Below are 57,671 nucleotides of genomic sequence, written 5' to 3' on the forward strand. Positions count from 1 at the left end.
TCACCTTAATTAGGGAGATTGGATTGTACTTACAATTCTTTACGTTCAAATTTGATGCAATTCACCGATTTTATTTTTTCAGTTAGCTTAAACAGCTATGCTTTGCCCTTTGATATTCAGCGTATAAAACCAACTAAAAAGCTAGGAATACTAAATTTCATGGCATAATCCATAAATACTGAACTTAACCTAAGTTCGTTTTGTGGTTAAACTATAGCATTCAGCTGAATACTCGAATTTGGAGTACATATATGTCGTGGCTTTCTTCTCTTAAATCAGTTTTTTCTCCTGCGCAGGAGGTAAAGGAAGAAGAAATCCAAACAGTACTGCAAAACTATATCTTGCCCAATTCAAACCATGCGTTGAAAGACCGCATTACTCAAGTGAATGTGCAGGGCAATATTCTGCAAATTACGATCAATACTTTTCCTGCCGAAGCAGATGATTTACAACAGATTCATGATGATTTGGCGGTTGCGCTTGAAGCATGCGGTATCAAAGAATTAAACATGCATGTGATTCAGCAAAAAACGGGACATAAAGAAAAGTCAGGTGGCTGTGGACATCAGCATGCTGAAGGTGAGAGCTGTTCAAGCCAAGCAAAAGAGGCTACACCGAAAAGCAATTTACCCCCAGTGATTGATGCTTCAGGCTCAGCAGCCCATGCTGCTGCACAAGCCGTTGAAACTGATCCAAATAATCCACCCATTCAAAAAGCAGCGCCACAACAACGTGATGTGCCGAAGCATCCGCGTATTCAAAATGTGATTTTGGTGTCCTCGGGCAAGGGGGGCGTTGGCAAATCCACCACCACGGTAAACCTTGCACTTGCTTTGCAAAAGCTCGGCTTAAAAGTTGGGGTCTTAGATGCGGACATTTATGGTCCAAGTATTCCGACCATGTTGGGCAATGCGGGCAAAACGCCGATGATTGAAGCGGAAAATTTTGTACCCTTAGATGCCTATGGTTTGGCAGTGTTATCGATTGGGCATTTAACAGGTGATCACAATACTCCTGTGGCTTGGCGTGGGCCGAAAGCGACAGGTGCGTTGATGCAACTGTTCAATCAAACCTTATGGCCTGACTTAGATGTATTGATGATTGATATGCCACCGGGCACAGGTGATATTCAGTTGACGCTTGCGCAGCGTATTCCTGTGACAGGTGCGGTGATTGTCACCACACCGCAAAATGTGGCACTTATGGATGCGACTAAAGGCATTGAGTTATTTAACCGCGTACATATTCCAGTTATGGGTGTTGTGGAAAATATGTCGACCTATATTTGCTCAAATTGTGGATTTGAAGAGCAAATTTTTGGTACGGGCGGCGGTGATAAACTGTCTGAGCAATATGCTATTCCGCTGTTGGGACGTTTACCTTTAAATGTACAAATCCGTGAAAATGCGGATGCGGGCAAGCCTTCTGTTTTAGTGGAAGACAGTGCAGCAGACAGCTATATGCAGATTGCTGAAAAAATTGCAGCCGCACTGCCTCAGGCTGAAAAAGATCAGACTCGTATTTTCTAAATGAGCCATAAAAAAGCCCAACACATTAAGTTGGGCTTTTTTTGTTTCTTTTTTAGGAGAGTGAATAGGACTGATTTTGTTTTTTTGCTTGCATAATATTAATGCTGATGGCGATCACCACCATCACAATCCCGATAATATCAGTCACAGTTTCAGGGATAATCATACATAAAGCACCTGCACCTAAGAAAATTCGCCAGAACCAGTTCAAACCAACTTTAAAGTAACCTTCAACTGCTGCCCCCAGTGCCAAAATCCCAACCACTGAGGTAAAGACAATACTCACAATAGTTGTCCATGCAGGAAAAGCAAACTCACGTGCATTGACTGCGACATTGGCTGTATCAATCATCAGCATGGCTGGGTTGTAGACAAACAAGAATGGGACAATGAAACCAGCCAAAGAAAGTTTCAAGGCTTGGAAACCTGTGCGCATTGGATCACCCCCTGCGATTCCCGCACCTGCAAAGGCGGCTAAGGCGACAGGGGGAGTAATATTGGCAAAAAGACCAAAGTAGAACACAAACATATGCGCCACCAGCGTGGGAATATCAAAGTTTGCCAAAGCAGGTGCAGCCATAGTCGCGGTAATGATATAGGCTGGAATCGAAGGAAGTCCCATGCCTAAAATCATTGATGCAATCATGGTAAAGAACAGCGTTAAAAATAGGCTGCCTGCACCGATGCTCATAATTGAGGAGGTCATGACAGAGCCAAAGCTGGTCAGGCTCACCACACCAATAATAATCCCCACCACAGCACAGGCTGCCATGACCGAAAGGGATTGTTTTGCACCATCGGCGAGCGCTTCTAATATTTCTTTGAAGCCCATACGGGTCGATTTGCGGAAACTCGCCACAATCACAGTTAAGACAATGGTGTAGACCGCGGCATAACTGACAGGGATGGATTGAAAGAGGAAAAACACCAAAGCCACGATCGGAATAAGCAAGTGTCCTCGTTCCTTTAGGACATCTTTAACCCGTGGCAAATCCGCTTTCGGGACACCTTTTAAATTGTCTTTACCAGCACGGAAATGAACCTGCGCCATCACACCTAAATAGTAGAGTAAAGCTGGAAGGGTGGCTGCAAGGGCAATGGTGCCATAACTGACACCCGTGGTTTCAGCCATAATGAAGGCACTGGCTCCCATCACCGGGGGTAAAATTTGTCCACCTACAGAGGCACTGGCTTCAACAGCACCTGCAAAATTTTTGTGGTAGCCAATTTTTTTCATCAAGGGAATGGTGAATGAACCGGTCCCTACGACATTGGCCACCGCTGTGCCATTAATACTGCCCATAAATCCACTGGAAATGACGGCAACTTTTGCAGGACCACCTTGTTTATGTCCCGCAAGTGCCATCGCAAGATCATTAAACAATTTGCCCATGCCTGATTTCGCCAGAAAAGCACCAAACAAAATAAACAGGAAAATAAAAGTGACTGAAGCGCCAATAGCGGAAGAATAAAGCCCTTCGGTTTTTAAATACATTTGCCCGAAAATATCACTAATACTATATGAACGCGTCAATAAACGATCTGGGACCCAGTCATAGTGGCTAAAAAACGGGTAAGACAGAAAGACTAAACCTAAAATAGGCAGCATCCATCCCATGACCCGCCGAGCACCTTCAACCACCAGCACCACGGCTAAAATGGCAAAAACAATATCTAAAGTGTTTGGAATACCCCCACGCGTGGTCATAATGGCTTGATATTCTTTCCAAAGGTATAAAAAGGTTGCTAAAGCGGCTAAGGCAAGTAACCAATCCAACCAAGGGATGCTTTGTCGTGAACTGGACTGACGCGCAGGATAAAGTAGAAAGATCAAAACTAAACCAATAGCGACATGGGCGGAACGTTGAATCAGTTCGGGTAGTGGATTAAAGGTAATAAATAAATGAAATAAGGAATAGAAAATAGCAATCGCCGCTATGAACCATGCCACAGACTTGTTGCTTGGGGAACGAGTCACTGACTCACGATCAAATTTTTCTAAAATGGCTTGTTGTTGTTGCTCATCTAATTGTTCAGGGGCAACTTTTTCTTCATTTTGAGTCATCGGCATTCTCCGATCTGCCATGCTTTCCACAAGGGCTGTTGTTGTGCTGTAATTTGCACCAAGGTGTAATCTGGATATTGTTGAAAAATAGGCCAGACGCGCTGGTGAATGATGATACTGCCTTGCATATTCTTGGAAATGATCCAGTTGATTTGATCAATTCGCCGATTAACTTTCATTCTGACTATACCGTCTTTTTGAAAGATGATGGAATAGTCATTCGGTGTGCCTGCACCGAAAGAAATCAGGTCGGTATAGCGCAATATAAAGTGCTGTTGCTCTCGTTGATAGTTTTCAATCCAACGAGTTTTTTCAACTGAATGTTTCCACTGCAAACTAAATTGTGCTGTTGAAATTCGGCACTGCATTTGAGCAACAGTTACTTCGCTATAGCGAACAGGTAAGAATAACAGCCCGCATAAACCGAGTAGAAAAAGTGCAGTAAACACTGCACTTTTTTTCAGCTTCATTTTTTCGCTGCGAGTTCGTCGTAATAACGTTTAGCCCCAGGGTGTAGCGGAGCAACCACGCCTTTTTGAGCCGTTTCTAGATTAATTTCTGTCGCTGCCTGATGTGAGTTGGCCAATTGTCCTAAACTATCAAAGAAGGTTTTGGTCAGTTTATAGACATCATCTTCAGAAAGATCGGAACGGACCACTAAAGCATTCATAATGGCCGCAGTTGGAATATCTTCTGCATTGCCATAAGTCCCTTTCGGAATATTCAGAGATAGGAAATAGGTTTGGTTTTTGGCGATTTGTTTTACTTTCTCAGGATCGATCCCGACCAGTTGTAAATCGAAACCTTGTTGCAGCTCCATCAAGGATGAGTTGGGGATACCACTGGTTAAGAATGCAGCATCAATTTTTCCACCCTTTAAAGCATCCGCGGCTTCTGCATAGCCTAGATAATCGACCTTCACGTCATTGTAAGTAATACCAAAACCATTTAAGAGGGTGCGCGCATTAACTTCAACCCCTGAGTTTTGGGCACCGACAGCAATACGCTTACCTTTTAAGTCTTCAAGCTTTTTAATGCCTGATTTTTTTGAGGCCACAATTTGCACATAGTTGGGATAAAGTGCCGCCACTTGTTGGACATTATCAATTTTCCCACTGGCAAAACTGCCAGTGCCATTTAGTGCTTCGGTTAAGCTGTCACTCATGACAAAAGCCATTTCAACTTTTTTCTGTTTGAGTAAGTTAAGATTTTCTACCGATGCGCCTGTGGTTTGGGTTTTTGAATTTACACCGTAGGTTTTATTATAAATTTCAGCCAAACTGGTGCCAATCACGTTGTATGGGCCAGATGCACCACCTGTCGCTATGTTGACAAATTTACTTTGGAGTTTGTCGGATGCTTGTGCACTGGTTTCAGTTTGAGCATCGCCTGAAGTTGCGGTTTTATTGTCACTTGAGCATGCTCCTAGACCCGCAAGTGCAATTGAAAGTAGCGTGAGTTGAGTCCATTTTTTCATATACTTTTCCTCGTTTTATTATCTTCAAAGCCATTCACTTGGCTCTTTTATCCTTGACTTTGCGTGATCAGATTGATGAATAAAAATACGCATGTTTTAAAAAGTAACTGATTAAAAATCATTTGAATAGTTTTTTTTCATTAGGCATGTCTATTTGATTTATAAAATCATTGATTTGAAAAAAGAATAAAGCATGTGGCGTCATTTTTATGAATGCTAGATTGGGTAAGGGTCTTATACGGTATTTATGTTAAGTATTGAATGAAAATTAAAAAAACTGTTATCACGGTTCACTAAATTTGATTGCTTTCAGCAAGGCAAGTCATTACGCTTATAGCTATATATATGTGGGTCTGTGAATATGGTCACTTGGTTTTTTATTGGTTTAGTGATAACCATTCTTTTAACTCCAGGACCAACCAATACCCTACTTGCCTCTTCGGGCATTCAAGTCGGTATTCGTAAATCTTTGCGTCTCATTCCAGCAGAAGCTTTTGGCTATCTCATTTCAATCACGGCATGGGGCTTCCTTATTGGAAAAGTGTCCGTACACTTGCCTTTATTGCCGACTATTTTAAAACTGTTCAGTGCAAGCTATATCATTTATTTGGCCATCAAATTATGGCGTACAGCCGATGCTGAAGTGAGCTTTAATCAACCGACTATTCGGGCACGTGAACTGTTTTTGGCAACACTATTGAACCCTAAAGCATTATTGTTTGCTTCAGCCATTTTCCCGACTATTGCGTGGACAAAACTGGATTATTACTTGTCACATATGTCGCTGTTTTTGGTTTTGATTGTTCCAATTGCTTTCTTTTGGACTTTTATCGGGTCAATTTTAGCGAGCAATAAAATTCGTTGGCTGAACCAATCTAACCTGCAAAAAACAGCATCGCTGGTTTTGATGAGTTTTTCGATTCCGCTGAGCTATTCTGCGATTTTAAGCTTTTAATTTAGTAATTAAAGCCAGAAATTTTGAGAACTTAAACGCGCTTATTTTCATTGAAAGCGATTTCAGTTAAAGTACAACGCAATTATTGAAATTAAGCTTTTTTGGAAAGAATAAATGGCTATTAAGTCCGATCGTTGGATTCGCGAAATGAGCGAAAAACACGGCATGATCGAACCGTATGCAGAAAACCAAGTTCGTTTAGATGAAAATGGTCAAAAACTCATTTCTTATGGTGTGTCGAGCTATGGTTATGATGTTCGTTGCGCGCGTGAGTTTAAAGTTTTTACCAATGTTCACTCGGCAATTGTAGATCCAAAAAACTTTGATGATAAAAGTTTTATCGACATTGAAGCTGATGTTTGTATTATTCCGCCGAACTCATTTGCTTTAGCACGTACCGTTGAGTATTTCCGTATTCCACGTAATGTGTTGACTGTGTGTTTGGGTAAATCGACCTATGCACGTTGCGGTATTATCGTAAACGTCACACCACTTGAGCCTGAGTGGGAAGGTCATGTTACTTTAGAGTTCTCGAACACAACCAATCTTCCTGCACGTATTTATGCAGGTGAGGGTGTTGCACAAATGTTGTTCTTCGAATCTGACGAAGTGTGTGAAACATCGTATAAAGACCGTGGTGGTAAGTACCAAGGTCAAACAGGTGTAACTTTACCGAAGACCTAAGTTTTTGATATTTAAGAAAGCGGATCATTGATCCGCTTTTTTTATGTCAATTCATTCATCGGAAAATAAATATTATCGGACAGTTGGTTTTGCATTTGTGCTGAGTTTCAGCATAATCAATTATGAAATAGAGTGCTTTGGTTGACGCAAATAAAAATTATAGTGCGCACAGTAGAATGCCAAGTAAAGGATACAGTACATAAAGATGCGGAGCATCGAATAATAAGGATGGTCGAGATGACGAATCGTATATATCCCGCAGGATTGAAAAAATCCTGTTTAGCTAGTCTTGTCGGACTCATGCTTGCGCAGTCTACATTTGCCCTTGAGTCACTTTCCGATGAATATCTAGCGGATACTACGGGTGAAGGCATTGCGTTACTTCCTGAAAACTTCAAGATGGTGTTTCAAGGGGCTAATGATCTCTCCACGGCTTCTAGTTATAACCGTGGCGTGGCCAATCCACAACAATACGACACGGGCTTTATTCGTATTATTCCTGTGGGTGAGAACTACTCCAAATATACCAATGCCGATGATCTGACCACGAAACGAACCAAAGCGGACATCTTTATTTATGGTTTAGCACTTTCACGGTCTGATAATAATGCCAATAGTCGTTTTAGTAATCAGGGCTTCACATGGGGAAGCGATGTTAACCCTTGGTTATTTCGCGCTGGCACAGCCACGGGGATTAAACAGTTTCATCAATCGAATGCAAGTTCAGATGTGAGCTTTCTAGGGCTAGAAGCGCCTTTAGCAACGGTTGTAGCGAGTGACGCAGATAATAATATTAAATTAGGTCTATGGTGGGATGCTTTTTCACGAAGTTGGAACTCCCAAAATAAAGTGGACCCTATCACTGGTGCACCGACAACAACCAATGCGGCTGCGGATCCTGATTTAAGTTTAAACCAAAGAATACGTTTACAGGCAGTTGCCAACGGATTGAGTTTAAATGGCTCACAGGTTCGTATGTTTCAAACGCAAGCATCTACCCTAGACCAGCAAAATAAAACGTTTGGGATGGCCGCTTTACTTCGGATCAATACCAATGATGATCCATCTGGATTGGTCTATGCCAACGATGACGCAAATAAAGCGCTATTGAATGCTAAAGTCCTTCGACTGAGCACAGCTGCGACCAACGACGGTACGGCAGTCACACCTGCACTAGATCGTTCATTGGCTCCAATTTTTGATGCCAGCGAGGGACTTTATTTATACAGCCCAAATATTAACTTGGTCTTGGGTAATATGTATCAGCCTTTTGTTGTAGGTTCAGAAGGACGCAATATTATTCTTGAAGTCACGCGTATTCCGAATGTGCCTGAGATTTATAAGCAGATTTATACCTACTACCCAGATGTACAGGGTGGAAACAATGCTGACTATAAAGGATCAACTTGTAATGTGGCCTATTGCGGTTCGAATATTGTTCAAACTGGGACAGGAAGTACTGCGATTCAGTACCAAGGGAATAACGCAACACATAGCAGTATTTCGATTGGTAGCGTGACACGAGATCCAACCACCAATACGCTCAAAGCCAATACAGCCAATAATTCTACGGGAGTGGTATTTCGTGGGACTGGAACAGCAGTTCCTGTGAATCTGGGTTCGGTTGCTATAGATGGTGTGTTGATTCAACACTTAAAAATTAAGACCACAGGCCTATAGGACAGTGACATGATGAAAAAGTTATGTGTAACCCTGTTGATGTCGGGATCTATGTTGTCTCAAGCGGGTTTGGTGGATTTGGATAATACGGAACTGGTTGGTGTGACTGGACAGGGCGGCGCAGATTTGAGCTTAACGCTATCGATCAACCACCAATATGCCAATGATATGAGTTTAAATACGATCTCTAGGACCAATGGTGTAGATGCAAATGGGCGGGCTATTGTCACTGAAGCCTATTATCAAATGCGCGCAAATCAAGATTGCGCTTTATTAGAACTGTGTCGTATCGCCATTTCCCCAAATAATCATAAGGAAAATGGGCAACGAAAATGGCTGGTGTTTAAGCAGTTCCAAGGCACCATACAAATTGATAAATTTTCGCTGGAAGGTACCACAATTCTGAATAAAGAAGGTAAGCCAAAAACTGCGATGTTGTTAAAGTTTTTCGATGATAAACCCCTTAAAATTCGTAACTTAGGTTTTGCCAGCCTTTCAGTAGAAAGTGGTGAAAATGGATATTTCAATACCTCAACGTATAACAGTTATGGTACGAGTAAAACTGTACCCACTTTTGATAAAGGTCAGGAACAAGGCTTTATGGGCTTAAATGTCCATGGCAACTTACATCTAGATGGAAATCTAAAAATCTTTAGCTATAACTGCTCGGGCACTGCGGGTAGCCGCTGTTAGACACATAGTTTCAAAAGGATATTGAGATGCATAAAATAATAAAACTAAACCTTCTGACACTGTGTATCTGTGCAGCGAATCAAAGTTATGCATTACAAGCTTTGAATGATCAGATTTTAAGTGATGTAACGGGTCAAGATGGTATTTCAATTACCCATGAAGCTTCAAAAGTTGACATTAAACAGTTGAATTGGGGCGATCCTGCGGAAGTCGGTAAAACACCGGTTAAACTGGGTTTACATAATATTGAAGTGAAAACGGCGACAGGTTATAACAACATTAAAACCAAACTCGATTTTGATGTGGGCACAACACAATTAGCCAATGGTACGCAAGGGGTTGGTATTCAGCTCTCTGCCAGTGTGTCACCTTTTACCGCAACGGCTGCCCAAATCATGCTGATGTGTTCACCAAATTGTGCAACGGGTGAAACGGATCAAAATTTAGGAAGTTTTAAGCTTTCAACTATTTCACCTTTTGAAGTGTATTTGGCAACGACGAATGGGCTGTTCAACCGCGACTCAAAGGTGCATTTAGATTTTAAATTGCAGAATGCGAGCATTAGCTATGGACAAAATAATCAAGATTTAACATTAAAAGATTTCAATTTCAATTTATCTGCTGATGGATACCTCTATATCGATGAAACGGAAGGTGTAGTTCTCACCTCAAAGGGTAGTGTTGGCGATAATATTGTTGTTTTAGGTCGAGTGGAAGATAAGACAGATGTACATGACAGCCGTGTAGGCAATGCCACAAATCCGGGGTTAAACGTCGATTTACGTTATGGCTCAGCAAACTCGACTCACCGGAACTTAATTCGGATAGGGGCATCGGGTGCATTAACCAATGGCAAGATCGCGTTAAATGCTGACCAGACTGGTGTTGCTAAGTTTAATACGGTCAACCGTGTTAACGGTAATGTTCAAGAAAATGAGGTGGTTGCATCTGCAGGTTATGGTTTTAAGAATGCTGGCGGCTTACATTTAAATGTATCGGCTGACTTTACCCGTGCAGGGAATAGTTTGCTTGGTGCTAGCACACCAACAACGTTTGAATTAGGACACACTGGTACAGGCAGTTACGCCATCGAGTTTTCAAATTTATCACCGCTCAATGTACGTACTTCCACTGACCCCAATTCAGCAATAAACAGTCAAAATGCCTATATTGATTTTGGCCAGATTTATATCAATAACATTCGCACTAACTCAATGGGTTTTGTGGTCAATGACCAAATTAAGACGATATTGGGTGCACAAAACTATGAGCTGATTTATAACCCATCACCAACGGGCAATGCTTCAAATATGGCTTTTATTGCTGTACGTGGGCTCGATTTTCAAGCCATTGCACGCAAAGCCCGCTTTATTTCAGATAATTCGATTGCAGTAAACAATACTAACGAAGGGACATGGGGCTTAGGTATTCCGATTTATAACCTGAATGCCAATGCTGCATTTTTTGCCAAGAAATACACCAATACCGCTGGAACGGTGAAGGATGGCTTGGGCTATGATATCGCGGTATCAACCGATGGTTATGGTGAAGATAGTCAAGGCAACCCGAAAACAACGTCTATTATCGTCATTGATGGTGCGATGAGTAAGCATGGCGAAGAAGTTAACTACTATACAGGCTTACGTAATATTGACTCATACTTTAAAGCCAATGGTGTGATTGGTTTTAATGAAAATGAAATCTATATCAAAGCCGATAGTTTATTGTTTGCTGCCAATGCGGAAATCGCAATCGGGCAGCTTCCGGGTGCACTATATAACTGTCCAGCAGGGGTGAATAGTTGTGCCAAAGAAGTCGTGCCGATTAATAACTTTGCCAAAAAAGATGATGTTCTCGCATCAATTGCTTTTATGTTAGATGGTAAAGGCGAACTCTTTATTATTCCAGGGCTTGAGGCCGTAGGCGGGACACCACAAAGCAATTATTTGTCATTTAAATCCAATTTTGAGTTTAATACACTGAGTAGCACAGACCTGAGTAATGAAAGTAAAAAAGGCAGTTTTATTAGTTTAAGTAATACCGATAGTAATGGAACAGCAACAAAAACCTCAAGTTTTAACTTAAACAAAATGCAAGGTCACTTGGGTTTGAATGGAAAAATTCATATGCAAAAGGACTCAGTGGTCATAGATAATCAAGTGCAATTTAACCATAAGGCATTAGCAGGGGGACAAGGGACTGCCTTTAGAACGGAGGTTGCATTGTCTCCAACAGGTACCATGCAGAAGGTTGCAGATATTGCCATTACGGGTGGGGCTATGCGTAGCACATTAGGGATTACGCCGCGCTAAAAAGGATGACAAGGAATAAATAAAATGAATAAGTCTTTAATTTCAATTCTAATCACAGCGACATTAGGCTTGAGTCAAAGTTATGCGATGACCGCTTTAAATGATGAGGAGTTGTCAGAAGTTGAAGGTCAGTCTTTGATGAACCTAGAGTTCCAGCAGGGGACAAATACAACCGATGCACAAGGGAAAACATATAACCAATCAAACATTGGTTTTTATAAGTTAGCTCTTAGTGCCGAATTGGAGTTGAATGCCAATATTAAAAAGCTTCAGTTGGGATGTGGTGGCGACAACAATTCCATTCGAGCCAACAGTTGTGATATTGATATCGATCATATTTCTTTAAGTGGACTACCTGATGATGCGAACTACACATCGGATCAGCGTGCAGCAACTTCGGCATTAATCACAAATCCATTTATTCAGTTTGCGATTAAAAATCCGACTTCAGCTGCAACACGTGAGGTGTTAGGCTTTCGTGTGAGTGCTGAAAAGATTAAAGGTTTAATGACCCTTGGTACAGAGAATACTTCTACGCCAAACGGCATTAATACCTTTAGTGGTTATATGAAAACTAAAACAGCTTCAGGTACTGCTGTAACAGAAGCTCGTACTATGACGTATGCGGATACGGGTTTACAAATTAAAGGGAAGGTTACAGGAACAATTTTATTTATTCCGACAACATTGGATTACACATCCGATAATTATAATTTAACCCTGAGTTCAACCACAGCACCTTTTACTATCAATTCGACAATTGTGTCAGGAACTCGAATGAAAGATGTAACTTTAAAAGGAAGCGGTACTGTTGGACAAATCAATTTCTCAGGTCCTCTTACTGCAACAGTACTCGGCGGCGTGCCTCTGAATAAGCAGGTAACAGGGAATATCACGGGATTAAAAACCGATATCACTGTGAATCAGAGTTTAGGTTTAATACATGCGCTGTATTTAAACAACCCTGCATCACTATCCTTGCAATCACAAGATATCTTATGGACAGGGGCTGCAGTTGGTGCGAATAAAGGATGGTGGCTAGCGATGGAGGATGAAGTTGAGCTAGGCAGCTTAAGCCCAACCACTAAAGTAGCAATTACCAATGAAGTCTTAAAACAAACCATTGCGGGCATTAATAAAGATTTAACTGAGCATCCACGGCCATGTGGAGATTTACTTTTTCAGTGTGCTTTGGGGAGTGACTTAGCAGTTGGTAATGTTCCAATGAATTCTACAACTTTAGATTTCCCACTGACTAATTTAAGCTTACAAGGGCAAAACTTTCGATCGAACTGCTACGGTGGATTAAAGTTCTGTTAAATATATAACGTCATAAAAAAATCCCGCGATATACGCGGGATTTTTTATTCTAAAATGAATTATTTTGCAATTTTCGCTAACAACTCGTCTTTAGAAATGTTTACAGATTCAGCATCGCGACGGCCTTTATATTCAAAAGTACCTGCATCCAAGCCTTTCTCACCAATCACAATACGGTGAGGAATACCTGTAAGCTCTAGGTCAGAGAATTTCACGCCTGGACGTTCGTTACGATCATCCAGCAATACATCATAACCTGCTGTCGTAAGTTCAGCGTACAGTGCTTCAGCTGCTTCTAAAGAACGTGGAGACTTATGTGCATTCATCGGCACAATGGCAACTTCAAATGGTGCAATTGCCGCAGGCCAAATAATGCCTTTTTCGTCAAAGTTTTGCTCAATTGCAGATGCAACTACACGTGTTACACCAATACCGTAACAACCCATGGTTACCGTAAATGGTTTGCCATCTTCACCTAGAACTTTACAGCCCAAAGCTTCTGAGTACTTTTGACCGAGTTGGAAAATATGACCCACTTCGATACCGCGTTTAATTTGCAGCGTACCTTTACCGTCTGGAGACGGATCACCCTCAACCACATTACGTAAGTCATAAACTTCGGTGAACTGTGCATCACGTTCCCAGTTTAGACCAGTCACGTGTTTATCAACCTCATTTGCACCAGCAACAAAGTCAGACAGTACTGATGCAGCACGGTCGACAATGACCGTTAAGCCTTTTTCTACCAAGCCCTGTGGTCCACAGAAACCAGCGGTTAAACCCAGTGCAGCAAGTTGTTCTTCAGTTGCAAAAGTTAATGGTGATGCAATGCGCGGATGCTTCTCGGCTTTAATTTCATTTAGCTCATGATCGCCACGTAAGAACAATGCCACTACCGGAGTTGCTTCGCCTTCTTCGGCTGCAATACCTTGTACTAACAAGGCTTTTACAGAGTGTGCAGGATCAGATTTTAAGAAGTTTGATACATCTGCAATGGTTTTTTGATTTGGTGTATCGACAACTTCTAAAGCTTTGGTTGGCGCCGCACGTTCACCGACTAAAACGGCCTCAGCCATTTCAATATTTGCCGCATAGTCAGATTCAGTCGAGAAGGCGATATCATCTTCACCACTTGATGCTAACACGTGGAATTCATGTGAGCCTGAACCACCAATTGAACCTGTATCGGCTTGTACTGGACGGAAATCTAAACCTAAACGGCTAAAGATTTTACAGTACGCGCCATACATGATGTCATAGGTTTCTTGCAGTGATTCTTGGTTTGCGTGGAAAGAATAAGCATCTTTCATAATAAATTCACGTGAACGCATTACACCAAAACGTGGACGAATTTCATCACGGAATTTGGTTTGTACTTGATAGAAGTTTGCAGGCAATTGTTTATAGCTTTTGAGTTCATTGCGCGCAAGATCGGTAATAACTTCTTCGTGTGTAGGACCAAGTACGAAAGGGTTGCCATGGCGGTCTTTGAAACGAAGCAGTTCAGGGCCATATTGGACGTATCGACCAGATTCTTCCCATAAAGACGCTGGCTGAGTTACGGGCATCAGGACTTCGAGTGAACCCGCATTGTTCATTTCTTCATGAACGATCGCTGCAACTTTATTTAATACGCGAACGCCCATCGGCAGCCAAGTATATAAACCTGAAGCCAATTTACGAATCATCCCAGCACGTAGCATTAGTTGATGTGAAATCACTTCTGCGTCATTTGGGGTTTCTCTTAACGTTGCAAATAAAAAGCGACTCGCGCGCATGGAAACTGTCCTAAAATTTTAAACTTTGAAAGTCAAAGATTATACGATAAAAAATGAGGAGGCATGTCGACACCGCCTCAGAAAAATGTTGATTATTATGACATGGTTTTACGTACTTGACGCAGCATAAAGTTCTTAAAGTCATCTAAATAGGTGAAGATCACAGGAACCACCACCAAGGTCAGCAGTGTCGATGTAATGACACCGCCGATCACTGCATGTGCCATAGGTGCGCTTTGTTCCCCCCCTTCACCTAGCCCTAAAGCCAGAGGCACCATGCCCATCACCATGGCACTTGTGGTCATCAGAATAGGGCGTAGACGTGTTTTACCCGCATCAATAATCGCTTGATAACGATCAACGCCGTGATCCATGGCTTTTTTAATGAAATCGATCAATAGAATCGCATTCTTCGTCACCAACCCCATCAGCATAATAATGCCGATAATGGAAAATAAATTCATGGTGGAATTAAATAAGAAGAGCGCTAAAAACACCCCAATCAATGATAGTGGTAGGGAAGCCATAATCGCCGCAGGGTGAATAAAACTATTAAACTGAGAACCTAGCACAATATAAATAAACACAATGGATAAGGTGATTGCGGTCATGGCATAACCTGCGGATTCAGCCATGTCTTTGTTTGAACCTTGCGTGTCAAAACTATAACCTGCTGGAAGGTCAAAGTTGTCTTCAATTTTTTTAATATCTACACCAATATCGCCTGCAGGACGACCTGCTGTGTTGGCTTCGACTAAGACTTCCCTTGCTAGATCGCGACGATTAATCTGCGATGCCCCCAGACTTTCTTCTAAATGTGCAACACTAGAAAGGGGAATCAATAAAGCTTGACCATTGGCATCCATTTTTTGCGATGTGAGGTAAAGGTTTTGTACATCACTAGGTAAGCTACGCGCATTTTCAGTTAGGCGCAGGTTAACGTCATAAGTTTCGCCTTTGTTGTCTTGCCATGTGGTGACATCATCCCCTGCAATCAGTGGGCGAATGACATTGGCAATTTGGTTGACCGATAGCCCCAAATCGCTGGCTAAGACCCGATTAATATGCACGCCTAAAGTCGGTTTAGGGGCTTTAAGTGAGCTTTCTAAGTCGACAATGCCTTTGACTTGCGCAATTTCAGCCATAAAGCGGTCTGATATCTTCTGGAGTTCGGCTAAGTCAGGACCTTTGATGGAAATCATTACGGGCTTTTGTCCGCCCGATACCGTTTCATCTGCCGAGGCAATTGAGGTCACAGTAATGCCACCTACTTGTTGTAGGCGTTGGCGGAACTCATTGTTTAAGTCGGTTAAGCTTTTCTTACGCTCTGTGCGTGGCGTAACGGTTACGCGAATACTGACATGGTTTTTACCACGATCCGTAACGCCATTAATCACCGCATAAGTTGCTCGAACGTCAGGGTGCTGCTGAATAATTTTATCGACTTGCAGCAGTTTAGCTTGTGAATATTCCAAAGAGGCGTCGACAGGTGTTTCGAACTTAATCCGAATCTCACCTTTATCTGGAACAGGGACAAACTCTGTTCCAATCAGTTTAGATAAGCCTAATGCACCGAACAGTGAAGCCACAGCAATCATGAGGGTGATGAGTCGGAAGCGCAGAGCAAGCTTGAGTAATTTCTCATAGCCATGGCTGAGATTATCTAGTTTGCCAGAAATCCAATTGAAAAAACGTTTGATTCGATTTGGTGGCTTATGTGGATTATGCTGTTCAGCCCAATGCGCAGATAGCATTGGATCTAAAGTAAAGCTGACAAACATGGAGATCAGCACAGCAGTACTGACGGTTACGCCAAACTGATAGAAAAATCGACCAATAATACCGCCCATAAATGCCACAGGTAAGAACACCGCAACAATGGTTAAGGTAGTGGCTAAAACAGCGAGTCCAATTTCTTTAGTCCCATCAAGGGCTGCTGTGACAGGGTCTTTGCCCATGTCTGCATGTCGCACAATATTTTCACGTACCACAATCGCATCATCAATCAGTAGACCAATGCTGAGTGATAGTGCCAGTAAGGTCATCATATTGATGCTAAAGCCAAAGATCCAAATAAACGTCAGAGTGCCAAGGAGGGCAATCGGCAGGGTCATTCCTGTAATGGCTGTGGAACGGAATGAGCCTAAAAACAGCAGGACAATCAAAACGGCAAGAGCTGCACCTTCAATAATGGTACGTGCAACATCGGTGATGCTGTTACGAATGCCTTTGGATGAATCTACCACGACTTTTGCTGTGGTGCCTTCAGGTAACTGTTTTTGAATATCTGCTAAGGTCTCATAAGCACCATCGACCACGTCAATCACATTTGAATCGGAACTGCGTAAAATATCAATCGCAACCGCGGTTTTACCATCTAAATAGGCACTTGACTCAAGTTCGGCTTGGCTGTCTGAAATGCTTGCAACTTGGCGCAAATAAATCGGTACACCATTTTTATTGGCAATCACCAAATCGCCGAAGGCTAAAGGATGAATCACTTTAGACTTAATTTCGACCACAAGTTCACTGTTACCATGTTTCAGCGTTCCACCCGGAACCTCGACATTTTCAGCTTTTAGCGTGTTGATGATCTGGTCAATACCAATCCCAAAACTTTGTAATTTTTCAGGTTCAATCTGTATGCGAATTTGTCGCTTGGCATCACCCAACAAGTTGACTGTCCCGACACCAGAAACGGTTCTAAACTGTGGAACGATGCGCTGATCCAAATAAGAACTGAGCTCTTTTAGTGACATGTTTTGTGATTCAAATACAATTGACATCACGGCATTGGCAGAAGGATCGTAACGTTCAACGATCGGGTCTTGAATTTCGTCTCGAAATTTTGCGGTGACCGGTGCAATTTTATCGCGGACATCTTGCGCGGCTATAGCAGAAGAAACATCGAGATCAAATTCACCAATAATGGTCGATAAGCCTTCGCTAGACTGAGAAATGACCTGTTTTAAACCTGAAATGGTATTGATTTGGTCTTCCATTTTCTTGGTGATTTCAGACTCAACCGTTTCAGGCGATGCCCCTGGATAGGTGGTATAAACCACCACGAAGGGGAAATCGACATCAGGGAACTCGTCAACCCCCATTCTTTGCCAAGAGGCTAAGCCTAAAACCATCAGACAGAACATCATCATGATGGTAAAAACAGGATATTTCACACTAATACGGGTTAACCACATAGCAACAACCTTTTCTTATTTTATGGATTGATTGTCACCATTTGATGCAAATCTTTTTCATTAAACTTTATACGACTGATGCGGTCGCCAGTTTGTAGTCCCTGAACCACAGCACTGTTGTTGCTATAGCGTTGTTCCAATACTTTTATGTGAATACGTTCAATTTTATTGTGGCGAATCACCCAAACATAAGGCGAATTTTGTATATCATGAATGGTATCAAGCGGGATAATTTGGCCTGTTATGGACTGTGAACCAAGTATATTCCCCTCCACAAAGGTACCGATACTCAATGAATTAATACTTTCAATTGGCTGAGCAAAAAACTCAATTTGACGGTTTGCGGGGTCTGCAATCGGAGAAATACGAGTAAGCTTGGCTGTCAGTTTTTGAGGATTGCCTTGCAACCGATATTCAATTTTTTCTCCCAAACTTAAAGCAGCTTGTAGATCACTTGGAATTTTGGCCTGTATTTCTAAATGACTCGGATCAATGATTTCAAATAGGGTTTGTCCCGCGGATACCGTTTGTCCAGGTTCCACCTGACGTTGAGTAATAACCCCTGAAATCGGGCTTACAATAGTGCCATCGCGATCCGCTTTTTCTGCAATATCAACATTGGCTTGTTGCGCACGAACATTTTCTAATTGAGCTTGATAGTCCACAAGGCTTTGTTCATATTCTACTTTAGAAATAAAGCCCTGGTCGAGTAAACGTTTTTTTCTTTGAACCATGCTTTTTGCAAGATTGGCTTGGGCTTGGGTTGATGCAAGATTGGCTTGAGCTTGGGCAAGACGCGCAGCATTATCTTGATTGTTCAATCGAACCAGCACTTGCCCTTTTTGAACGGCTTGTCCAACTTGAGCGGAGACTGCGGTGGCTGTCGCTGTCACTTGAGCCTGAATGGAACTTTGATTGACGGCTCGAATGGTGCCAGTAAAGGCGGTACGTTGGATAGAAGGCCCTTCTTGGAACTGGACTAAGTCTTCTGCGATAAGTTCTATTTTAGCTCCAGATGAAGTAGGGGAGGTGACTTCGTCTTGTTTTTGGCAGGCCGAGAGGAGTAAGCACAAACACAGCGGGCTGAGTTTAAAAATAGGGAGCACTTGTTGGCTTAATTTGGGTTTTATACGTAGTGCAGCCTGCATTGAGTCAAATCCTTTGGTCTAGCGGCGAAAGTCAGCACACTGTAAATAAGACGCAGATTATTCAAGTGTTTTTAAACGAGCAATAATTCTGTCGTATTCAGCCTTGGTATTACGATAGTGACTTTGTAACGATTGTATTTGCTCTTTTTTCATCACAATATTTTTGGAATTATAATCAATCATATCTTGGAGCGGTTTCGGATTGCTTTTGCCTTTACGCATGTTCTCTTTTTCTTGGCGTAAGAATCCAATACGGTCATTCTGTAATTGTTTTAATTCATCTTGCTGAAACTTAATCTGTTTTAAGATATAGGAAAGGGCAGTATTGCGTTTTTGAGTGGCGACTTGGCTGTTGGTATAAGCACGTTTTAATTTAAGATCTGACTCGCGCTGCTTGGCTACTGCTGCACGTTGTGGCGCATATTGCGCATCTTTTTCTGCGTTGTATGGACGTGCCCGTTGAATCACTTGCATGTTGCTATCGAGTGCTTCATAACCATAACGAATATGGTTGGGGGTGACACTGCTACTGACGTTTGCGATGCCTTTACTGTCGTAATATCGATACCAGACCGCTTTAGGTGGATCGGCCATAATCGAGATGGTCTGCAAACTTAGCAAAGCCAGCAAAATGACTTTCGCAGTCATCCTTTTTTTTACGATCAAAGCAAGTTTGTGATTAAACTCCCTAAGCATCGATACCCCCAGTTTAAAGTTGACTAAATTACTTATTTACAAGCAATAAATAGTGCTATATTAGTCCTAAATTTAGGAATAAAAAATATAATCAGTCAAAAAAAAATCGACGGGTATAGGAAAGTGTGAAGTCGTTCTTGAAAAGAAGATGAAGTGTGGTTTTATGCGGAAACTGTTCGTTGAAAATATAAGTAAATATATGTTAAAAGTGTACGTAACTTGTAAAGCGTCTACGAATCTGTTTCTACAAACATTCTAAAAATGGGAAGGGTCATATTAAATGGACGATAAATTCCAGAATCTAAAAGTAATGGTCATTGATGATTCAAAAACCATTCGTCGCACAGCTGAAACATTATTGCAACGCGAAGGTTGTGAAGTGGTGACTGCAGTCGATGGTTTTGACGCATTGTCAAAAATTGCTCAAGCCAATCCTGATATCGTATTTGTCGACATTATGATGCCGCGTCTCGATGGCTATCAAACGTGTGCATTAATCAAAAATTCACAAAATTATCAAAATATTCCTGTCGTAATGCTCTCTAGCAAAGATGGTCTATTTGACCAAGCCAAAGGGCGTGTTGTCGGTTCAGATGAATATTTAACAAAGCCGTTTAGTAAAGATGAATTATTAAATGCGATTCGTAATCACGTTTCAGCATAAATAATATAAGTGTAATTGGGGGAAATTATGGCGCGTATTTTAATTGTGGATGACTCACCTACAGAGACATTCCGCTTTAAAGAAATTTTGGGGAAACACGGTTTTGAAGTGATTGAAGCGTCGAATGGTGCCGATGGTGTAACCATGGCTCAAGCTGAACTTCCTGATCTTGTGTTGATGGATGTGGTGATGCCAGGCGTTAATGGCTTCCAAGCAACCCGTCAAATTGCGCGTGGCGCAACAACAAAACACATTCCCGTAGTGATCGTCAGTACTAAAGATCAGGCTACAGACCGTGTATGGGGTAAGCGTCAAGGTGCATGTGATTATTTAACCAAGCCTGTTGATGAAAACCAACTGATTGATGTGATTAAGCAACACCTGAACGCAGGATAAGCTCTATGGCAGCAAATGGATTTATCGAATTACTTCGACTTGCTAAACGTGGTAATAAAAACTACGTTTCAAACGAAAATGAGGTAAACCGCTGGTCGGGCATTGCTTTTGAGATGATGGGGCAATATTTCGTTGCGCCATTAGGTGAAGTTGCAGAGGTGATTTATCCTCCGAAATATACCTTAGTGCCAAATACTCAGCCTTGGGTTGTGGGTTTGGCCAATATTCGAGGACGTTTACTTTCTGTTGCTGATTTAGCGCACTATGTATCAGGGCATCGCAGTGCGTATTCACCAACTCAAAAAGTACTCTGTATTAGTCATAATGACCACTATGTCGGTTTAGTTGTAGATCAGGTTCTGGGGATTCAGCACTTTAATAAGAAAAGTTTCTTTTCTAAACATGAAGATTTAGATCGGAATTTAAAAGAATATTGCCAAGGGTATTTTCACCAACATAACCAACAATGGCATGTTTTCTTATTCAGTCGCTTATTAGACAATCCAAAGTATATGAACGCATCTATAAAATTTATAAATTAATATCATTGTCGCGCGCGAAATTATAAGGGCGTAAATCGGGGAGAAGCTGCATGGGCTTTAAACTTAAAAAGAAAAATACGGATGGAAGCAGTAACCGCTCAGGTGGAAATGCTTTAGTAGCAAAACTTCAATCACAGACGGAACAGTTTTCACGTGTATTTGGTGATAGTGAAAAGTCCAAGCCATTAATTTTGGGTGCGGCATTTTGTATCGTACTGGCAATTTTCTTACTGTTGTACCTATTCTATAGCGTACCTCGAAATAACGAATTCACCCGTAGCTTGGGTGATTTACGTCTTTTATCACAAACGATTTCGCGTCAGGCAACTGAAGCAACAGCGTCAGGTACCCCTGAAGCCATTAAAAAACTGACAGAATCACAAAAGTCTTTTGCTGAAAATTTAGAAACAGTAAAAGATATTCACCCGAGTACAGACGCATTGCGTGAAGTAGATACGCAGTGGAAAAAAGTTTCTGAAAATATTGATTTAATTGCATCACAACAAAAAATCATTAACCAACTCTACGATACCAACATTGCGATTAGTGAAAGTATTCCGGGGATTCAGGCCGAATATAACTTAATGGTTGACCAAATGGCACGTCAAAATGTGCCAGCCAACCAAGTCGTGATTGCAAAAAACCAAGTATTCATTGCGGAACGTATTTTACGTTCAATTGGTTCGGTATTAACCGGTTCAGACAACTCGCGTGAATCTGCGGATGACTTTAGCTCAGATACAGAAACTTTTGCGTCATACTTAAACGCACAGTTAAATGGCAGTGCGGACTTAGGTGTAGAGCGTATTAATGACCCTGAAATGCGTGACTCTTTAACCAGTATTCAATCTGAATATGATGATGTACTGAAGTCAGCAGCAGCAACGGTCTTAAAGAACTCATCACAAATCGTTAAAGTACGCCAAGCGTCATCATCGATTTTTGAACAATCGGATGCTTTGTTAAGTAATTTGAACAAATTGTCAGGTGGTACAGGTTTAGCAATTGCAATTCCTGCCTTGGGTCTAATTCTAGCCCTGATTGCCTTCTTGTTCTGTGTATTTAAATTACTCGTACTTCGTGGCGAATCAGATAAAAAACGTGTATCTCGTCTACAAGATGAATATGATCGTAACCAAAACGCGATTTTACGTTTACTGGATGAGATTGCCGATCTTGCAGATGGTGACTTACGTTCATATGCAACGGTATCTGAAGACTTCACTGGTGCAATTGCCGACTCGATTAACTTCGCAATTGACCAATTACGAGACCTTGTTTCGCGTATTACCGAAACTTCTCAAGAGGTTGCACAATATACGGCAAGTACGCAGGGGATTACCAACCAGTTAGCCGAAGCATCTGAACATCAGGCGCAAGAAATTGCAGGTGCATCTGCCGCGATTAACGAAATGGCAATGTCAATTGACCAAGTATCTTCAAACGCTGAAGAATCAGCGGTGGTAGCAGAACGTTCAGTAAAAATTGCTGCAAATGGCGCGAACGTTGTAAACCGTTCAATTGAAGGTATGGATATTATTCGTGAGCAGATTCAAGAAACCTCTAAACGTATTAAACGTTTGGGTGAATCTTCGCAAGAGATTGGTAACATCGTTGCCTTGATTAACGATATTGCCGACCAAACGAACATCTTGGCTTTAAACGCAGCGATCCAAGCATCGATGGCAGGTGAAGCAGGTCGTGGTTTCGCCGTGGTTGCGGATGAAGTACAGCGCCTTGCAGAGCGTTCAGCTTCAGCAACCAAGCAGATTGAAACACTGGTAAAAACCATTCAGACCGACACCAACGAAGCTGTAATTTCGATGGAACAAACCACGTCTGAGGTTGTACGTGGTGCGAACTTATCTAAGGATGCGGGTGTTGCACTGGATGAGATTCAAAACGTATCGAGTAATTTGGCGAAATTGATTGCAAACATTTCGGATGCAGCAAAGCTACAATCCGCATCTGCAGGTCATATTGCAACTACGATGAATGTCGTACAAGAAATTACCTCACAAACCACCACTGCGACTTTCGATACAGCCCGTTCAGTCTCTGAACTTGCGAACATGGCGGAAGCGTTACGTGAGTCTGTAACAGACTTTAAACTGCCTGATTAAGCGCTTGCTTTGGGGGAGGTATGCTGCTCATTGTCTGAGTGGCATACCAAAATCAGGATACACATCAACTCAATTAGTTTGCGCAAAAAGACTGGTTTGGGATGATGGTTATAATGAAGTTTATGCACCTTTTTTGGGTAGCTGACAACGCAAGAAGCCTTAGCTATGAAAGAAATATTAAAACATTTAGTTGAAACGACAACGCTTCCGGAAGATAGTTATCTAGATCAAGATGCAGAAATTCTTGAAATTTTTGTTGAAGAAATTGAAGAAATCTTCGTTGACTTAGATCCATTATTTGAAAAGTGGTACGCTGAACCGACCCATCAAGAAACCTTGTTGAGCATACGTCGTCACTTCCATACCTTAAAAGGCTCCGGTCGTATGGTGGGGGCAAAGTCAGCAGGTGAAACAGCATGGGCAGTTGAAGACACCTTAAATCGTGTGATTTCAGGTGCTGTACCGCTTACGGCAACGGTTCAAAAATTTGCTAAGACGGTATTTAAACTGTATCAATTTAAACTGTATCCGACTTTTAAAGCGGTACAGGAAATTGATCTTGACCTTCGTCCATTGGTTTTAATTGGACAACAATTACAACAAAATCAAAGTTTAGAACCTGCTCTAGAAGAGTTGCTACAACTGTCTAATCATCTAAATAGTAATGATGTCGTGACGGGATTAGAGCTGAGCGATATTGAAGTGGCTGAATCTGAGCCACAAGTTGCAGACGTTTCTGAGCAGGATGATCAAGTGCATGATGTCCTTGAAGAAACTTTAGCGATCTTCATTGAAGAAGCGGAAGACCATTTAGCGACTATCGATCAGTTCTTAAATGCAGATGAAACCAAGGTACAAGATTACAATGGTTTAATCCGTGCTTTACATACATTGCGCGGTAGTTCGTCTATGGCGCAAATTGAGCATGTCTTTAATGCCAGCTCAAAAGTCGAAAATCTATTTAAAACCTTGGTACAAGAAGAGATCGTTTCTACCTCGAAGGAAATCTCTTTACTCACCCAATATGCTGAATTTGTACGTGACTATTTACATGTGCTTGGGCGTGGTACGAACGAACAGCTTGATGTAATTTATGCCACGTTTACTACGGCTTGGGATAACTATGGTTTCAGTATAGAAGACGTAGACGATGAACTGAACCCACAAGGTATGGTCTCGAAGCTGATCGAGTTAAATATTGATCTGCTGCTTGATGCCGAGTTTGAGTTTGATCAGCGTGCTAAGGTTGAATATCCTGAATATATTCAGCACTTAGGTGAACAAGCAAAACAATTGCTAGAATTCACCAATAACCGTGCTGCTCAAGGAATTCATGACTTTACTTCTGAGCTATATGCGGGTTATCAAGCCTTACTGGAAAAGCCAGAATTACTCAATGTAGATTATGCATACGAGTTATTTGGTCAGGCACATCAAGAATTTATCCATTTATTTGATACTTTAGCTGCGGGTCAGCGCGTCATTCTGACTGAAGAAGTGCATAAAGTTCTGAATGAATTAATGGCTTTCGTACAGCAAGATGTTGAATCGACTTCGAAGACGGTAACTGAACCTGTTGCTGAGGCTATTGTTTCTGGAAATACTTTACAACCAAGCCTTGATCTTGCACAGATTTCGCAGCAAATTGCATCGGATCATCAGTACAAGCAATCGAATACGGCCAATACCGATTTTGATGATGATTTGCTTGATATCTTCTTGGAAGAAGCTGAAGAATTATTGATGGGGATGGATCAGGATCTCAATACTTGGTCTAAAAATGGCAATGATACCGCGGCACTCAATAATTTAATGCGTTATTTGCACACCTTAAAAGGTGGTGCCAATATGATTTCTGCACCTTTTATTGGTTCGATTGCACACGAATTAGAGTCTATTTATGAACGTGTGATTCGTCAGCAAATTGCCACAACGCCACAGTTGATCAGCATCATACGTTTAGTACAGGATGACGTCGCAGACCGAATTCAGGTCATTCGCACCGAGAAGGTTGATTATCCAGCAACAGCAACCATCAAGGTACTGCATAACATTCAGAGCTTAGTTGAGGGTACGACTGTTACAACTACAGTATCCGAGCCTTTAGTTGAAGCGTTTGTTGCAGCAATTGAAGAGGCTCAGCCTCCAGTTCAAGAACCTTTATCTAATGTAGATAGAATAATTGAAGTTGAAACAGAAACAGCTGCTGTTGAGTCGGCAACTACGATTGAAGCGTCGAGTGTAGTTGAAAACACTGATGTTACGGTAGTTGAACAGCTGGATACTCCGTCACTTGTCCAAGAAGAAGCAGCCAGTCTTTTATCAATTGTTGAAGAAACCTTCTTGGAAGAAGCTGAAGAAATTTTAGCGACTACGGATGGCTTACTGAAACAGTGGACTGAACAACGTAGTGACCGTAGTGTGTTACTACAATTGCAACGTGCTGCGCACAGCTTAAAAGGCGGCGCGCGTATGGCGGAGAATGAACCCGTTGGTGCGATTGCTTATGAACTAGAAACCACATTTGAGCAATTTGCTGTACATAATTTCAGTTCAAACGTGTATGACCCATTATTGCAAACTGCATTTGAATGGTTAAAACAAGCCATCTTCAAACGTGATTTCAGTAATTATGATGGTTTGAAAAATAGCTTAGCATCTATTGATTATGTGGATGTGATTGCGCAATTACCGACGCGTGTAACTCAAATTGATTTACTCAATGCGGTACCAAGTTTTGAGTTTGTGCAGGGTGATGGTACGGAGCCGCCAGCAATGCTGGGTGAGTGGAAAGAAACGACTCACTTGGATGGCGGTAATGAGATGATCCGTATCTCAGCTGATTTGGTTGAAAAAATGATCGACCTATCAGGTGAAAATGCAATTAACCGTTCACGTATTGAAATGGATTTAGGTCAACTCGGCAATACGTTGAACGAGATGGAGCTTGCAATTAAGCGTTTGGCAGATCAGTTACGTCGAATGGAAGGCGAGCTTGAGAGTCAAATTATTGCGAAGCATGGTTCTGAAAACTCGCGCTACGCAGACTTTGACCCCTTGGAAATGGACCAATATTCATCGCTGAATCAATTGTCTAAATCCTTAGCCGAATCAGCTTCGGATTTGGTCGACTTTAAGAGCACTTTGGCTGAGAAAATTCGTGATGCGGAAGGCTTGTTATTACAACAATCCCGTATTCAAGCAGAGATTCAAGAAAGCTTAATGCGGACACGTTTGGTACCGTTCTCCCGTATGTTGCCGCGTTTGCAGCGTATTGTGCGTCAGACTGCATCAACCTTGAACCGTCCAACGGAACTGGTCGTCCATAACACAGAAGGTGAATTAGACCGTACGATTCTTGAACGTTTGGTTACGCCGTTTGAGCATATGCTACGTAACGCAATCGACCACGGTATTGAAGATGCGGAACAACGTAGTGCTGCGAAAAAATCAGCGACAGGCCAAATTGAACTGAACATTAGTCGTCAAGGTACGGATGTTATCGTCAGCTTTAAAGATGATGGTAAGGGTATTGATGAAAGCACGATTAAAGCGAAAGCGCTAAATTTAGGTTTAATTAAAACCGATCAAGTGCTAGATAAACAGGAAATCTTGCAGTTTATTTTCCATCCGGGTTTTAGTACGGCCAAAGAAGTGACGCAAATTTCTGGACGTGGTGTCGGTCTTGATGTGGTGCAAAGTGAAATTAAAGCACTGGGCGGACATGTCACGGTTGAATCGGAAATTGGATTCGGTACGACCTTCATTATTCGCGTACCGACTACGGTAGCGGTGAGTGATGCCTTGATGGTGAAAGCCGGTGATCAACAATATGCGATTCCATTGGCGCAGATTGATCGTATTGTGCGTATTGCTCCAACAGCACTGGATCACTATTTCCACAGCAAAGATGACCAATTCAAAATTGATGGTGTGAGTTATAAACTGCGCTATTTATCTGAGTTTTTATCCAATCAGCCGATTCCGCGTTTGAGTAATATTGGACATTCATTGCCAGTGTTGTTAATTAAAGGCAACAGTGGACAAACCATTGCATTGTTGGTTGATCAGCTGATTGGTTCACGTGCGCAAATTGTAGTGAAGCCGGTTGGACAACAGTTTGCCAGCATTGGTGCAATTGCGGGTGCAACGATTTTGGGTGATGGCCATGTGTGTTTGATTTTAGATGGGCAGAACATTGCACGTCAGATTTTAAGTACCAAGCGTGTGACGCATGCCGCCGATCACCGTGATTTTGGTCGCCATCAGGATACGCGTCGTTTAGTGATGATTGTGGATGACTCGGTCACGGTTCGTAAGGTCACATCGCGCTTATTAGAGCGCCAAGGCTTTGATATTGTGACTGCAAAAGATGGTGTCGATGCGATGGAGCAGCTGGAGAGTGTTAAACCAGACTTGATGTTGCTGGATATTGAAATGCCACGTATGGATGGTTTTGAAGTAACGAACTTGGTTCGTCACCACGAAATTCACCAGAACTTGCCGATTATTATGATTACATCGCGTACGGGTGAAAAACACCGTGAACGTGCTTTCAGCTTGGGCGTGACACACTACATGGGCAAACCATTCCAAGAGGCAGAATTACTTGCCAACATTCAGCAGTTATTGGCTGAAAAGCAGGGGTAAATAAATGAATGCAAATGTTTCAAAGAGCATGAATGAGCAAATCAGTCAGCAAGAATTGCAATACCTGATTACGGTATCAACAGGTTTTATTGATGCTTATATTATTGAGTGTCATGGTAAAAACCCCATGCTCTTGCCGCAAAATATTGTACTTTCAGCGCTCGATAGTGATACGCAAGTGAAAACGGTGGAATGGCATGATCTTCATCTGCCTGTTTATGCCATCAACCGTCCTGACCAAATGGAAGGGGTGGCTCTGGTGATTGAAGGGGATGATGCTTCTCAGCGCTTTGCTTTGATGTGTAATGAAATGCCGAAGTCGATTCGTTTACGTATTTCTGAAATTGTTGATGATGAAAGCCCTGTGAATGATCCCACCATTTTCCAGCTAGTGCGTATGGGGGATGAGACTTACCACGTACCGAATTTAAATAAAATTCAGGCGAGTTTAGGTCTTTAAGCTTAAGTTTGAATGCAATAAAAAAGGAACTCAATTGAGTTCCTTTTTTATATGGGCTTGTACGCTTATGCCAAAAGGCCTTCTAAAATTTGTTCGTAAATTTCAGCAAGCGGTTCAAGATCAGCAACATTCACATGTTCATCAATTTGATGGATGCTGGCATTGAGAACACCAAGTTCAAGTACTTGAGCACCTGTAGGTGCAATAAAGCGACCATCTGATGTCCCGCCTGAGGTTGAAAGCTCAGTTTCTACACCAGTCACATTACGAATAGCATTTTTAGCCGCATTCACCAACTCACCCACTGGCGTCAGGAATGGTAAGCCTGAGTGTGTCCATTTAATGTCGTAGACTAAACCATGTCGATCCAAAATTTCTAAAACACGTGCTTTTAATTCTTCAGCGGTTAATTCAGTTGAATAACGGAAATTGAAAGTCACGATCATGGTACCTGGGACGACATTGGTTGCCCCTGTACCAGCTTGAATATTGGACACTTGGAACGATGTCGCAGGGAAGTATTCGTTGCCCTGATCCCAAACCGTATCACAGAGTTCAGCAACGGCTTTAGAGGCCATGTGAATCGGGTTAATGGCCAAATGTGGATAAGCCACGTGACCTTGTTTTCCTTTCACTGTCAGTACTGCATTGAGTGAACCACGACGACCATTTTTAACAATATCACCCAGTTGATGTGTACTTGAAGGTTCACCCACCAAACACCACTTCATTTTTTCATTACGGGCTTCGAGTGTCTCGATCACTTTGACTGTGCCATTGATCGATGGACCTTCTTCATCTGAGGTGATGAGGAACGCGATTGAGCCTTTATGATTTGGGTGTTTCGCAACAAAGCGCTCAGAAGCAACCACCATTGCAGCCAAGGCAGTTTTCATGTCTGCGCTGCCACGACCATAAAGCTTGCCATCACGAATTTCAGGGGCAAATGGGTCTGAGTTCCAAGCATCTAAATTACCTGTAGGAACGACATCGGTATGACCCGCAAAGCAGAATACAGGTGCTTCAGTACCTTTTCGTGCCCATAGATTATCAACATCATCAAAGCGCATAGACTCAATGTTGAAACCAATTTTTTTTAAGCGTTCAGCCATAATATTTTGACAGTTGTGGTCCACAGGTGTAACCGATGGCTGACGTAAAAGTTGGAGGCTTAAATCGAGAGTAGCAGAAGAGGTCATGCGCATTTCAAAGTCAATAAAACAGTCGGCACTATAATAGGCGATTAATCTCTGGAATGCGAAACTTAGCAATAAAAAAACCTTATCTATTGATAAGGTTTTTATGCAAATATTAACTACTTGCGGATTTCATCTTGGGTTTTTTCAGCGGTATGTGATACAGCATTACCTGCTGAAGAGACATCTTTACCCATACCTTTGACGGTATTACAGCCTGTTAAAACAAAAAGCATCACTAGTGAACTTAAAACAATTTTTTTCATCGCTGTCTCCAAAATTTTTAGTGTATTCATCAAATGATTTTGTTCTGATGTTGTTTAAGATTAAAAAATAAACACTTTAAACAATAGCATCGTTTTACAGGAGATGAGTAAGCGTATGTTGCGTTATGTATTTTTGTATAAACTAACTTCTGCAAAATCAAGTTAAAATCAAATTTGGATTTCGGTACATATAAAACTGATTGTTTTGATTTTGTAAGTACAGGCCATTGGTCCACCAATGTGCATTTTCGCTGCTGACTTCCGCATTTGGGCAAATCCACTCTTGACGCTGTAGGCGATAGTAATTTAAGTCGGTCGTTGGAATGATGTTACCCCAAGTACCTAGTCGACGGTCAGGATTGAGCCAATTGGGAAGGGAGTATTGATTTAAAGCATCAACTGCCGTGAAACCATTTGTTAGAGGGAGAAAGAGTTGCCCCTTTAAAACGGAAAAGCGCGTCTGAATGTCTGTGTCTAAAGCTTGCTGGAATTGAAACTGTTTATGGGTAAAGTGTTTTAGTTTTCGGTTTAAAGTATCGGTACGATTCAACCCATACCATGTGGTTAAGCTCAGATCTGTTTCACCCAAATAATATTTCAACGCGACTTCCCAATGCTCGATTTGATTGGTTTCGGTATTTTTAATTAAGAAGTCCAGCTCACCTGTAGTCCGTGCCCCATCAATGATTTGAATACTATGCCCCAATAATTCATATGCATGATAGCGATGATCCCGTAACCAAAACCACATGAACATTTCAAAGCGTAGACCTAGACGGGTACTTTTCAACTGAGCCATAAAGTCTTCAAGTTCTTTAGGGCCTTGATCGAGCTGTTTAAGGCGAGGTAAATAGGTTTGAAAGTGCTGTTGCCAGATCTGTGAGGGATGAAAATGAAAAGTATGTTGTATATCGAGCTCTGATGGCAACGCAGACAAAATGTTTGGACTTGCTACAGCAAAAGCTAACTGGCGAACCAATGGATGTTTGAATTGGAGCCAAGGTTCGAACAACTGATGCTGTGAAATGAGATGCATGTGAGTGCCTTAAAAAAGAAGCTAAATATGCAGAAGGACAACGGATAAAATTAAAAAACACTTTATACTACCGCAATTCAGTGCTCAGGAAAGTGGTATGAAAACGTTGTTTTGGCGTTGTTTAGTGGTGATCTTTGTCATCCTAGGCTTTATCGGTGCACTGTTGCCGGGTATGCCAACCACTGTTTTTCTGATCTTGGCCGCTTGGGCTGCATCTAAAGGTTGGCCACAAATGGATGCTTGGTTACTCAACCATCCTAAATATGGTGCAACGTTAAGAGCATGGCGTGCCAATGGAACTGTACCACGTAAAGCGAAATGGTTTGCCAGTATCATGATGTTGATCAGTGGACTGATCATGCTACTAACCAATGCACCATTTTTAGTGAAATTATTTACCAATACCACCATGCTGCTTGTCGCAATATGGTTATGGTTACGTCCAGAACCAAATATATCAATAGATAAAAAACAAATAGAGGACAATTGATGTCTTATGTAATTGCAGATGCAGACGTCTTGATTGATCTGGCTGAACAGACTCTAACGCTGCCTAAAAAGAATAAATTTTATCTGATCTCGTCAGGGAAAAATGGTATTGGCGAAACTGAAAATAGTGGTAAAACGCCGCGAGGTTGGCATCTGGTTGCTGAGAAGCATGGTGCTGAGCAACCGCAAAATGCCGTTTTTATTGCTCGAAAGCCTACAGGTGAAGTATACAACACCGATTTAGCCAAGCAGTTTCCTGAACGTGACTGGATTTTGTCTCGGATTTTATGGCTGAGTGGTTTAGAAGAGGGCTTCAATCGCGGGGAAGGCTGCGATACCTATCAACGTTATATCTATATTCATGGAACACCAGATAGTGAACCAATGGGGATGCCGATGTCGCATGGCTGTATTCGTATGCGTAATACGGATGTCATAGAGTTATTTGAACTAATTGATTGCAATGCGCTGGTTTATATTTCCGAACATAAACTTGAACTCTAAAAATAGCTGTTAAAAAATGTGCAAGCTTATTTTATTGAGTATTCAACGCTGTAATTTAAAATATGAATATTGAGTAGAAGAAGGGGATTAGTCATAGAAAATGTGTATTTTGAGGAAAAGAAATTTAGCGAATAATCATTTTAATTTTCGCAAATATGTTAAATAACATACAGAAAATACTTGTTTTTATACCATTTGACCTATTTTTTAATCACTCGATTGCAAAAAAGCGAAAACAAGCCGAAAAGCGTTTGACAGCCTGTAAAGATTCTCTATAATGCACCTCACAAACGATAAAGACGTTAAGGGCGCTTAGCTCAGTTGGTAGAGCGTCTGCCTTACAAGCAGAATGTCGGCGGTTCGATCCCGTCAGCGCCCACCAAGCCTTTACGTTAAAGATCTTACGTGCAGCGGTAGTTCAGTTGGTTAGAATACCGGCCTGTCACGCCGGGGGTCGCGGGTTCGAGCCCCGTCCGCTGCGCCACTTAAGATTTTTAATATTGTTTGTACCACATTAGTGACTTTGTGTAAGTGCAGCGGTAGTTCAGTTGGTTAGAATACCGGCCTGTCACGCCGGGGGTCGCGGGTTCGAGCCCCGTCCGCTGCGCCATTTATACAAAATCCTTAATGAGGGCGCTTAGCTCAGTTGGTAGAGCGTCTGCCTTACAAGCAGAATGTCGGCGGTTCGATCCCGTCAGCGCCCACCAGATTTTTTGCGATGCAGCGGTAGTTCAGTTGGTTAGAATACCGGCCTGTCACGCCGGGGGTCGCGGGTTCGAGCCCCGTCCGCTGCGCCATTCAAAGAATCGATTAAATTTAAGTTCCTGAGCTTAGGTTTAAAAACTAAGACTGACAATCTTAATCAGGGCGCTTAGCTCAGTTGGTAGAGCGTCTGCCTTACAAGCAGAATGTCGGCGGTTCGATCCCGTCAGCGCCCACCATATTTTACGACGCAGCGGTAGTTCAGTTGGTTAGAATACCGGCCTGTCACGCCGGGGGTCGCGGGTTCGAGCCCCGTCCGCTGCGCCATTTAAAATATAAATTTAAGTCCCTGAGCTTAAATTTGAACACTAAGACTGACAATCTTAAATCAGGGCGCTTAGCTCAGTTGGTAGAGCGTCTGCCTTACAAGCAGAATGTCGGCGGTTCGATCCCGTCAGCGCCCACCATATTCAAGCTGTAAAGCTTAATGACCCTAATTGCATTCGCAATTACCGTTGCAGCGGTAGTTCAGTTGGTTAGAATACCGGCCTGTCACGCCGGGGGTCGCGGGTTCGAGCCCCGTCCGCTGCGCCATTTTCTAGATCCCTTGTGCTAGTAAATGGAATCAAGCAAGATTTCTTTCTTACATCATAAAAATAGCGACGCTATTTTTATTTCTCAAGGGCGCTTAGCTCAGTTGGTAGAGCGTCTGCCTTACAAGCAGAATGTCGGCGGTTCGATCCCGTCAGCGCCCACCATATTCCCTTATCGTAAAAACCTTGCTTATCTCAAGCTGTTTTCATACACTTCTGTGCAATAATAATTTTAAAATATGACAGATTTATGAGAAACCCATATCAACGCAAAGCTGCGTCTAAAAATCAAAATATTGCTTACGATCCTCTTGAAATCTATCGTCTTTTTATCGAAACTATCGTGCATCAAGGCCATGTTATTGCCTTATATCAAGATGGCTGGGCTTTATGTGCTACGCCGACTGGACAACGTTCCTTTGCGATGTGGCAGAGTAAAGGTTTAGCACAGCTTTTGGTGAAAGATAATTGGGCGGGCTACGAAATCCAGAGTATTGGTCTTAGCGATTTAGTCGAAAAAGTGATTCCATTCTTACGTGCAGAAAAAACCACGGTCTCGATGAATTTAAGCCCCGAAGGGCAAAATGTCTTGGTTGCTCCAGAAAAATTATTATTAGATATCAAAAACTATTTATATCAATTTTCAATGCAGAAGCCTGAATTATTTAAACAATTACAATTACCATCGCCACGGACAATTCGCCTCCATTAATTCATGAGGATTTCATTTTAGTATTCATTGAGTAGCCAACCACTCCAATATGCAAAATACTCACGTAACCATGCATTATAGCGAGTGGCAAGAGGTGTCTGAGCGCTGATCATGATAGGCGTTTGATAACCCTGACGTATGGCTATAGCACGACTACGGGGGATATGAAAATCGCTGGTCACAATAGCAATCGGTTGCTGTAGGGAAATATGCTGCTTGGCTAAAATCTTTTTACTATTGATCAGATTTAACTCAGTACTGGTGCTTTGATCTTCGGTGTAAATACGCTGTGCTGGGATATGGTGTACATCAATCAGATACTGCCGCATTGCTTCAGCTTCACTATTTTTTTGCTGAAAAGATAGGCCACCACTGACGACCATAATGCTGTTGGGATGGTGTTTGGCATAGTTTGCCGCTTGATCTAAACGGCTGGCCAATGTTGGACTCGGTTTGCCATGCTTCAGACCACTCCCAAGAACTACAATAGCGGGTGCAGCGATATGAGGGGTATTTTGTTGATTTGAAAACCCTAAAAAGACGAAGAAAATGACTAAGCTAAAAACCCAAACAAAGAAAATCGCCCAAGCCCAACGCCATATTGATTGTCTGATTGTATTGCTTTGAATATAGGCGATAAGTTTAGGATAAGCCAGTGCATAAATGATTAGACCTAGTCCAATCAATAAGGGCAAGAGGGTGCCAAAATTAAAGCGTAGTTGTAAAACAAAATACAAGCCGTCTGCGAACAGTAATGACCCGATAATAAAACTAATGACTCTTTTTGATTTTTGCATATAGGCTTGTGGGTTATCGTTTGCATGATTCTAGCAAATTTACGCATGAAAAAACCGAGCGCTGTGGCTCGGTTTTTTCATTTAGACTTAGTGTTTAGTAAACATCGCGACGATAACGACCTTCTTGACGGAGTTGATCTAGTTTTTCTTCGCCTAAGATTTCAATTAGGGCAGCATCGACATCGCTCGCCATACCATTAATGCTACCGCAGACATAAATTACGGCACCATTTTCAACCCATGTTTTAAGCTCAGTGGCTTGTTCACGCAGTTTATGGTGTACATAGACTTTCTCTGCCTGATCTCGCGAGAACGCTAAATCTAAGCGTTGTAGCATGCCTGTGGTTTGCCACGCTTCAATCGTACTTTGATAGAAGAAATCATGTTCACGTTGACGCTCACCAAAGATCAACCAGTTTTGCGTATAGTCTAGGCGTGTGCGTGCATGAAGTAGACTCATTAAGCCTGCGATGCCTGTGCCGTTACCAATACAAATGATAGGACGGTTGTCATTGATCAAGTGGAATGATTCATTGGTACGAATACGTAGTGCGATAGGCTGTTGAAGCTCGGCATGTTGGGTTAACCAACCAGAACCTAAGCCCAGTTCACCTGCTGAATCTTGCTGTTGGCGCACGACCAAACGTAACACTTGTTGAGTCGGTACAGTTGCAATCGAGTATTCACGTGTAGGTAAAGGGCTCAACTGTTCCAGTAAATGTTCCAAATTGGCAAAAGGCTCAATCTCTGTGTTGAGGTTCTTATCCCAAAGCGCTTGCTCAATCGAAATGGCTAAAGACTCAACGATGCTTTGTGCTGCAATGTGATGCTTTTGCATAAAGGCTTGGATACGTGCTGTGCTGTTACCTGGTTGAACTTCAGCAATGTCACCCGCTTGCCATGTTGCATCAAAGTTGGTTTTTAACTCAATATTATAAGCATGTGCTCCGACACTGTTTGGATTGAGTACTTCACGTTGTGCCAAAGTCCATTGATCAAAGGTTTTGTCAATATTCATGGCTTGAAGCTCAAGTTTGGTTGCAGAGGCAAGAGCACTGTTCCAACGTTGAATATCATTGTTATCTGCGTTGTTGACTTCAATGGTTGCAAACAAAGCATGCGCGCCATTGGCTTTTAACCAACGGTCAATACGATGTCCAAAACTACAATAGGAATCAGGATATTCTTGAGAGCCTAAAGCCAACACAGCATAGTGAAGGTGTGATAAATCCAAAGTTGTATTTAAAAATTTCTTTTCAAAACTACTGGCTAAGTCTGGTGCTTCACCCGTGCCATAAGTACTTGCAACAAAAAGCACTTGTTCAGCAGTTTTTAAGTCATCTTGCGTTAAGTGTTGGACAGCTTTAACACTTACAGGTTGTCTTGCTTCTTGTAAGCTGGTTGCAGTACGCCAAGCGATTTGTTCAGAAACACCCGTTTGTGTTGCATAAGCAATGAGCCATGGTTTCGCATGTGGATCAACTGGAACATTCAAAGCTCCACCACGGGCTTGCTGAGTGAGTTTCTTCTGCTTACGACGTTTTAGATATAGCATCCAACCGGTTACAAAGAACAGTGGCATCATCAGTGATGCAAACATAGCAAAAAATTGATAAATTGGGCCAAAGAAGCTACCACGGTGTACAGGAAGCATACTGCTCATGATTTTTTCATTCAGCTTCTTCTGCTCATACAACTCCATTTTTTCAATTTTTGCAGTTTGATAGTTGAAGACCGCTGAGTTTCTCGCCCGCTCATGCTGTGGAATTGCATCTACAAATGAAAGCTCAAGTGTACCATCGGGCTTTTTCGGAATATTTAGGGTCAGGGTTGAATAGTCTCGACCAACTTGTGCATTAAATCCTGTCCATGTTTGGGTTAAAGCTATTTGTACTTGTTCAGGAGATAAGCCTTTACGCTCGCCATGTTGTTCGCCTTGCCCACGTTCGCCACTTGCAGCGTGCTCACCTTGTGGTCCGCCACGACTTTGCTCACGTGATTCGCCACCACGAGCACCAGCCTGTTCGCCACGTGGGCCTTGAGCACCAGTATTTGGACGGGGTCCTTCTTGCATTTGTGCTTGTGGGCGCTCAACGCCAAGGACTTTAAACATGCCATCGCGCCACCAATCATAAGACCAGTACAGTCCTGTACAGGCCAAGATCAGATAAAAAATCACCACCCAAGTACCAACAACAGCATGCAAATCCCAAATGAAGTTGCGTCCTTTCAATTTAGGTTTAATAAAAAACCATTGTTTGATGGAATGACGTTTGGGCCAACGTAAGTACAGACCACTCAATACAAAGAAAATAAGCATGAGGGTACAAGCGCCAGTAATTTGTTTACCGACAGAACCGACGGTTAAATTACGGTGCAACTGTTGAATAAAGTTAAAAAACTCACGGCCTTTAACTTCGGGTAAGACTTCAGCAGTATACGGGTTCACCATCATGTTATAACCACGACGTGCGCCTTCTTTCTCGATATTGACCGTACTTGAAGTGCTTGGCTCTTGAGCAATCGTAATACTATTGATTTTGATGGCAGAATCTTGTTTTTGGAAATGTAGATACAGCTCAGCAGGGGTTAATTTATTGTTTTGTGTTGCTTGAACGGTGTAGCTATCTGGGTTCATCCATTTTAAGATTTGTTGTTCATAAGAATAGATGGCCCCTGTGACGCCCATAAGCGACAGGATAAGACCCGCAGTGATTCCCAAAAACCAATGCACTTGGAAAAATGTTTTTTTAAACATGGCGATACTTAATGGTGAGCGATTTGTTGTGCGGAAATTATACCTGAAGATTGAGAAGATAATATGGATTTAGAAATTAATATTTATTCTCATTATCATTTGTATTCGAGAGTTTAGGATATAAAAAAACCTCCAAAAGTTGGAGGTTTTTTTATAGAAGAGAAAGGCAGGACTTAAAGTGGCTGCGCTTCACCGACTGTTTCTTTTAAATGTTTACGAATCGTATTAAACGAGAAGTTTTTGCTATCCATGCGTTTTGGCAGAATGTATGCACCTTCTTCGCCTTTCACTTTGAATTTAATCAACAAAAACTCAGGTGTGTTATACCATTCGTAGATGTCTTTCCAACCGATTGCACCGACACCTTCTTGCATGCCCATTTTCTGGCGCATAATTAGACCGTGAGGTTGTACACCTAAACGAATACCTTTAATTTCCTGTACTGGAAATTCATTCATTTTGCGCTTCACATACCACTCTAAACCGAACTTACGGACTAAAAGGTAAGTTAGAACACAGGCGAGAGCAACCCAACAAAAGATGGTTGAATAATTCTTAAGTAAAATTAGGCCAAGAATCGAAAGGGCTGTAACCACAGCCATGATGATCCAAGCTTTCATGCTAATTTTGTTTGTGCTACGCCAAATTTTTAATTGAGCATCGCGTTGTTCAGCCTCAGTGATTTCATAGGTCACAGGCTGTAAAGTATAAGCGTATAAATTTTTCGCGGTCATAGTGAAAGTAACAGATCTAAAACTGCAAAAAGTTTAGCATCATTTAGAGCATTTCAGTGAGTATATTGTTCCAAAATCACCCAAATTATAATGAAGCCAGTTCTGTGGCCTCATGATCCCGTTCGTGGCTTAAACTTTGCTTCAAACGACTGAACTGATTCAAGATGCTAAACATCAAGGAAAGCTGCTGCAAAATAATCAGTGCTTTTTGATCTTCCTCATTATTTTGGCTTAAACGCTGACGTATGGTCTGTAGCATATTCTGCGCCGTTAAATCAGGCATTTCATCACGCAGTAGCGCACCTTGGATATTGTCAAAAGCGCGATCCATCAATTCTAAAATTTGAGGGTCATCAATTTTTTCACGATGAGCCCCCAAAGCTGCAATATAGCTAATAAAGGTATGATTGAGACACAAGAACTCAAACGCTAAGCTTTTTTGCGTTGGGTCAAAATCGGGCTCGGTGGCTAAGGTTGAAATGAGTGAAGCAACTTCGGCATCGGTATTGTGTGCCGCACGACGAACCACGCGATAATTCAGGCCATTGTTGCGTCCAGACTTATACTGTTCAATCACCTCAGCCAAATAATCACATTGAGCGGAAAGCGAGCGGTAAATTGTGCGGGGGAGGCGACGGAACTTCCAGTCAGGGAAAATGAAACTCACGCCTAACCATGCCAGACCACAGCCAATTAAGGTATCCATCATGCGCGGAAGGGCAGCTTCATATCCCATACCATCTAAGTTGAAATTAATCAGCGCCAAAATAGTGATGAAAGCGGTGGCTTGTGCATATTGTTTACTGCGCAGCTCAAAGAAAAGTACCCCGCTGATGACCAAGACGAGAAGTTGTCCTTCAATCGAAGGTACAAAGTACAATACGGCATACCCTAAAATGATTCCGACCAATGTCCCTACGATACGTAAACGTAAACGACGTTTGGTTGCGTTGAAATTGGGCTGACTGACAAATAGTGCTGTAAGTAGAATCCAGTACCCATATTCAATGTTAGTGACTTGAACAAAGATATATCCAACCAATAACACGATAGACAGACGAATCGCGTGTCGAAATAACACCGACTCTGGGGTGAGATGTTGTTTAATCCGAACCTTAATATCATCCCAGCCTTTCAGATCATCATCTTTGAGTTGGCTTTCGATATGCTTAGTTTTATCGAGTTTAATATTGCGTTCAGTTTCTAAGTTGCGTAGCTGTGCATCAATAGACTTTAAGTTTTGATACAACGAAAACAGAGCATTGACCCAAATTTGGTCGTATTGTTGTTCGTCTCTGAGCTTTTCTAATGATAAACGGAGGTTTTCAAAAGTATGTTTAAAGCGTTTATTATGGGTGTAGGTTTGCCGGTTTAAGATACTGCTGCTTAAGTCTTTACAGGCTTTGGCTTGTATAGATAAAATTCGTTGAAAGCGGAATAAGATATCGCTGTGTTGAAAAATTTTCGCCAGTTTTTGATAGTCAATATGTGCTGAATCTGCGCGCTCGTGAATATCTTGTGCCACAAAATAATATTGCAGACTGCGACGTGTATCCCGTTGTCCACGGTCACCTTTTAAGCGAGTAAGTAGAGCGGTTTTCATGTCGTTGAAAATTGCAATTAATTTACCATTTTCCAACGACAGTTCAATCATGCTCTGTTGATAGCTGTTAGCTGTCATATCGACATCAAACAGGTTGGATTTGGCAAACAGAAAATCGGCGAGTGAGGAATAACACTTCGATAGATTGTCTTGAACCTGACGAACGGGAAAGAGCAGAAAACTGATAGTTGAAATAACGCTATACCAAATTGCTCCAATCACCAGCAGAGATGGTTGTGTATACCAGTTGTCAAAAAGTCCGACACCGAGCATGGAGTAAACGGAAACCACTAAGCAACCATAGGAAATGGTGGCATAACGACGTCCCAGTGAGCCCAGTAAAATCAGACCAATACACGAAACGATTAGCCCCAATGCGAATAAAATTGGGTGTGGAAATAAAAAGTATATCGACGTTGCAGTAATGAAAAAGCCAATATAGGTAAAAATTAAATTCATGATTCGCACGGAAAAGCGGTCATCAATATCACTTAAACCTGCAGCAACTGCGCCGAGTGTTAGCGGAATAGTTGCCAGTTGAAAACCCATAAAATATGGAACAAAAGCAGTCCCTGCAAAAGTAATGACCATGCGGAGGTTATACATGAAGGTTGTATTATAAGTAGCCTGTTTTAGACTCGTCAGCCATGCTTTCAAAGGGCACCTTTGTTTGTCACTTGGGGTTGGACCATTTTCAAATATGAGAATATGTGAAATTTCACCTGCTCTGCTATAAATCATACTATGGAGCGTGTAAACTTGTCTGCAAACTCTCCTTCCAAAACATAAATTAATCCTATGCCGACTACACAGGAAAAAGCGGTCTATTCCAACGCTTGGATTCTCTTACTTGCTTCACTGACTGCACTCGGTCCACTATCGATTGATATGTATTTACCCGCTTTGCCACAAATGGCAGATGACTTCGGGGTAAGCACACAAATGGTGGCCAACAGCTTGCCTGCGTACTTCTTAGGCTTGGCTATTGGACAACTAATTTATGGACCTGTAAGTGACCGAATTGGGCGGAAAAAACCGCTGTATTTTGGACTGAGTCTCTACATTATTGCCAGTTTACTGTGTGTGTTTGCAAACAGTGAGTGGAGTCTCATTGCCGCTCGGGTTTTGCAAGCCTTAGGCGGTTGTGTAGGTGTGGTGATTGCTCGAGCTGCGATTCGTGATCGTTTAGATATGCAAGCCTCAGCCCAAGCATTTGCCAGTATGATGATCGTGACCACCATCGCGCCGATTATTGCACCGAGTTTAGGCGCGCTGGTACTGAGTTTCAGTAGTTGGCATAGTATTTTCGCCTTTTTGATGGCCGTTGGTTTGGGAAGCCTGTGCTGCGTACACTTTTTCTTTGAAGAAACTTTAGATCCGAAGCGTCGTTTAAAGCTTAACTTTAATCAAGTTTTAAACCTTTACGGAGCGATTCTGCAAGATTCGAGCTTTAGACGCCCGATGTTTGTTGGATGTTTTGCCGGGGCTGTACTCTTTTGCTATATCAGTGCTTCTGCTGCCATTCTGATGGATGGTTACGGCTTAAGTCAGCAAGTTTTTGCCTATGCCTTTGGTGCCAATGCAGTTGGGATTATGCTGTTCTCGACCTTAAATAAACGTCTGGCACAAAAGTTAAGTGTTTTTCAGCGCTTAAAATTAGGCAGTTTTTTGCAGTTAGCTGGTGTGGGGCTGCTGTTGGTAGCGGGTATCATGACGCATGCGCCCTTATATATCGTATGTGCAGGGATGTTTCTCGCTGTCGCAGCAATCGGTTTTACAGGGCCAAATGCCATGGCGATTGCAATGTCTGAGCAGGGTGCACGGGCAGGAACGGCCAGTGCGATTATGGGCAGTATGCAATTTGGTTGTGGTCTACTTTGTGGCGTGATTCTTAATTTTCTACTCTGGTCGGCACTTTTGAATATGGCCATCGTTATGGCTATTTTTGTGGCTTTGGCTTTGTATTATGTGTTTAAGCTTGAGCACGAAAAAGCCTAAAAATTGAAGTCGTGACTATATAAAAAAGAGACTCATTTTAGTCTCTTTTTTTGTTAAAATGAATGCTTTAAATCTTAATCATTATTTAAGAATACTGCAAAATCTTCAACTGGTACGCGTGGTGTTATAAAGTGATTGACGATCTACTCTGAATCTGCATAACCCAGTGCCATACTGCAGACCAATTCTTCAAATTGTGCAGCATCGAGTATATTCAGCACGAGAGCATGAAGATGATTCCATGCGGCTTGTGGGCAAGTGTCTAAGCCTTGTACTTTGACTGAAGTCATGACATTTCTCATCATGGCAATATCCATTTTCGCGCCGATGCCCATGGCTTGATTGACTGTGTAGAATAGTCCGACAGGTGCGTTAAAAAAGATTGGTCATTACGTGATTGCTACTGTGCGATTTTCGCTTTTTCAACTTTTTGAATATTATGCAAGCCATACAAGCCCCAACCATTTTCACGGCGACGCTCAATAAAAGGCGAAATCCATTTTTTCGGATAATATACAAAACTTTTTTGTTGTTCGATGTTTTTTCAGGATGTTCAGACGCTCTAAACTGAGTATGACAGGTTTGCTCAAACATTTTGTTAGGAGTTTTCCTATGAGCACATCTATTTGCCATAACCGTGTATTCGTGCTTGGGGATATTTTATTTATCATGCTCAATAATCGTCTGAATAGTTAGGCTTTTTTGGTGCAAAGGTGTGATTTTGACCCATCATTGGGCATAGGTGGTTATCTATTAGACTAAGACTTTAGTTATAAGAAAAAAATATAGATCTCAAATAAAACTCAGTCTATATTTAAGAAAATATGAAGAATTGTTACTTAATTATTGCAAAAGTCTGTCTAAATTGTAATTTGATGCTTCAAAGCCAATCGCGAATAACATCAATTATAGTTTGAAATTGTGTGCATTAGACTTTAGTGGCAAGAGTAATAAAAGGTCATATCTTAAAACATCGAAATGTGCGATTTTTCATCTTTATAAGATTACTTTGCATATGAAAAGACCAAAACGGAGTGGTCTTTTGTGCAAAAAATTTTACTGAAATGGAATTTTTGATTCACTATTAACAATGTAATAAAGGAAGTTTGTGTATGCGTTTAGCCCTCAATAAAAAGCCATTTATCGCTCAAAGCCTAGCACTTAGTGTGGCTGCTCTGATGATGACAACAACTCATGCTGCAACCAAAGAACAACAAGAACTCGCGCAATTACGCGCTGAAGTTGCAGAGCTAAAAGCATTAATGCAACAACAGCAACAAGTTCAACAACAGCAAGCAGTTCAGATTCAACAAGTGAAAGCACAACCAGCTCCTGTAAAAGCTGAATCTCCACTGTCTTCGTTCAAATCTAAGTCTGGCGCAGACATTAACCTATATGGTTTTGTTCGTGGCGATGCAAACTACATTATTGAAGGTGCGGATGACGACTTCAACAAAGTTTCAAGCTCAAATGGCCAAACTAAAGACAAACTGCGTGCAACAGCGAAAACTACACGTTTAGGTTTAGATTTTAATACCAATGTGGCTGGCGATAACAAACTGGGTGGTAAAGTAGAAGTAGACTTTGCTGGAACAAATGAAGCCCTTCGTATTCGTCATGCGTATTTGACTTATAACAATTGGTTGTTTGGTCAAACCACATCTAACTTCCTGTCTAACCATGCGCCAGAAATGATTGACTTCGGCACGAACGTGGGTGGTGGTACAACTCGTATTCCACAAGTACGTTATGGCTTTAATTTGGCGCCTGCAACGAAATTATTTATTGCTGCGGAAGAAGGGAATAGTTCAGCAAACCAGCTTAAAGTTACCACTACTAACGGTGTAACTACGAGTGAGACTGTTAGTTCAGATGTGAAATATAGCTTACCAGTATTAACTGCGAAATTAACGCAAGGTTTTGCAGATGGCAAAGCGAATGCATCTGTTCGTGGTTTGGTGGAACAATATAAATCTGAAACAGCTGGTGATGATAAAACAGGTTGGGGTATTGCTGCTGGTGTAAATTATCAAGTGATTGATCCGTTAAAACTCAGTGCTGATGTGTCTTATGTACAGGGCAATAGCAACTACTTATACGGAAGCAACACTGCATTTTATGTAGATAATGCGAATGGCAAGATCGAGCAAAATGAAGCATTTGGTGTACAAGTCGGTGGTACGTATAAATTCAACGAAAAATTACGTTCGACTTTAGCGTATGGCGCACTCTTTGCGGATGATGGTACTGATTACGCGCGTTTAAACACAGCTGCAAATGAAGAAGTTTACCAAGCATGGATTAACTTCATCTATTCACCAGTTAAGCCTTTGGATTTAGGTGTTGAATATATCAATGGTAAACGTGATACCTTTGCTGGCGATAGCTACAAAGACAACCGTGTTGGCTTAATGGCGAAATATAGCTTCTAATCATGTGATGAAATAGTTGCAGTTTAAAAAAACAGGAGCTTTAGGCTCCTGTTTTGTTTGAGTCGGGAAATTTATACAGACTAAATACATTTTGAATATAGACTTAAGTATTAAGTCAGAAAAGAATAAGTGAAATAGTTGGAAATTATTGTAAAAAAATAAAGATTATCTATAAAAAATCTGCATAATGTCGGTCTTTCGCCCATATTGTACTTTTATTGGTTGTTTTTGAGCCAATATGGGGCGGTTTTGTGATTTTTTTCAAAAAACCGTATCTGTGTCCAAACATTATTGGGCATTACGTTATTTCAGTTTACTCATCGTGTAGAACTGAACATGTTATGCATCAGATCGCTTAGTTTGTTACCAATTTACCCATTGCCTGAATTTCCATACGCAAGACTGAGTTTGTCTCAGATTTACGAAATATCTCTTGAAGTATCAATGGATTCGGTGGCTTATTAGCCAGATAACAAAATCTAAGCATCCGCTTTATGGACAATTGTCATGGAATTTACTTTTAACGCTTTTTATACCTTGATTGCTGCTGTCATTGTTTTGTTACTTGGCCGCTTCTTGGTAAATAAAATTGGTTTCTTGAAACGCTACAACATTCCTGAGCCTGTCGCAGGTGGTTTAGTTGCAGCGATTATCTCCTTGGTTGTGCATAGTCTTTGGGGCTATAGCATCACGACCAGTAGCGAATTGCAAACAAGCTTTATGCTGATTTTCTTTTCCTCAATTGGTTTAAGTGCAAACTTTGCCAAATTGCGCGAAGGGGGAATTGGTCTGGTTATTTTCTTGATGGCTGTCGCATCATTTATTGTGGTGCAAAACTTTGTCGGCATTAGCCTTGCAACTTTATTGGGTATTGACCCACTTATTGGTTTGATTGCAGGTTCAATTACCTTAACTGGTGGTCATGGTACTGCGGGTGCTTGGGGTGAAATTTTAGAAGTTAAGCATGGTATCCAAGGTGCATTAGCTTTGGGTATGGCGAGTGCGACATTTGGTTTGATTATTGGTGGTTTGATTGGTGGTCCTTTAGCGAAGTTACTCATTAACCGCTATCAATTGGCGACGCCACGTACCAATGAACAAATTGAAAAGAGTGATAACACACCACTAACTGATATTAATTCAACAGAATATGTACCGTTTGAATATCCACATCGTGTGCGTTTAATCACTGCGGATAATGCGATTACCACATTAGGTTTGTTTGCAGGCTGTTTGGCTTTTGCTGACTTTATGACCGGCCATATGAAAGGCACAATGCTTGAGTTACCGACTTTTGTTTGGGCGCTTGCAGGTGGTGTGATTTTACGTAATGTGTTGGAAGGTATTTTCAAAGTTCAAATCTTTGACCGTGCGATTGATGTATTTGGTAATGCATCATTGTCGTTGTACCTTGCGATGGCTTTGCTTTCATTGAAATTATGGCAATTGGCTGACCTTGCTGGTCCGCTTGTGGTGATTTTAGGTGCACAAACGATTACGATGGGCTTATATGCTGCATTTGTGACATTCCGTGTGATGGGTAAAAACTACGATGCTGCTGTGCTATCTGCGGGTCACTGTGGATTTGGTATGGGTGCAACCCCGACTGCGGTTGCAAACATGCAGGCGATTACCAACATGTATGGTCCTTCGCACAAGGCATTCTTGATTGTGCCTTTATGTGGCGCATTCTTTGTAGACTTGATTAACGTGGCTGTCATTCAGTCTATTTTGCAATATTTTAACTAATTGGAAATGCAATTTGCCCTAGGAAACTAGGGCTTTTTTGCTTTCAGGTCTCTCACAATAATTAGGATATCGAGATGAATGATCAATTAAATGAAACATTACTCGGGTGGGTGAATACACTGAATGGACCTCTGTGGGACTTTTTGGTGATTTTCCTTGTTGCGGTCGGTTTGTTTTACACCCTAATTACGGGTGCAGTACAGGTTCGCTTATTTTTGCACAGCATCAAGGTCATGAAATCAAGCCGTAAGGAATGTGATGATGATCATGGCATTACACCTTTTCAGGCTTTTGTAACTGGGCTTGCTAGTCGTGTAGGTGTGGGTAATGTTGCGGGCGTTGCGATCGCAATTGCGATTGGTGGGCCGGGTGCAGTATTTTGGATGTGGGTCACTGCATTTTTGGGTATGAGTTCGGCTTTTGTTGAGTCATCTCTTGCACAGTTGTTCAAGGTGCGTGACCAAGAAAATAAACAGTTCCGTGGTGGACCTGCCTACTATATTACCCAAGGCCTGAAACAAAAATGGTTGGGTGTAGTCTTTGCTGTTGCGCTTATTTCAACCTATGGTTTTGTGTTTAACGCAGTACAAGCCAATGCAATTACAGGTGCAACAGCACATGCATGGGGATGGGATAAAGCCAATCTAGCATTTGAACTCGGTGGCATTCATATTGTGGTGTCTTGGGTTGGACTAGGTCTAGTCTTGCTGACCGCAATGATTATCTTTGGTGGGATCAAACGTATTGCCAAAGTGGCAGAAAGTTTTGTGCCATTGATGGCCTTGTTGTATCTGGCTGTTGCTTTATATATCGCCGTAATTAATTACGCTATTTTACCTGATATCTTCCAGCTCATTTTCTCTAAAGCTTTTGAGTTTGAAGCTGCTGCTGGTGGTTTCTTCGGTGCGATGGTTTCTATGGCAATGATGATGGGGATTAAACGTGGTTTATTCTCTAATGAAGCAGGTATGGGTTCAGCACCGAATGCGGCAGCTGCATCGGATGTAAAGCATCCTGTAAACCAAGGTTTGGTACAAATGCTCGGTGTATTTGTGGATACCTTCGTGGTGTGTTCATGTACAGCGATTATTATTTTGGCCTCAGGACTTTATCATGATGCGGGCTTTGAAGGCGTAGCGCTCACCCAAATGGCTTTAGAGAGCCAAATTGGTTCTTGGGGTGATGACTTCCTTGCAACGATTTTGTTCATGTTTGCCTTTTCATCAGTCATTGGTAACTATGCCTATGCTGAAGGGAATGTGCAATTTATCAATAACAATGCCAAGGTGATGTTCGTCTTCCGTATCTTTGTTTTGATTATGGTGTATCTCGGTTCAGTGATGAGTGTGCCTCTCATTTGGAACACTGCCGATTTGTTCATGGGTATCATGGCCACCATTAACTTGTTTGCTATTTTGCTGTTAACACCATTCTTATTGATGCTGTTAAAAGACTATTTGGCACAGCTGAAACAAGGTGTGAAAGAGCCAGTATTTAAATTGGATAACCATCCTAAATTTAAAGACAAAGTGAAATCAGACATTTGGTAATCTTTTAGCCATAAAAAAGCCTCTACATTGATAGGGGCTTTTTTATGGCTATTTAACCGCTAAAGTAAAAGAACAGCTGATAGAGTGCAAAACTTAAAATCAGGCTTAGCCAAATCGGGAGTTTGGTTCGAAGCAGTAAAATCACCGCGATCACAAAACCTAAGTCAGTCCAATGCTTGAAATAACTTTGTCCCATTTGTATCACTAAACACAGCAGTAAACTGACTACTGCTGCATTAATCCCAATCACGGCTTTTCGTATCGCAGCTTGCTGCATAAGCCAAGACCAATAAGGCAAGGTTGCAAAGATTAAAAAGAATGAGGGCAGAAAGATTGCTAAAGTGGCTAGAACCACATTCAGCCAAACAAAGGGCGTTAAAGGCAATAAAGCACCTAAGTAACTGGCGAAACTAAATAAGGGGCCGGGCATGAGTTGAGCCAGCGCATAACCTAAGTCAAATTGTTCGGCAGATAAAATATGGCTGACGACGAAGTCCTGATGTAAAAGTGGCAAAATAATATGCCCGCCACCAAAAACCAAAGATGCTGCTTGGTAAAAACTAAACAGGCTCTGTGAGAACAGTGAAGAAGATGAATGCCACACCATAAAAACCACAAAAGGCAAAACAAAGGCAATCAGCCAAAAATAAGCCTGCTTTGCTTGGACTTTTGCCTTTAAGCTGCTGTCCTGAAGCTTTGATGTCGAATCCGATGCGAAATAAATACCGACCAGAGCAGCAACTAAGATGACGATGACTTGGCTGAATGACCATGGGGCGAAGTAAAGAAACAAGGTGCTAAGTAACATCAAGACATATTGCCAAATAGTTTGGCAGAAACTTGTCAACATTTGCCAAAAGGCCCAGATCACCACAGCAAAAACGATCAACTGAATGCTATGTAGTGTCATCGCACTGAGTTGATTGAAGTACTGTTGACCCAGTACCGCAAGACATGCCATGAGAAGCATAGATGGTAAGGTAAAGCCGAGCCACGCCATACACGCGCCGCGGTAGCCTCGGAGTTGATAACCAATGGCAATACCCACTTGGCTACTGGTCGGCCCTGGGAGCAATTGTGCGAGAGCAACCAGTTGGGTATATTCAGCATTACTCAACCACCGTAGTTGCTGTACAAAATGTCGGTGAAAAAACACCAAATGAGCAGCAGGGCCACCAAAAGACAAGCAGCCCAATTTTAAAAAGTGTAGAAAGATGCCTTTGAGATGTTGAGTGCGCATGTTGCATTATGCTGACAAATTGAAACCGATTATAATAGGGGAATATGACGCTTTTACGAAAAAAAACAGTACTTGGACTGCTGATTTTCATACACTATGCTGCTGGAAAATTTCGCGCTATCTCAACTTCGGTGAATCATGTTGAACATTAAACTTAGCCTTATGTCGTTTACATTGCTCGCTTTAGCTGGCTGTCAAAGCATGCCCAAAGTTGCTCAAGAAACGCCAAGTCAGGCTTTTTCAGCCGAAACTGAGTCAGGGGAAGCCCAAGAGCGACTCAACCAGATCAATTTTAAACAGCTCAAAAAAGAACAGAACCGTCCAATTATTGCCTTGGTGTTGGGGAGTGGTGGTGCACGTGGTTATGCACATATTGGCGCAATTCAAGTTTTAGAGCAGTCGGGGATTCGTCCCGACTTTATCGTGGGAACCAGTGCCGGTAGTATCGTCGGTTCACTGTATGCTAGCGGTAAAAATGCCAATCAAATTCGTGATATTGCGCTGAATATGAAAGCCAATGATGTGCGCGATATTCGTTTGGACATGAAAGGTTTCTTTGATGGTCAAAAAGTTGAAGACTATGTCAATGAGCAAGTGAACGACATTCCACTTCAACGCTTACCTATCCCGATGTATGTGGTGGCCACGCAGTTAAAAGAAGGCAAAAAAGTCGTCTTTAACTATGGCAATACTGGGCAAGCGGTTCGGGCATCGGTGTCGATCCCGAGTATGTTTATTCCCACTAAAATTGGTGCTGATGAATATGTGGATGGCGGTTTAGTCAGTCCCGTGCCTGTTGATGTGGCACGTAAGTTAGGGGCGGATATTATTATCGCGGTCGATATTCTGGCGCAGCCAATGTATACCGAAACCTCAAATGTTTGGGGGCTGTTTAACCAAAATATCAATATCATGCAAAAGAACCTTGCACAAATTGAGCTGAAAAATGCAGATATTGTGATTCAGCCAGACTTGCGTGAGAAAGTACATATTTTTGATGTCAGCGGACGTGAGTTGACCATGCAAGCTGGGGTCGATGCAACCGTTGCGCAGTTAGGACAGATTCAAAAAGTTTTTGCGCAGAAAAATTATAAGCAAAAATTGAATATTCAAAGTATTCAAGTAAGAACGCATTGATCACGCGTGATGTAGAAATAAAAGCCTGAATGGGCTTTTATACATCTCTATAACTCGAAATACAGTCAATCAGGCTAAAAAGCCATTTATATGCTGTGAAAATATCACAGCGAGAATGTTTTTGAATAAATTAAAATTTAAAGAAGGCCTATAGATTCAAAAGCTTAGTCTTCTTTATATATATTTTTTTGAATGATACTTAAATCACTATAAATAATAATGATGGTTTTGTTACCAAATTTAGCGTTCAAAACCGATATAATAAATGTCACATATCCTATTATCTTACCAATTAGAGAACGCGATGTCCCCATTAGATCAAATTGCTGCGGCTGCGGATGACCAGTCTGAACTCACTATGTCGGTCTTAATGACTCCTGATATGGCGAATTTTTCAGGAAATGTGCATGGTGGCACCATTTTGAAACTGTTAGACCAAGTGGCATATGCGTGTGCGAGTCGTTTTTCAGGAAGTTATGTGGTGACCTTATCGGTTGATAAAGTTAATTTTAAAGAGCCGATTCATGTGGGCGAGTTGGTGACTTTCTTGGCAAGCGTGAACCATGTCGGTCGTACTTCGATGGAAATTGGTATTCGTGTTGAAGCACAAAATATTCAAAAGCGTACAGTACGCCATACCAATAGTTGTTACTTCACCATGGTCGCGGTAGATGAAAATGGTAAGCCAAAACAAATTCCTGCATTGAATTTGGACAATGACTGGAAGCGTTGCCGTTTTGAAGCAGCAGAACAACGTAAGGTCGCGCGCTTACAAGAGAACCATCATCCTTCGTGCAGTATTTATAAAAAAGCATCACATAGTTAAGTTTAAAAAAAAGATCTCCTACATAGGGGATCTTTTTTTATGTCTGACGTTTATGTTTTGAATAGAAGCTCATATGGGAAAACTACGCAAATTTGGCTTTTTGCACCTGTTGATCTCAAACTTCTAAAGTCTATGCGCATAAATAAAAAGAAACCAAGACAGGATATATCATGGTTTCAAGTGACGCTAAAAAGTTGTTGCGATCCAGCAGGAGAGTAAAGCCACTGGATCTCTCAATATTTCAATTATTTAGCAGCTTTTTCTTGATTCGGTTGTTCTGCTGATGCTTCCGAAGCAGGTGCATTTGCACTTAAGTCTGTAGTTTCAGCTGTTTCTTGGGTTGATACTACAACTTTGTCTTCTTGAGCTGCTGCTTGTTGAGGTGCAGCAAAAGTTGCAAAGCTCGCAGCTGTTAAAGATGTTGCAATAATTAAGTGAGAAAGTTTCATGGTTTTGGCATCCTTATATTTTATAGATAAAATAGTTCAGACTGATCATCACATCAATTTGAACTGAGCTTCATGCTATCGCCTGAATATCTGCGGTTCAATCGAAGCAACAATGTGAAAAGTGCACATTACCTAAAACTACAGATGATGAAAAAATAGTGAGCTTTAAGTAACAAGTAGAAGTTTTTTGTGAATAGATTGAGATAAAAAGAAGAATTAATGATCAATATGGATGTTTGAAAACTCACATAAACTGTACAAAGCATGCGAATTAAGTGCGAAACCCTAATTTCAGTATTGAGTAAAATGTAAGGAAGTTTGTCCAATAGGGGTATAAATGAATGAAATGTCAGCTAACTGAATGCTGAGTGTTCGATGCCATGGATTTGAGATGAGAAAATTGGTTATTTAAATTAAGATAAAGGCTTATTTTATTGTGCTGTTTTTATCATATTCCATGCTAGGTATAAAATTTTGAAACTGATGTCGATGCCGCAGGCGGTTCCTACGCATATTATTTCGGGCTTTCTTGGTGCAGGTAAAACCACTTTGCTCATGCATTTGTTAGGTCAGAAACCGGAACATGAAATTTGGGCGGTACTGATGAATGAGTTTGGGAAAATTGGCGTAGATCAACAGCTCATGCCACAAACGGAAGGCTATGCGGTGAAAGAATTACTCGGTGGTTGTTTATGTTGTAGCAGCCAACTACCGATGCAAATAGCACTGTCTCGTTTGCTTTCAGAACAAAAGCCTGATCGGCTGTTTATTGAACCCACAGGCTTGGGACATCCAGCACAGTTACTGGAGCAACTGACCGAGCCACATTGGCACTCGACCCTGCACATGCGTGCTCCGATCACCGTGCTGGATGGTTCGCGTTTACATGATCATGCTTGGACAGCACAAAATCTTTATCAGGATCAATTAAAAGCGGCGCAGATTGTGGTGGTTTCGCATCAAGCTCATATGCAAAAAGCAGATCAAGATGCTCTTGAAAAACTGCAAACCGAATATCAGCCTTATGCTCAGCAGTGGCTGATGGCAGAGCAGGGCAAGATTGAGCTTGCGCAAATCGATTTTGAGTACATCGGAACAAAACGATTCAAGCAGCCTTTACTGAACATTCAGCAACAGTTGAAAGCGACTCAACAAGATTTTCCCGAGATTAAACAGTTGCCGTATCACTATGTAGAAACAGCGCAAGGTTATAGTGTTGCGGGTTGGAAAATGCCGAAACGTTGGGTTTTTGACTTTTACGATTTATTAGATTTACTTTGTGAACAGCAAGATTGGCGACGGATTAAAGGAATTTTCCATACCAATCAGGGGTGGAAGGCATTTAATTTCAATCCTGAACAATTTAACTATCAAGATGTCGAAGAAGGGATTGATAACCGAGTTGAGTTGATTGTTCAAAAACAAAGAGATTGGATGAGTTTTGAAAGCGCACTTTTTGCATGCCGCATTGAGCAATGACTTAAATTGTTTTAAGCAAAAAAAGCCGAAATCTTATATGCTAGTCGGCAAATTTGAGGATGGTATGTATGGCGCTTAAAGCTACAATTTATAAGGCAGATTTGAATATTGCCAATATGGATGTTCACCAATATGGGGATTATCAACTGACTTTGGCATTGCATCCTTCAGAAACTATTGAGCGTTTGATGGTGCGTTTGTTGGCATTTGCACGTTTTGCGGATGAAGCTTTAGAGTTTACCAAAGATTTATTTGAAACCAATGAGCCTGCGCTGTGGGAAAAAGACCTAACGGGTCAGTTGGTGAAATGGATTGAAGTGGGCAGCCCAGACGAAGATAAAGTGAAAAAAGCCAGTGCACGTTGTAAGCAAGTGGCGATTGTCACTTATGGCACAGCGGTCGATGAATGGTATAAGCGCAACAGTAAGTTGAAGACATTGAACAATGTTGAAATTTGGCAGTTGTCGACTGCAAGTACTGAAGCGGTTCAAGCCCTGTGTGAGCGGACTATGCAACTTCAGTTAAATGTAATGGATGGTGAGTGGACCTTAATTGGTGACCATGCACAAGCCATTATTGAGTGGACGCAATTGCAATAAACAAGCAGTTTAACTAGATTTATTGATTGAACAGGTTGGAGCGAGAACATGAGCGCAGAATTAGAAATTATTGATTTGGTTGTCGGTGAAGGTAAAGAAGCGGTTAAAGGTGCTTTAATCACCACGCATTATACGGGTTGGTTAGAAGATGGAACCAAATTTGACTCATCTTTAGACCGCGGGAACTACTTTGAAACTGTGATTGGGACAGGCCGTGTCATTAAAGGTTGGGACCAAGGGATTATGGGCATGAAAGTGGGTGGTAAACGTAAACTCATCGTGCCATCACATTTGGCTTATGGTGAGCGTAAAATGGGTAATATTATTCCTGCCAATTCAAATTTGATTTTTGAAATTGAGTTGTATGATGTAAAAACACGTGATTAATCAAAAATATTGATAAATAAAAGAGTCAATTACAAGGATGTATTTGATTCATTTGTAAAAACACTTGGTTTTTAAGAAAAACATTTGTAGATTAATTATTAGGCAGAGCGTATTTAAGGGAAGAGTCGCTTTTGTATAGCTCATTGAGCAAACGGTCTTTGTTTGGGTTTGTTTTAAGCTGTTTGCTGGTTTTAAGTTTGATACCTTCGACGTGGGCACAATATGAAGCTGAGCCCACGCAGTATTATTTGCATCAAAAAAATGTCAATGACATTCAATTCACCGAACAAACCACCAGTTATTTAAAAGGTACATGGTCTTATTATGACCAAGAGCTGATTTCTCAGCCTAATCGTAAACTCCCTTCTAAAACTACCGAATTGCCAATTTCATTTCAAGAACTTACAGGTAGTAATACGGGTTATGGGACTTTTGTCGGTCATTTCAAAATTCCGGATGAATTTATTGGCCGAAGGCTAGCCATTCATATCCCCAATCAAAATTGTGCTTATCGGGTTTATCTCAATGGCGATTTTTTAGTTCGTTTAGGGGATGTCGCGGATAATGCGGGAGCACAGCAAACAGAAAATGCACCGCGGATTGCTTATTTTGTCCCTGACAGCCCCTATTTTACTTTAAGTATACAAGCCTCAAACTTTAACAATTTACGCGGCGGCCTTGAAAGCCCCATGCATATTGGCATTGCTAAAACGATTAATCGACATTATCAGCAACTGATGATGAGTATCGCCATGATCTGTGGCGTGGTGTTTGGTGTAGGAATGTTCACCACCATGTTCTCGATGTTCCGTGGTTCAGATGAACGGAATAGTAAAAGTATTTTTGTTTTTGGTATTTTTATTTTATTTCTTGCCTTACATAATCTTTTTACTGCGCCATATGCTTATACGACCTTCCTAGATATCAACTGGTTGTGGGGCATACGTTTAGAATATTTATTTATCTATTTAGCGGTCATATTTTTTTTGAGCTATATGTATTTGCTCAATCAGTACTATTTACAGCGTTGGATTTATACCGTTTCCATTTTGGTTTTGACCTTGAATATCGTCATTACCTTGTTATCCGAGCAAGTTGTTTTTGAGCAGCTGGCTTTTTATAGCGCATTTTTCAGTATTGTTATTTTGCTTAATTTTGCCTATGGTTTTTACCTTACTTTAAAGACCAAACAAAAATATTCGAAAATCAATTTATACGCCGTGGTATTGCTGTGTATATCGGTCATTCATGACTTTTTACTAACGCTACATGTGATTGATTCTATTCATCTATCTTTTATCTCTACCAGTCTGTATGCACTTTTGGTGATGTTCCGACAATCACGTAACTATGCTTATCAGACTTACCATACCGAACGTTTAAATAATAATTTAATTGAATTGAATGATTCTTTAGAGCAAAAAGTGCAACAGCGCACCTCTCAATTACATGACTTAAATGAAAAACTCGAATATCAAATTCAAATTGATGCCTTAACAGGCGCCTATAATCGGCGTGCATTGAATCAGGAAATTCAGCAGCGCTTTATTGAAACACAACAAAATAGTCATGCAACTTTGGTTTTTGCCATGATGGATGTCGATTATTTCAAAAATTATAATGATTTCTATGGGCACCTAAAGGGCGATGAAGTTCTGCAAAATCTGGTCAAAGTGATTGGTGCAGTACTGCCACATAATGCCTACTTAGCACGCTATGGTGGGGAAGAGTTTGCCATTGTTTTATATAATGTCCCAATTGCGATTATTAGTCAGATTATGCAAACCGTTTTAGATGCAGTGCGTAGTGCGCGCTTTGAGCATCATAACCGCCTAGATGGCAAAGATTATGTAACTTTGAGTATGGGGGTGTCGTGGATGGATCATGAAACGATTTATGCCAATATTCATGACCTTATGAAAGCGGCCGATTTAAAGCTTTATCAAGCCAAAGAAGCGGGCCGTGATCAGATGAAAATGCCCAATGAATCCTATGAAAATGAGTGAATTTAGTTGAGTCATACTTCTGTTAATAAACCTTAGGATAAGAGTTTAACCATGGTCACCATTTTGGGATTTGGAATGTCTTGGACATGGATTTGAAAGCCATGTTTTTGATAAAAAGAGCATGCTGTTTGGGTGCTTTCTAAACTAATTTGGTGAATTTTTTTACGTTTAAGATGTTCAATAACGGTTTCTAATAAGGCTTTCCCAATACCGCGCTGTTGTTCAGCGGATGAAATATAATTGAGTAAAATACGACCTTGATCACTGACCATAATAAAACCCACTACGTGCTGATTGAGTACATAAACCCAGCTGTCGTTATAGTGCATCCACATAATCAGGTTGGATTGGGTTTTATTTTCTAGCCAAATTTGAATCGTACTTTCATGGCGATGATGGTCTTTGATACATGATCGAATACTGTCGTGCACGACATTTAAAATTTCAGGAATGTCCTGAAGTTGGGCTGCCCGTATCATCTTTTCTTCTTAGAGCTATAGAAACAGCTATTTCATGCTAGCGACTGTATTTATTAAATTGAATTACTGTTAGTACGGATGTAACTTTGTTGTTCAATCGCACTAAGTTAATTATTTTTTATAGTGATTTTGTGAGTGAAAAATCACATATCGTGATGCCTTTCACGTTTGTGCGAATATGTGTTGAATCACTTGAATTGGTCTGAGAATCAATACCCAATTACAAGTCATCGAATTGAGCATTTGAGTTCATACGTAGTCTGTTTTAATTAATTTGGTGTTTATTTGAGCGATAATGCTGTATTTTAAAAGGGAATATTGGTTACGAGAGCAGGGCATGGCGACATTTTTACTGATGATTTGCATACTCATTGCTTTGGTTGCGGCATCTATTATTGTAATCAAAATTCAAAAAAAGCACCGCTTTCTGAAGCGACAAAAAAAAGTGGTTGAATCGGAAGCAGCATCTGTGCAAATGGCAACGCATACCAATAGAGCACCTCAGGTTGAGCGTGTTATTGAAGTTGATGCTTATGAACAAGAGCTGTTCGATGACGTGGCGACTCTATTTTTAGATCAAGCGATATTGCTCACGGTCGAAGAAGATGCAACGTTAATGCAAAGCACATTATTGGTCAAAATGCCTGCGAAAACCCAGACGCAAATTCGCAAAATGGATTTAAATGAATGGTCTATTTTTTGGAGCTTTTATGATCAGTCGCTTGAATATTATGTAAGTCGTTATGGCATGTTTTATACGCATATTGACCGCAGTGGATGCGAGCATAAAAAAAGCTATCGTACTCGGGATTGATCTCTTGCTTAAGCCTCCACAGCGTCCATCACAGTCATGGATAACTGCTTAAGAATTCGCTCTGCAACATGAGTTAGATAGAAGTCATCCTGTTTTAAGCGTGTCATTAAAATTGCCCCCTCATAATCGGCAACACTGATTTTAGCCAGTGCCTCAGCTTGAGCAATAGGCATGACTTGCTGAAAGTAGTGCAACAACGCCAACTCCCAATCTTGGAAAATTGATTGAATTTTGAGATGAATTTGTTCGGATAAATGTGGGACTTCCAAAGACAGCATCCCGACTAAACAGCCTTGAACACCCATACTAAAAAAGCTGACAGCTTGCTGGTGCAAGTGTTCAAAGCGAACGCAATAATCTAAGTGCGTATCACACAAAATACTGAACAGTTTATGGTTTAAGTATTGCTGGCTGACTTGCAAAATATCTAAAACCAAAGCTTCTTTATTGGGATAATAATAATAAAATGCCGCTTTACTGAGCCCACAAGACTTTGCTAGTAAATCCATACTGGTGCCTGCATAACCATGGGTTTTAAAGGTTTGCATGCAATGCAACTGGATTTGTTCTTTACTCAGTTTTTGTGGGCGCATAGAGCTTTAACGTTCCGTAGTGGTTGGTAATGATAAATAGCCATTGAAAGTGTTCAGCATATCTTCCCAGATGGCTTCGGCCCCTTGGCGGAAATATCCCATGTGTCCAATTTCTTTCAAGCCATAGTCACTGGCTTCAATATTGCGATAATGCATGTTCGCATGCCGATA

At 41.4% G+C, this 57,671-nt stretch carries 47 protein-coding genes and 10 tRNA genes (1 of these 57 only partly in view); 37 read left to right on the top strand and 20 right to left on the bottom strand.

The window, feature by feature from the left end:
- The first annotated feature begins 251 nt into the window (after positions 1-251).
- The gene (gene apbC, locus MF4640_RS01050) at positions 252-1,529 is read left to right on the top strand and encodes an iron-sulfur cluster carrier protein ApbC (protein WP_078388398.1); all 1,278 of its coding nucleotides are present in this window, start codon (positions 252-254) and stop codon (positions 1,527-1,529) included.
- A 52-nt stretch (positions 1,530-1,581) separates the two neighbouring features.
- Here apbC and MF4640_RS01055 read toward each other — a convergent pair whose 3' ends face one another.
- The 3 genes from MF4640_RS01055 to MF4640_RS01065 are packed head-to-tail and all read right to left on the bottom strand — an operon-like array spanning position 1,582 to position 5,071.
- On the bottom strand, positions 1,582-3,594 hold the full coding sequence (locus MF4640_RS01055; protein ID WP_010326235.1) for a TRAP transporter permease: 2,013 nt from the start codon (positions 3,592-3,594) through the stop codon (positions 1,582-1,584).
- Positions 3,591-4,064, bottom strand: coding sequence for a DUF1850 domain-containing protein (locus MF4640_RS01060; RefSeq protein ID WP_078388399.1), 474 nt, complete (start codon positions 4,062-4,064; stop codon positions 3,591-3,593). Before MF4640_RS01060 ends, MF4640_RS01055 begins: the two co-directional genes overlap by 4 nt.
- Entirely contained in the window at positions 4,061-5,071 is a 1,011-nt protein-coding gene (locus MF4640_RS01065) for a TAXI family TRAP transporter solute-binding subunit (RefSeq protein ID WP_078388400.1), read from the bottom strand. The genes MF4640_RS01060 and MF4640_RS01065 overlap by 4 nt, the downstream gene beginning before the upstream one ends.
- Positions 5,072-5,432: 361 nt before the next feature.
- Here MF4640_RS01065 and MF4640_RS01070 point away from each other — a divergent pair, with 361 nt between their 5' ends.
- The 6 genes from MF4640_RS01070 (at position 5,433) to MF4640_RS01095 (ending at position 12,715) form a co-directional block, all read left to right on the top strand.
- Complete coding sequence (locus MF4640_RS01070) at positions 5,433-6,026, top strand: LysE family translocator (RefSeq protein ID WP_004694517.1); 594 nt, start codon at positions 5,433-5,435, stop codon at positions 6,024-6,026.
- A 114-nt stretch (positions 6,027-6,140) separates the two neighbouring features.
- Positions 6,141-6,710: a dCTP deaminase gene (gene dcd / locus MF4640_RS01075; protein WP_004694514.1), complete on the top strand. Its 570-nt coding sequence runs from the start codon at positions 6,141-6,143 to the stop codon at positions 6,708-6,710.
- Between the two features lie 237 nt (positions 6,711-6,947).
- Positions 6,948-8,390, top strand: coding sequence for a hypothetical protein (locus tag MF4640_RS01080; protein ID WP_078388401.1), 1,443 nt, complete (start codon positions 6,948-6,950; stop codon positions 8,388-8,390).
- Positions 8,391-8,399: 9 nt separating this feature from the next.
- Positions 8,400-9,083 (top strand): hypothetical protein, encoded by a 684-nt coding sequence (locus tag MF4640_RS01085; RefSeq protein ID WP_078388402.1) that lies wholly within the window; start codon positions 8,400-8,402, stop codon positions 9,081-9,083.
- A 26-nt stretch (positions 9,084-9,109) separates the two neighbouring features.
- Positions 9,110-11,395, top strand: coding sequence for a DUF6160 family protein (locus MF4640_RS01090; RefSeq protein WP_078388404.1), 2,286 nt, complete (start codon positions 9,110-9,112; stop codon positions 11,393-11,395).
- A 24-nt stretch (positions 11,396-11,419) separates the two neighbouring features.
- Positions 11,420-12,715 carry a hypothetical protein gene (locus tag MF4640_RS01095; protein ID WP_004981169.1) on the top strand — a complete coding sequence of 432 codons (1,296 nt, stop codon included), beginning with the start codon at positions 11,420-11,422 and terminating at the stop codon, positions 12,713-12,715.
- Between the two features lie 59 nt (positions 12,716-12,774).
- Here MF4640_RS01095 and MF4640_RS01100 read toward each other — a convergent pair whose 3' ends face one another.
- From MF4640_RS01100 to MF4640_RS01115, 4 genes are all read right to left on the bottom strand, one after another.
- Positions 12,775-14,493 carry a proline--tRNA ligase gene (locus MF4640_RS01100; protein ID WP_078388405.1) on the bottom strand — a complete coding sequence of 573 codons (1,719 nt, stop codon included), beginning with the start codon at positions 14,491-14,493 and terminating at the stop codon, positions 12,775-12,777.
- Between the two features lie 95 nt (positions 14,494-14,588).
- Positions 14,589-17,693 carry an efflux RND transporter permease subunit gene (locus tag MF4640_RS01105; protein ID WP_078388406.1) on the bottom strand — a complete coding sequence of 1,035 codons (3,105 nt, stop codon included), beginning with the start codon at positions 17,691-17,693 and terminating at the stop codon, positions 14,589-14,591.
- Positions 17,694-17,713: 20 nt separating this feature from the next.
- Positions 17,714-18,841, bottom strand: coding sequence for an efflux RND transporter periplasmic adaptor subunit (locus MF4640_RS01110; RefSeq protein ID WP_078388407.1), 1,128 nt, complete (start codon positions 18,839-18,841; stop codon positions 17,714-17,716).
- 57 nt (positions 18,842-18,898) lie between these two features.
- Positions 18,899-19,537, bottom strand: a complete 639-nt coding sequence (locus MF4640_RS01115) for a hypothetical protein (RefSeq protein WP_078388409.1) — start codon at positions 19,535-19,537, stop codon at positions 18,899-18,901.
- 280 nt (positions 19,538-19,817) lie between these two features.
- Between MF4640_RS01115 and pilG the strand changes: the two genes are divergently transcribed.
- The 6 genes from pilG (at position 19,818) to MF4640_RS01145 (ending at position 28,372) form a co-directional block, all read left to right on the top strand.
- Positions 19,818-20,201 carry a twitching motility response regulator PilG gene (gene pilG / locus MF4640_RS01120; RefSeq protein ID WP_004694493.1) on the top strand — a complete coding sequence of 128 codons (384 nt, stop codon included), beginning with the start codon at positions 19,818-19,820 and terminating at the stop codon, positions 20,199-20,201.
- A 27-nt stretch (positions 20,202-20,228) separates the two neighbouring features.
- Positions 20,229-20,597 carry a response regulator gene (locus MF4640_RS01125; RefSeq protein ID WP_004694491.1) on the top strand — a complete coding sequence of 123 codons (369 nt, stop codon included), beginning with the start codon at positions 20,229-20,231 and terminating at the stop codon, positions 20,595-20,597.
- Between the two features lie 5 nt (positions 20,598-20,602).
- Positions 20,603-21,139: a chemotaxis protein CheW gene (locus tag MF4640_RS01130; protein ID WP_004694490.1), complete on the top strand. Its 537-nt coding sequence runs from the start codon at positions 20,603-20,605 to the stop codon at positions 21,137-21,139.
- A gap of 50 nt (positions 21,140-21,189) precedes the next feature.
- Positions 21,190-23,262 (top strand): methyl-accepting chemotaxis protein, encoded by a 2,073-nt coding sequence (locus tag MF4640_RS01135; protein WP_078388410.1) that lies wholly within the window; start codon positions 21,190-21,192, stop codon positions 23,260-23,262.
- Between the two features lie 165 nt (positions 23,263-23,427).
- Complete coding sequence (locus MF4640_RS01140; protein ID WP_078388411.1) at positions 23,428-27,912, top strand: Hpt domain-containing protein; 4,485 nt, start codon at positions 23,428-23,430, stop codon at positions 27,910-27,912.
- A gap of 4 nt (positions 27,913-27,916) precedes the next feature.
- On the top strand, positions 27,917-28,372 hold the full coding sequence (locus tag MF4640_RS01145; protein WP_078388412.1) for a hypothetical protein: 456 nt from the start codon (positions 27,917-27,919) through the stop codon (positions 28,370-28,372).
- Between the two features lie 65 nt (positions 28,373-28,437).
- Here the strand turns inward: MF4640_RS01145 and dapE are convergent, their stop codons facing one another.
- The 3 genes from dapE to MF4640_RS01160 all read right to left on the bottom strand — a co-directional run bounded on the left by dapE (position 28,438) and on the right by MF4640_RS01160 (position 30,870).
- A complete protein-coding gene (gene dapE, locus MF4640_RS01150) occupies positions 28,438-29,571 on the bottom strand; it encodes a succinyl-diaminopimelate desuccinylase (protein WP_078388413.1) in 1,134 nt (377 codons plus the stop codon).
- Positions 29,572-29,687: 116 nt separating this feature from the next.
- Complete coding sequence (locus tag MF4640_RS01155; protein WP_010326244.1) at positions 29,688-29,834, bottom strand: entericidin A/B family lipoprotein; 147 nt, start codon at positions 29,832-29,834, stop codon at positions 29,688-29,690.
- 157 nt (positions 29,835-29,991) lie between these two features.
- Positions 29,992-30,870 carry a DUF1853 family protein gene (locus MF4640_RS01160; RefSeq protein WP_078388414.1) on the bottom strand — a complete coding sequence of 293 codons (879 nt, stop codon included), beginning with the start codon at positions 30,868-30,870 and terminating at the stop codon, positions 29,992-29,994.
- A 97-nt stretch (positions 30,871-30,967) separates the two neighbouring features.
- Between MF4640_RS01160 and MF4640_RS01165 the strand changes: the two genes are divergently transcribed.
- The 13 genes from MF4640_RS01165 (at position 30,968) to MF4640_RS01225 (ending at position 33,870) form a co-directional block, all read left to right on the top strand.
- The gene (locus tag MF4640_RS01165) at positions 30,968-31,360 is read left to right on the top strand and encodes a YbaN family protein (protein ID WP_078388416.1); all 393 of its coding nucleotides are present in this window, start codon (positions 30,968-30,970) and stop codon (positions 31,358-31,360) included.
- Complete coding sequence (elsL, locus tag MF4640_RS01170) at positions 31,360-31,863, top strand: cell wall-recycling L,D-carboxypeptidase ElsL (protein WP_078388417.1); 504 nt, start codon at positions 31,360-31,362, stop codon at positions 31,861-31,863. The genes MF4640_RS01165 and elsL overlap by 1 nt, the downstream gene beginning before the upstream one ends.
- Positions 31,864-32,169: 306 nt before the next feature.
- Positions 32,170-32,245, top strand: a tRNA-Val gene (locus tag MF4640_RS01175).
- Between the two features lie 25 nt (positions 32,246-32,270).
- A tRNA-Asp gene (locus MF4640_RS01180) sits at positions 32,271-32,347 on the top strand.
- Positions 32,348-32,396: 49 nt separating this feature from the next.
- A tRNA-Asp gene (locus MF4640_RS01185) sits at positions 32,397-32,473 on the top strand.
- Between the two features lie 21 nt (positions 32,474-32,494).
- A tRNA-Val gene (locus MF4640_RS01190) sits at positions 32,495-32,570 on the top strand.
- 13 nt (positions 32,571-32,583) lie between these two features.
- Positions 32,584-32,660: transfer RNA gene (locus tag MF4640_RS01195), tRNA-Asp, on the top strand.
- Positions 32,661-32,728: 68 nt separating this feature from the next.
- A tRNA-Val gene (locus tag MF4640_RS01200) sits at positions 32,729-32,804 on the top strand.
- 11 nt (positions 32,805-32,815) lie between these two features.
- A tRNA-Asp gene (locus tag MF4640_RS01205) sits at positions 32,816-32,892 on the top strand.
- A 64-nt stretch (positions 32,893-32,956) separates the two neighbouring features.
- Positions 32,957-33,032: transfer RNA gene (locus MF4640_RS01210), tRNA-Val, on the top strand.
- A gap of 50 nt (positions 33,033-33,082) precedes the next feature.
- A tRNA-Asp gene (locus MF4640_RS01215) sits at positions 33,083-33,159 on the top strand.
- An 88-nt stretch (positions 33,160-33,247) separates the two neighbouring features.
- Positions 33,248-33,323: transfer RNA gene (locus MF4640_RS01220), tRNA-Val, on the top strand.
- A gap of 85 nt (positions 33,324-33,408) precedes the next feature.
- Positions 33,409-33,870, top strand: coding sequence for a DUF2750 domain-containing protein (locus MF4640_RS01225; protein ID WP_004981136.1), 462 nt, complete (start codon positions 33,409-33,411; stop codon positions 33,868-33,870).
- A 17-nt stretch (positions 33,871-33,887) separates the two neighbouring features.
- On the opposite strand, the gene MF4640_RS01230 is transcribed toward MF4640_RS01225, so the two are convergent.
- The 4 genes from MF4640_RS01230 to yccS all read right to left on the bottom strand — a co-directional run bounded on the left by MF4640_RS01230 (position 33,888) and on the right by yccS (position 40,419).
- A complete protein-coding gene (locus tag MF4640_RS01230; protein ID WP_078388418.1) occupies positions 33,888-34,667 on the bottom strand; it encodes a YdcF family protein in 780 nt (259 codons plus the stop codon).
- 94 nt (positions 34,668-34,761) lie between these two features.
- The gene (locus MF4640_RS01235; protein ID WP_078388419.1) at positions 34,762-37,425 is read right to left on the bottom strand and encodes a PepSY domain-containing protein; all 2,664 of its coding nucleotides are present in this window, start codon (positions 37,423-37,425) and stop codon (positions 34,762-34,764) included.
- Positions 37,426-37,598: 173 nt separating this feature from the next.
- Positions 37,599-38,159, bottom strand: coding sequence for a YcxB family protein (locus tag MF4640_RS01240; RefSeq protein WP_058869170.1), 561 nt, complete (start codon positions 38,157-38,159; stop codon positions 37,599-37,601).
- Positions 38,160-38,244: 85 nt separating this feature from the next.
- Complete coding sequence (gene yccS / locus MF4640_RS01245; RefSeq protein WP_078388440.1) at positions 38,245-40,419, bottom strand: YccS family putative transporter; 2,175 nt, start codon at positions 40,417-40,419, stop codon at positions 38,245-38,247.
- 141 nt (positions 40,420-40,560) lie between these two features.
- Between yccS and MF4640_RS01250 the strand changes: the two genes are divergently transcribed.
- Positions 40,561-41,760 carry a multidrug effflux MFS transporter gene (locus MF4640_RS01250; RefSeq protein WP_078388421.1) on the top strand — a complete coding sequence of 400 codons (1,200 nt, stop codon included), beginning with the start codon at positions 40,561-40,563 and terminating at the stop codon, positions 41,758-41,760.
- Positions 41,761-41,903: 143 nt separating this feature from the next.
- On the opposite strand, the gene MF4640_RS19955 is transcribed toward MF4640_RS01250, so the two are convergent.
- Complete coding sequence (locus MF4640_RS19955) at positions 41,904-42,143, bottom strand: nitroreductase family protein (protein WP_413772688.1); 240 nt, start codon at positions 42,141-42,143, stop codon at positions 41,904-41,906.
- A gap of 729 nt (positions 42,144-42,872) precedes the next feature.
- Between MF4640_RS19955 and MF4640_RS01260 the strand changes: the two genes are divergently transcribed.
- From MF4640_RS01260 to MF4640_RS01270, 3 genes are all read left to right on the top strand, one after another.
- A complete protein-coding gene (locus tag MF4640_RS01260) occupies positions 42,873-44,192 on the top strand; it encodes a DcaP family trimeric outer membrane transporter (RefSeq protein ID WP_078388423.1) in 1,320 nt (439 codons plus the stop codon).
- A 507-nt stretch (positions 44,193-44,699) separates the two neighbouring features.
- Entirely contained in the window at positions 44,700-45,941 is a 1,242-nt protein-coding gene (gene gltS / locus MF4640_RS01265; RefSeq protein WP_078388424.1) for a sodium/glutamate symporter, read from the top strand.
- Positions 45,942-46,015: 74 nt separating this feature from the next.
- On the top strand, positions 46,016-47,491 hold the full coding sequence (locus MF4640_RS01270) for an alanine/glycine:cation symporter family protein (protein ID WP_078388425.1): 1,476 nt from the start codon (positions 46,016-46,018) through the stop codon (positions 47,489-47,491).
- 52 nt (positions 47,492-47,543) lie between these two features.
- Here the strand turns inward: MF4640_RS01270 and chrA are convergent, their stop codons facing one another.
- Complete coding sequence (gene chrA, locus MF4640_RS01275; RefSeq protein ID WP_078388426.1) at positions 47,544-48,731, bottom strand: chromate efflux transporter; 1,188 nt, start codon at positions 48,729-48,731, stop codon at positions 47,544-47,546.
- A gap of 138 nt (positions 48,732-48,869) precedes the next feature.
- Between chrA and MF4640_RS01280 the strand changes: the two genes are divergently transcribed.
- Both MF4640_RS01280 and MF4640_RS01285 read left to right on the top strand, forming a co-directional pair.
- On the top strand, positions 48,870-49,868 hold the full coding sequence (locus MF4640_RS01280) for a patatin-like phospholipase family protein (RefSeq protein WP_078388427.1): 999 nt from the start codon (positions 48,870-48,872) through the stop codon (positions 49,866-49,868).
- Between the two features lie 304 nt (positions 49,869-50,172).
- Positions 50,173-50,694, top strand: a complete 522-nt coding sequence (locus MF4640_RS01285; protein WP_004694449.1) for an acyl-CoA thioesterase — start codon at positions 50,173-50,175, stop codon at positions 50,692-50,694.
- A 245-nt stretch (positions 50,695-50,939) separates the two neighbouring features.
- Here the strand turns inward: MF4640_RS01285 and MF4640_RS01295 are convergent, their stop codons facing one another.
- Complete coding sequence (locus MF4640_RS01295; RefSeq protein ID WP_058869180.1) at positions 50,940-51,143, bottom strand: hypothetical protein; 204 nt, start codon at positions 51,141-51,143, stop codon at positions 50,940-50,942.
- Positions 51,144-51,617: 474 nt separating this feature from the next.
- Between MF4640_RS01295 and MF4640_RS01300 the strand changes: the two genes are divergently transcribed.
- From MF4640_RS01300 to MF4640_RS01315, 4 genes are all read left to right on the top strand, one after another.
- Positions 51,618-52,622: a CobW family GTP-binding protein gene (locus tag MF4640_RS01300; protein WP_193791548.1), complete on the top strand. Its 1,005-nt coding sequence runs from the start codon at positions 51,618-51,620 to the stop codon at positions 52,620-52,622.
- Between the two features lie 68 nt (positions 52,623-52,690).
- Positions 52,691-53,221: a YaeQ family protein gene (locus MF4640_RS01305; RefSeq protein WP_004981095.1), complete on the top strand. Its 531-nt coding sequence runs from the start codon at positions 52,691-52,693 to the stop codon at positions 53,219-53,221.
- Between the two features lie 48 nt (positions 53,222-53,269).
- Positions 53,270-53,608, top strand: coding sequence for an FKBP-type peptidyl-prolyl cis-trans isomerase (locus MF4640_RS01310; RefSeq protein ID WP_004981094.1), 339 nt, complete (start codon positions 53,270-53,272; stop codon positions 53,606-53,608).
- Between the two features lie 158 nt (positions 53,609-53,766).
- Positions 53,767-55,614: a diguanylate cyclase domain-containing protein gene (locus MF4640_RS01315; RefSeq protein WP_413772686.1), complete on the top strand. Its 1,848-nt coding sequence runs from the start codon at positions 53,767-53,769 to the stop codon at positions 55,612-55,614.
- Positions 55,615-55,646: 32 nt separating this feature from the next.
- Here MF4640_RS01315 and MF4640_RS01320 read toward each other — a convergent pair whose 3' ends face one another.
- On the bottom strand, positions 55,647-56,093 hold the full coding sequence (locus MF4640_RS01320) for a GNAT family N-acetyltransferase (protein ID WP_078388431.1): 447 nt from the start codon (positions 56,091-56,093) through the stop codon (positions 55,647-55,649).
- 295 nt (positions 56,094-56,388) lie between these two features.
- Between MF4640_RS01320 and MF4640_RS01325 the strand changes: the two genes are divergently transcribed.
- The gene (locus MF4640_RS01325; protein WP_078388432.1) at positions 56,389-56,907 is read left to right on the top strand and encodes a hypothetical protein; all 519 of its coding nucleotides are present in this window, start codon (positions 56,389-56,391) and stop codon (positions 56,905-56,907) included.
- Between the two features lie 8 nt (positions 56,908-56,915).
- On the opposite strand, the gene MF4640_RS01330 is transcribed toward MF4640_RS01325, so the two are convergent.
- On the bottom strand, positions 56,916-57,500 hold the full coding sequence (locus MF4640_RS01330) for a TetR/AcrR family transcriptional regulator (RefSeq protein WP_078388433.1): 585 nt from the start codon (positions 57,498-57,500) through the stop codon (positions 56,916-56,918).
- Between the two features lie 6 nt (positions 57,501-57,506).
- Positions 57,507-57,671 carry the final stretch of an alpha/beta fold hydrolase gene (locus MF4640_RS01335; protein ID WP_078388441.1) on the bottom strand. Its footprint extends 744 nt past the window's final position, so 165 of the gene's 909 nt are visible here — the last part of the coding sequence; its start codon lies off the right edge, out of view; it ends in the stop codon at positions 57,507-57,509.

Origin of the sequence: Acinetobacter sp. MF4640 (assembly GCF_002018895.1) — a bacterium.
In the GTDB taxonomy this organism is placed as follows: domain Bacteria; phylum Pseudomonadota; class Gammaproteobacteria; order Pseudomonadales; family Moraxellaceae; genus Acinetobacter; species Acinetobacter johnsonii.

Coding starts and splice junctions, on each gene's coding strand:
- apbC (WP_078388398.1), top strand. CDS start 252: ATGTCGTGGCTTTCTTCTCTTAAATCAGTTTTTTCTCCTGCGCAGGAG.
- MF4640_RS01055 (WP_010326235.1), bottom strand. CDS start 3,594: ATGACTCAAAATGAAGAAAAAGTTGCCCCTGAACAATTAGATGAGCAA.
- MF4640_RS01060 (WP_078388399.1), bottom strand. CDS start 4,064: ATGAAGCTGAAAAAAAGTGCAGTGTTTACTGCACTTTTTCTACTCGGT.
- MF4640_RS01065 (WP_078388400.1), bottom strand. CDS start 5,071: ATGAAAAAATGGACTCAACTCACGCTACTTTCAATTGCACTTGCGGGT.
- MF4640_RS01070 (WP_004694517.1), top strand. CDS start 5,433: ATGGTCACTTGGTTTTTTATTGGTTTAGTGATAACCATTCTTTTAACT.
- dcd (WP_004694514.1), top strand. CDS start 6,141: ATGGCTATTAAGTCCGATCGTTGGATTCGCGAAATGAGCGAAAAACAC.
- MF4640_RS01080 (WP_078388401.1), top strand. CDS start 6,948: ATGACGAATCGTATATATCCCGCAGGATTGAAAAAATCCTGTTTAGCT.
- MF4640_RS01085 (WP_078388402.1), top strand. CDS start 8,400: ATGATGAAAAAGTTATGTGTAACCCTGTTGATGTCGGGATCTATGTTG.
- MF4640_RS01090 (WP_078388404.1), top strand. CDS start 9,110: ATGCATAAAATAATAAAACTAAACCTTCTGACACTGTGTATCTGTGCA.
- MF4640_RS01095 (WP_004981169.1), top strand. CDS start 11,420: ATGAATAAGTCTTTAATTTCAATTCTAATCACAGCGACATTAGGCTTG.
- MF4640_RS01100 (WP_078388405.1), bottom strand. CDS start 14,493: ATGCGCGCGAGTCGCTTTTTATTTGCAACGTTAAGAGAAACCCCAAAT.
- MF4640_RS01105 (WP_078388406.1), bottom strand. CDS start 17,693: ATGTGGTTAACCCGTATTAGTGTGAAATATCCTGTTTTTACCATCATG.
- MF4640_RS01110 (WP_078388407.1), bottom strand. CDS start 18,841: ATGCAGGCTGCACTACGTATAAAACCCAAATTAAGCCAACAAGTGCTC.
- MF4640_RS01115 (WP_078388409.1), bottom strand. CDS start 19,537: ATGCTTAGGGAGTTTAATCACAAACTTGCTTTGATCGTAAAAAAAAGG.
- pilG (WP_004694493.1), top strand. CDS start 19,818: ATGGACGATAAATTCCAGAATCTAAAAGTAATGGTCATTGATGATTCA.
- MF4640_RS01125 (WP_004694491.1), top strand. CDS start 20,229: ATGGCGCGTATTTTAATTGTGGATGACTCACCTACAGAGACATTCCGC.
- MF4640_RS01130 (WP_004694490.1), top strand. CDS start 20,603: ATGGCAGCAAATGGATTTATCGAATTACTTCGACTTGCTAAACGTGGT.
- MF4640_RS01135 (WP_078388410.1), top strand. CDS start 21,190: ATGGGCTTTAAACTTAAAAAGAAAAATACGGATGGAAGCAGTAACCGC.
- MF4640_RS01140 (WP_078388411.1), top strand. CDS start 23,428: ATGAAAGAAATATTAAAACATTTAGTTGAAACGACAACGCTTCCGGAA.
- MF4640_RS01145 (WP_078388412.1), top strand. CDS start 27,917: ATGAATGCAAATGTTTCAAAGAGCATGAATGAGCAAATCAGTCAGCAA.
- dapE (WP_078388413.1), bottom strand. CDS start 29,571: ATGACCTCTTCTGCTACTCTCGATTTAAGCCTCCAACTTTTACGTCAG.
- MF4640_RS01155 (WP_010326244.1), bottom strand. CDS start 29,834: ATGAAAAAAATTGTTTTAAGTTCACTAGTGATGCTTTTTGTTTTAACA.
- MF4640_RS01160 (WP_078388414.1), bottom strand. CDS start 30,870: ATGCATCTCATTTCACAGCATCAGTTGTTCGAACCTTGGCTCCAATTC.
- MF4640_RS01165 (WP_078388416.1), top strand. CDS start 30,968: ATGAAAACGTTGTTTTGGCGTTGTTTAGTGGTGATCTTTGTCATCCTA.
- elsL (WP_078388417.1), top strand. CDS start 31,360: ATGTCTTATGTAATTGCAGATGCAGACGTCTTGATTGATCTGGCTGAA.
- MF4640_RS01225 (WP_004981136.1), top strand. CDS start 33,409: ATGAGAAACCCATATCAACGCAAAGCTGCGTCTAAAAATCAAAATATT.
- MF4640_RS01230 (WP_078388418.1), bottom strand. CDS start 34,667: ATGCAAAAATCAAAAAGAGTCATTAGTTTTATTATCGGGTCATTACTG.
- MF4640_RS01235 (WP_078388419.1), bottom strand. CDS start 37,425: ATGTTTAAAAAAACATTTTTCCAAGTGCATTGGTTTTTGGGAATCACT.
- MF4640_RS01240 (WP_058869170.1), bottom strand. CDS start 38,159: ATGACCGCGAAAAATTTATACGCTTATACTTTACAGCCTGTGACCTAT.
- MF4640_RS01250 (WP_078388421.1), top strand. CDS start 40,561: ATGCCGACTACACAGGAAAAAGCGGTCTATTCCAACGCTTGGATTCTC.
- MF4640_RS01260 (WP_078388423.1), top strand. CDS start 42,873: ATGCGTTTAGCCCTCAATAAAAAGCCATTTATCGCTCAAAGCCTAGCA.
- gltS (WP_078388424.1), top strand. CDS start 44,700: ATGGAATTTACTTTTAACGCTTTTTATACCTTGATTGCTGCTGTCATT.
- MF4640_RS01270 (WP_078388425.1), top strand. CDS start 46,016: ATGAATGATCAATTAAATGAAACATTACTCGGGTGGGTGAATACACTG.
- chrA (WP_078388426.1), bottom strand. CDS start 48,731: ATGCGCACTCAACATCTCAAAGGCATCTTTCTACACTTTTTAAAATTG.
- MF4640_RS01280 (WP_078388427.1), top strand. CDS start 48,870: ATGTTGAACATTAAACTTAGCCTTATGTCGTTTACATTGCTCGCTTTA.
- MF4640_RS01285 (WP_004694449.1), top strand. CDS start 50,173: ATGTCCCCATTAGATCAAATTGCTGCGGCTGCGGATGACCAGTCTGAA.
- MF4640_RS01295 (WP_058869180.1), bottom strand. CDS start 51,143: ATGAAACTTTCTCACTTAATTATTGCAACATCTTTAACAGCTGCGAGC.
- MF4640_RS01305 (WP_004981095.1), top strand. CDS start 52,691: ATGGCGCTTAAAGCTACAATTTATAAGGCAGATTTGAATATTGCCAAT.
- MF4640_RS01310 (WP_004981094.1), top strand. CDS start 53,270: ATGAGCGCAGAATTAGAAATTATTGATTTGGTTGTCGGTGAAGGTAAA.
- MF4640_RS01320 (WP_078388431.1), bottom strand. CDS start 56,093: ATGATACGGGCAGCCCAACTTCAGGACATTCCTGAAATTTTAAATGTC.
- MF4640_RS01325 (WP_078388432.1), top strand. CDS start 56,389: ATGCTGTATTTTAAAAGGGAATATTGGTTACGAGAGCAGGGCATGGCG.
- MF4640_RS01330 (WP_078388433.1), bottom strand. CDS start 57,500: ATGCGCCCACAAAAACTGAGTAAAGAACAAATCCAGTTGCATTGCATG.